This is a genomic window from Azospirillum sp. BE72 (genome assembly GCF_031455875.1).
Classification (GTDB): domain Bacteria; phylum Pseudomonadota; class Alphaproteobacteria; order Azospirillales; family Azospirillaceae; genus Azospirillum.
This window is the reverse complement of the sequence record NZ_JAVDTO010000002.1, coordinates 168,985-222,820: the sequence shown is the minus strand read 5'-3', so window position 1 is coordinate 222,820 and position 53,836 is coordinate 168,985. Positions and strand designations below refer to the sequence as shown.

At 67.3% G+C, this 53,836-nt stretch carries 59 protein-coding genes and 1 riboswitch (1 of these 60 cut by a window edge); of the genes, 17 read left to right on the top strand and 42 right to left on the bottom strand.

The genetic code is table 11. The annotated features are described in order from the left end of the window. Window positions 1–552, bottom strand: partial view of an acetoin utilization protein AcuC gene (locus tag J2Y49_RS07260; RefSeq protein ID WP_310113654.1) — the beginning only. Its footprint begins 621 nt before the window's first position; the window shows 552 of its 1,173 coding nt (coding positions 1–552); the start codon lies at window positions 550–552; the stop codon falls past the left edge of the window. 80 nt (window positions 553–632) lie between these two features. Next, window positions 633–739, top strand: a riboswitch (TPP riboswitch). A gap of 26 nt (window positions 740–765) precedes the next feature. Between J2Y49_RS07260 and J2Y49_RS07255 the strand changes: the two genes are divergently transcribed. From J2Y49_RS07255 to J2Y49_RS07240, 4 genes are all read left to right on the top strand, one after another. After that, window positions 766–1,518, top strand: a complete 753-nt coding sequence (locus J2Y49_RS07255; protein WP_310113652.1) for an ABC transporter ATP-binding protein — start codon at window positions 766–768, stop codon at window positions 1,516–1,518. Further along, a complete protein-coding gene (locus tag J2Y49_RS07250) occupies window positions 1,515–2,282 on the top strand; it encodes an ABC transporter permease (protein WP_310113651.1) in 768 nt (255 codons plus the stop codon). The genes J2Y49_RS07255 and J2Y49_RS07250 overlap by 4 nt, the downstream gene beginning before the upstream one ends. A gap of 15 nt (window positions 2,283–2,297) precedes the next feature. Beyond that, window positions 2,298–3,239, top strand: a complete 942-nt coding sequence (locus tag J2Y49_RS07245) for an ABC transporter substrate-binding protein (protein WP_310113649.1) — start codon at window positions 2,298–2,300, stop codon at window positions 3,237–3,239. A 107-nt stretch (window positions 3,240–3,346) separates the two neighbouring features. Further along, the gene (locus tag J2Y49_RS07240; RefSeq protein ID WP_310113648.1) at window positions 3,347–4,174 is read left to right on the top strand and encodes a universal stress protein; all 828 of its coding nucleotides are present in this window, start codon (window positions 3,347–3,349) and stop codon (window positions 4,172–4,174) included. Between the two features lie 34 nt (window positions 4,175–4,208). Here the strand turns inward: J2Y49_RS07240 and J2Y49_RS07235 are convergent, their stop codons facing one another. The 12 genes from J2Y49_RS07235 to J2Y49_RS07180 all read right to left on the bottom strand — a co-directional run bounded on the left by J2Y49_RS07235 (window position 4,209) and on the right by J2Y49_RS07180 (window position 17,284). Beyond that, window positions 4,209–5,021, bottom strand: coding sequence for an inositol monophosphatase family protein (locus tag J2Y49_RS07235; RefSeq protein ID WP_310113646.1), 813 nt, complete (start codon window positions 5,019–5,021; stop codon window positions 4,209–4,211). 37 nt (window positions 5,022–5,058) lie between these two features. Beyond that, a complete protein-coding gene (locus J2Y49_RS07230) occupies window positions 5,059–5,658 on the bottom strand; it encodes a hypothetical protein (protein ID WP_310113644.1) in 600 nt (199 codons plus the stop codon). A gap of 84 nt (window positions 5,659–5,742) precedes the next feature. Further along, a complete protein-coding gene (locus J2Y49_RS07225) occupies window positions 5,743–6,048 on the bottom strand; it encodes a hypothetical protein (protein WP_194914752.1) in 306 nt (101 codons plus the stop codon). Window positions 6,049–6,244: 196 nt separating this feature from the next. Beyond that, window positions 6,245–7,513, bottom strand: a complete 1,269-nt coding sequence (gene hflX / locus J2Y49_RS07220; protein ID WP_310114972.1) for a GTPase HflX — start codon at window positions 7,511–7,513, stop codon at window positions 6,245–6,247. A 52-nt stretch (window positions 7,514–7,565) separates the two neighbouring features. After that, window positions 7,566–7,814, bottom strand: a complete 249-nt coding sequence (hfq, locus tag J2Y49_RS07215; RefSeq protein ID WP_012974114.1) for an RNA chaperone Hfq — start codon at window positions 7,812–7,814, stop codon at window positions 7,566–7,568. A 63-nt stretch (window positions 7,815–7,877) separates the two neighbouring features. Next, window positions 7,878–8,606, bottom strand: coding sequence for an HAD family hydrolase (locus J2Y49_RS07210; protein WP_310113639.1), 729 nt, complete (start codon window positions 8,604–8,606; stop codon window positions 7,878–7,880). Window positions 8,607–8,771: 165 nt separating this feature from the next. Further along, on the bottom strand, window positions 8,772–10,172 hold the full coding sequence (locus tag J2Y49_RS07205) for a sigma-54 dependent transcriptional regulator (RefSeq protein ID WP_310113637.1): 1,401 nt from the start codon (window positions 10,170–10,172) through the stop codon (window positions 8,772–8,774). After that, window positions 10,162–12,480: a PAS domain-containing sensor histidine kinase gene (locus tag J2Y49_RS07200; protein ID WP_310113635.1), complete on the bottom strand. Its 2,319-nt coding sequence runs from the start codon at window positions 12,478–12,480 to the stop codon at window positions 10,162–10,164. Before J2Y49_RS07200 ends, J2Y49_RS07205 begins: the two co-directional genes overlap by 11 nt. Before the next feature lie 205 nt (window positions 12,481–12,685). Beyond that, a complete protein-coding gene (ntrC, locus tag J2Y49_RS07195) occupies window positions 12,686–14,131 on the bottom strand; it encodes a nitrogen regulation protein NR(I) (RefSeq protein WP_310113634.1) in 1,446 nt (481 codons plus the stop codon). Then, on the bottom strand, window positions 14,131–15,357 hold the full coding sequence (locus J2Y49_RS07190) for an ATP-binding protein (RefSeq protein ID WP_310113633.1): 1,227 nt from the start codon (window positions 15,355–15,357) through the stop codon (window positions 14,131–14,133). Before J2Y49_RS07190 ends, ntrC begins: the two co-directional genes overlap by 1 nt. Beyond that, window positions 15,357–16,343, bottom strand: coding sequence for a tRNA dihydrouridine synthase DusB (gene dusB / locus J2Y49_RS07185; protein ID WP_310113632.1), 987 nt, complete (start codon window positions 16,341–16,343; stop codon window positions 15,357–15,359). The genes J2Y49_RS07190 and dusB overlap by 1 nt, the downstream gene beginning before the upstream one ends. Window positions 16,344–16,456: 113 nt before the next feature. Then, a complete protein-coding gene (locus tag J2Y49_RS07180) occupies window positions 16,457–17,284 on the bottom strand; it encodes a cytochrome c biogenesis protein CcsA (RefSeq protein ID WP_310113630.1) in 828 nt (275 codons plus the stop codon). A 178-nt stretch (window positions 17,285–17,462) separates the two neighbouring features. On the opposite strand from J2Y49_RS07180, the gene J2Y49_RS07175 reads away from it, so the two are divergent. From J2Y49_RS07175 to J2Y49_RS07165, 3 genes are read left to right on the top strand one after another with little or no spacing between them, the layout of a single operon-like run. After that, a complete protein-coding gene (locus tag J2Y49_RS07175) occupies window positions 17,463–18,635 on the top strand; it encodes a bifunctional 2-C-methyl-D-erythritol 4-phosphate cytidylyltransferase/2-C-methyl-D-erythritol 2,4-cyclodiphosphate synthase (RefSeq protein WP_310113627.1) in 1,173 nt (390 codons plus the stop codon). Between the two features lie 35 nt (window positions 18,636–18,670). Next, window positions 18,671–19,174, top strand: a complete 504-nt coding sequence (locus tag J2Y49_RS07170) for a CinA family protein (RefSeq protein WP_014247667.1) — start codon at window positions 18,671–18,673, stop codon at window positions 19,172–19,174. A gap of 42 nt (window positions 19,175–19,216) precedes the next feature. Further along, a complete protein-coding gene (locus tag J2Y49_RS07165; RefSeq protein WP_014247666.1) occupies window positions 19,217–19,405 on the top strand; it encodes a 4-oxalocrotonate tautomerase in 189 nt (62 codons plus the stop codon). A gap of 30 nt (window positions 19,406–19,435) precedes the next feature. Here J2Y49_RS07165 and J2Y49_RS07160 read toward each other — a convergent pair whose 3' ends face one another. From J2Y49_RS07160 to J2Y49_RS07120, 9 genes are all read right to left on the bottom strand, one after another. Further along, window positions 19,436–19,891 carry a type II toxin-antitoxin system RatA family toxin gene (locus J2Y49_RS07160; protein WP_149221648.1) on the bottom strand — a complete coding sequence of 152 codons (456 nt, stop codon included), beginning with the start codon at window positions 19,889–19,891 and terminating at the stop codon, window positions 19,436–19,438. A 36-nt stretch (window positions 19,892–19,927) separates the two neighbouring features. After that, window positions 19,928–20,884 (bottom strand): lipoyl synthase, encoded by a 957-nt coding sequence (lipA, locus tag J2Y49_RS07155; RefSeq protein ID WP_149269598.1) that lies wholly within the window; start codon window positions 20,882–20,884, stop codon window positions 19,928–19,930. A gap of 62 nt (window positions 20,885–20,946) precedes the next feature. Next, window positions 20,947–21,432, bottom strand: coding sequence for a DUF29 domain-containing protein (locus J2Y49_RS07150; RefSeq protein WP_310113622.1), 486 nt, complete (start codon window positions 21,430–21,432; stop codon window positions 20,947–20,949). A gap of 43 nt (window positions 21,433–21,475) precedes the next feature. Continuing rightward, window positions 21,476–22,873, bottom strand: a complete 1,398-nt coding sequence (lpdA, locus tag J2Y49_RS07145; RefSeq protein WP_310113620.1) for a dihydrolipoyl dehydrogenase — start codon at window positions 22,871–22,873, stop codon at window positions 21,476–21,478. A 15-nt stretch (window positions 22,874–22,888) separates the two neighbouring features. Continuing rightward, window positions 22,889–23,191 carry a chorismate mutase gene (locus J2Y49_RS07140; protein ID WP_063634466.1) on the bottom strand — a complete coding sequence of 101 codons (303 nt, stop codon included), beginning with the start codon at window positions 23,189–23,191 and terminating at the stop codon, window positions 22,889–22,891. A gap of 19 nt (window positions 23,192–23,210) precedes the next feature. Continuing rightward, window positions 23,211–24,545, bottom strand: a complete 1,335-nt coding sequence (locus J2Y49_RS07135) for a pyruvate dehydrogenase complex dihydrolipoamide acetyltransferase (RefSeq protein WP_310113618.1) — start codon at window positions 24,543–24,545, stop codon at window positions 23,211–23,213. Window positions 24,546–24,561: 16 nt separating this feature from the next. Then, window positions 24,562–25,971, bottom strand: a complete 1,410-nt coding sequence (locus J2Y49_RS07130) for a pyruvate dehydrogenase complex E1 component subunit beta (protein WP_310113617.1) — start codon at window positions 25,969–25,971, stop codon at window positions 24,562–24,564. Window positions 25,972–26,091: 120 nt separating this feature from the next. Continuing rightward, the gene (pdhA, locus tag J2Y49_RS07125; RefSeq protein WP_310113615.1) at window positions 26,092–27,111 is read right to left on the bottom strand and encodes a pyruvate dehydrogenase (acetyl-transferring) E1 component subunit alpha; all 1,020 of its coding nucleotides are present in this window, start codon (window positions 27,109–27,111) and stop codon (window positions 26,092–26,094) included. A 193-nt stretch (window positions 27,112–27,304) separates the two neighbouring features. Further along, window positions 27,305–27,676 carry a septum formation initiator family protein gene (locus tag J2Y49_RS07120; RefSeq protein ID WP_310113613.1) on the bottom strand — a complete coding sequence of 124 codons (372 nt, stop codon included), beginning with the start codon at window positions 27,674–27,676 and terminating at the stop codon, window positions 27,305–27,307. A 386-nt stretch (window positions 27,677–28,062) separates the two neighbouring features. Here J2Y49_RS07120 and J2Y49_RS07115 point away from each other — a divergent pair, with 386 nt between their 5' ends. Continuing rightward, window positions 28,063–28,374 (top strand): hypothetical protein, encoded by a 312-nt coding sequence (locus tag J2Y49_RS07115; protein WP_310113611.1) that lies wholly within the window; start codon window positions 28,063–28,065, stop codon window positions 28,372–28,374. 67 nt (window positions 28,375–28,441) lie between these two features. Here the strand turns inward: J2Y49_RS07115 and modC are convergent, their stop codons facing one another. The 3 genes from modC to modA are packed head-to-tail and all read right to left on the bottom strand — an operon-like array spanning window position 28,442 to window position 31,078. Then, window positions 28,442–29,560: a molybdenum ABC transporter ATP-binding protein gene (gene modC / locus J2Y49_RS07110; protein ID WP_310113609.1), complete on the bottom strand. Its 1,119-nt coding sequence runs from the start codon at window positions 29,558–29,560 to the stop codon at window positions 28,442–28,444. Window positions 29,561–29,562: 2 nt separating this feature from the next. Continuing rightward, window positions 29,563–30,258 carry a molybdate ABC transporter permease subunit gene (gene modB / locus J2Y49_RS07105; protein WP_310113608.1) on the bottom strand — a complete coding sequence of 232 codons (696 nt, stop codon included), beginning with the start codon at window positions 30,256–30,258 and terminating at the stop codon, window positions 29,563–29,565. Window positions 30,259–30,268: 10 nt separating this feature from the next. Further along, window positions 30,269–31,078 (bottom strand): molybdate ABC transporter substrate-binding protein, encoded by an 810-nt coding sequence (gene modA / locus J2Y49_RS07100; protein WP_310113606.1) that lies wholly within the window; start codon window positions 31,076–31,078, stop codon window positions 30,269–30,271. A 228-nt stretch (window positions 31,079–31,306) separates the two neighbouring features. On the opposite strand from modA, the gene rpe reads away from it, so the two are divergent. Then, window positions 31,307–31,960: a ribulose-phosphate 3-epimerase gene (rpe, locus tag J2Y49_RS07095; protein WP_149221659.1), complete on the top strand. Its 654-nt coding sequence runs from the start codon at window positions 31,307–31,309 to the stop codon at window positions 31,958–31,960. 91 nt (window positions 31,961–32,051) lie between these two features. Here the strand turns inward: rpe and J2Y49_RS07090 are convergent, their stop codons facing one another. Then, the gene (locus J2Y49_RS07090; protein ID WP_310113602.1) at window positions 32,052–32,873 is read right to left on the bottom strand and encodes a DUF4142 domain-containing protein; all 822 of its coding nucleotides are present in this window, start codon (window positions 32,871–32,873) and stop codon (window positions 32,052–32,054) included. Between the two features lie 246 nt (window positions 32,874–33,119). Here J2Y49_RS07090 and J2Y49_RS07085 point away from each other — a divergent pair, with 246 nt between their 5' ends. Continuing rightward, window positions 33,120–33,377, top strand: a complete 258-nt coding sequence (locus J2Y49_RS07085; RefSeq protein ID WP_014247651.1) for a GlsB/YeaQ/YmgE family stress response membrane protein — start codon at window positions 33,120–33,122, stop codon at window positions 33,375–33,377. 105 nt (window positions 33,378–33,482) lie between these two features. Here J2Y49_RS07085 and J2Y49_RS07080 read toward each other — a convergent pair whose 3' ends face one another. The 3 genes from J2Y49_RS07080 to J2Y49_RS07070 form a co-directional block, all read right to left on the bottom strand. After that, window positions 33,483–34,286 carry a PhyR family response regulator anti-anti-sigma factor gene (locus tag J2Y49_RS07080; RefSeq protein WP_310113599.1) on the bottom strand — a complete coding sequence of 268 codons (804 nt, stop codon included), beginning with the start codon at window positions 34,284–34,286 and terminating at the stop codon, window positions 33,483–33,485. 200 nt (window positions 34,287–34,486) lie between these two features. After that, entirely contained in the window at window positions 34,487–35,032 is a 546-nt protein-coding gene (locus tag J2Y49_RS07075; protein ID WP_409017805.1) for a thermonuclease family protein, read from the bottom strand. A gap of 4 nt (window positions 35,033–35,036) precedes the next feature. Then, window positions 35,037–35,795: an SOS response-associated peptidase gene (locus tag J2Y49_RS07070; protein ID WP_310113596.1), complete on the bottom strand. Its 759-nt coding sequence runs from the start codon at window positions 35,793–35,795 to the stop codon at window positions 35,037–35,039. Window positions 35,796–35,955: 160 nt separating this feature from the next. On the opposite strand from J2Y49_RS07070, the gene J2Y49_RS07065 reads away from it, so the two are divergent. Both J2Y49_RS07065 and J2Y49_RS07060 read left to right on the top strand, forming a co-directional pair. Beyond that, complete coding sequence (locus tag J2Y49_RS07065) at window positions 35,956–38,289, top strand: xanthine dehydrogenase family protein molybdopterin-binding subunit (RefSeq protein ID WP_310113595.1); 2,334 nt, start codon at window positions 35,956–35,958, stop codon at window positions 38,287–38,289. A gap of 199 nt (window positions 38,290–38,488) precedes the next feature. Continuing rightward, window positions 38,489–39,184 (top strand): EAL domain-containing protein, encoded by a 696-nt coding sequence (locus J2Y49_RS07060; protein ID WP_310113593.1) that lies wholly within the window; start codon window positions 38,489–38,491, stop codon window positions 39,182–39,184. Here the strand turns inward: J2Y49_RS07060 and J2Y49_RS07055 are convergent. After that, window positions 39,181–39,735 (bottom strand): GNAT family N-acetyltransferase, encoded by a 555-nt coding sequence (locus J2Y49_RS07055; protein ID WP_310113592.1) that lies wholly within the window; start codon window positions 39,733–39,735, stop codon window positions 39,181–39,183. The two genes, J2Y49_RS07060 and J2Y49_RS07055, sit on opposite strands and share 4 nt — an antisense overlap. A 90-nt stretch (window positions 39,736–39,825) precedes the next feature. Here J2Y49_RS07055 and cysQ point away from each other — a divergent pair, with 90 nt between their 5' ends. From cysQ to rnhA, 4 genes are read left to right on the top strand one after another with little or no spacing between them, the layout of a single operon-like run. Continuing rightward, the gene (cysQ, locus tag J2Y49_RS07050; RefSeq protein ID WP_310113591.1) at window positions 39,826–40,602 is read left to right on the top strand and encodes a 3'(2'),5'-bisphosphate nucleotidase CysQ; all 777 of its coding nucleotides are present in this window, start codon (window positions 39,826–39,828) and stop codon (window positions 40,600–40,602) included. Beyond that, the gene (locus tag J2Y49_RS07045; RefSeq protein WP_310113589.1) at window positions 40,599–41,432 is read left to right on the top strand and encodes a ferritin-like domain-containing protein; all 834 of its coding nucleotides are present in this window, start codon (window positions 40,599–40,601) and stop codon (window positions 41,430–41,432) included. The genes cysQ and J2Y49_RS07045 overlap by 4 nt, the downstream gene beginning before the upstream one ends. A 13-nt stretch (window positions 41,433–41,445) precedes the next feature. Further along, a complete protein-coding gene (locus J2Y49_RS07040; RefSeq protein ID WP_310113587.1) occupies window positions 41,446–42,429 on the top strand; it encodes a homoserine kinase in 984 nt (327 codons plus the stop codon). Continuing rightward, window positions 42,426–42,902, top strand: coding sequence for a ribonuclease HI (gene rnhA, locus J2Y49_RS07035; protein WP_310113585.1), 477 nt, complete (start codon window positions 42,426–42,428; stop codon window positions 42,900–42,902). Before J2Y49_RS07040 ends, rnhA begins: the two co-directional genes overlap by 4 nt. A gap of 166 nt (window positions 42,903–43,068) precedes the next feature. Here rnhA and J2Y49_RS07030 read toward each other — a convergent pair whose 3' ends face one another. The 3 genes from J2Y49_RS07030 to J2Y49_RS07020 form a co-directional block, all read right to left on the bottom strand. Beyond that, window positions 43,069–43,551: a peroxiredoxin gene (locus tag J2Y49_RS07030; protein ID WP_310113584.1), complete on the bottom strand. Its 483-nt coding sequence runs from the start codon at window positions 43,549–43,551 to the stop codon at window positions 43,069–43,071. Between the two features lie 137 nt (window positions 43,552–43,688). Next, window positions 43,689–44,042: a zinc ribbon domain-containing protein YjdM gene (locus J2Y49_RS07025; protein WP_310114971.1), complete on the bottom strand. Its 354-nt coding sequence runs from the start codon at window positions 44,040–44,042 to the stop codon at window positions 43,689–43,691. A 90-nt stretch (window positions 44,043–44,132) separates the two neighbouring features. After that, complete coding sequence (locus J2Y49_RS07020; protein ID WP_310113582.1) at window positions 44,133–46,220, bottom strand: protein-disulfide reductase DsbD domain-containing protein; 2,088 nt, start codon at window positions 46,218–46,220, stop codon at window positions 44,133–44,135. Window positions 46,221–46,414: 194 nt separating this feature from the next. Between J2Y49_RS07020 and J2Y49_RS07015 the strand changes: the two genes are divergently transcribed. After that, on the top strand, window positions 46,415–47,005 hold the full coding sequence (locus J2Y49_RS07015; protein ID WP_149221674.1) for a YqgE/AlgH family protein: 591 nt from the start codon (window positions 46,415–46,417) through the stop codon (window positions 47,003–47,005). Between the two features lie 33 nt (window positions 47,006–47,038). Here J2Y49_RS07015 and moaE read toward each other — a convergent pair whose 3' ends face one another. From moaE to uvrC, 9 genes are all read right to left on the bottom strand, one after another. Beyond that, the gene (gene moaE / locus J2Y49_RS07010) at window positions 47,039–47,491 is read right to left on the bottom strand and encodes a molybdopterin synthase catalytic subunit MoaE (RefSeq protein ID WP_310113579.1); all 453 of its coding nucleotides are present in this window, start codon (window positions 47,489–47,491) and stop codon (window positions 47,039–47,041) included. Window positions 47,492–47,495: 4 nt separating this feature from the next. Beyond that, complete coding sequence (moaD, locus tag J2Y49_RS07005; protein WP_149221676.1) at window positions 47,496–47,747, bottom strand: molybdopterin converting factor subunit 1; 252 nt, start codon at window positions 47,745–47,747, stop codon at window positions 47,496–47,498. 10 nt (window positions 47,748–47,757) lie between these two features. Continuing rightward, complete coding sequence (gene glp / locus J2Y49_RS07000) at window positions 47,758–49,023, bottom strand: gephyrin-like molybdotransferase Glp (RefSeq protein WP_310113578.1); 1,266 nt, start codon at window positions 49,021–49,023, stop codon at window positions 47,758–47,760. Window positions 49,024–49,093: 70 nt separating this feature from the next. Continuing rightward, window positions 49,094–49,765, bottom strand: a complete 672-nt coding sequence (locus tag J2Y49_RS06995; RefSeq protein WP_310113576.1) for an HAD hydrolase-like protein — start codon at window positions 49,763–49,765, stop codon at window positions 49,094–49,096. A 72-nt stretch (window positions 49,766–49,837) separates the two neighbouring features. Then, window positions 49,838–50,173: a hypothetical protein gene (locus J2Y49_RS06990; protein WP_310113574.1), complete on the bottom strand. Its 336-nt coding sequence runs from the start codon at window positions 50,171–50,173 to the stop codon at window positions 49,838–49,840. 6 nt (window positions 50,174–50,179) lie between these two features. Continuing rightward, window positions 50,180–50,371 carry a hypothetical protein gene (locus tag J2Y49_RS06985; protein WP_310113572.1) on the bottom strand — a complete coding sequence of 64 codons (192 nt, stop codon included), beginning with the start codon at window positions 50,369–50,371 and terminating at the stop codon, window positions 50,180–50,182. A gap of 155 nt (window positions 50,372–50,526) precedes the next feature. Next, window positions 50,527–51,027, bottom strand: coding sequence for a molybdopterin-guanine dinucleotide biosynthesis protein B (gene mobB, locus J2Y49_RS06980; RefSeq protein WP_310113570.1), 501 nt, complete (start codon window positions 51,025–51,027; stop codon window positions 50,527–50,529). Window positions 51,028–51,038: 11 nt separating this feature from the next. After that, window positions 51,039–51,641, bottom strand: coding sequence for a CDP-diacylglycerol--glycerol-3-phosphate 3-phosphatidyltransferase (gene pgsA / locus J2Y49_RS06975; RefSeq protein ID WP_014247629.1), 603 nt, complete (start codon window positions 51,639–51,641; stop codon window positions 51,039–51,041). Window positions 51,642–51,719: 78 nt separating this feature from the next. Next, window positions 51,720–53,699 (bottom strand): excinuclease ABC subunit UvrC, encoded by a 1,980-nt coding sequence (gene uvrC / locus J2Y49_RS06970; RefSeq protein WP_409017804.1) that lies wholly within the window; start codon window positions 53,697–53,699, stop codon window positions 51,720–51,722. Window positions 53,700–53,836: the final 137 nt, after the last annotated feature.

Genomic DNA, 53,836 nt, shown 5'->3' with positions numbered 1-53,836 from the left:
CTCCAGCCCATGGTCGAGCAGTTCGAGAATGCCCAGAACCGGCGCGTTGAAATAGCAGAAGCCGCTGGCCCGGTCGCGCCGCGCATGGTGGGTGCCGGCGGCAGGGGCATAGACCAGCCCGGCCGGCCGGTCGCCCAGGATCCGCGCCGCCTGCAGGGCCGACCCGCTGCTGTGGGCCGGCCGCCGGAACATCTCGGCGAAGACCGGATTCTCCAGCTTGCCGAGATTGTGGCGGGCCGCCGTCGCCTCGTCCACCCGCTGCTCCGCCTCCGCCCGCTTCAGCGCGGCGATGTAGTCTGCGGTGTGGAAGCGGGCCAGTTCGCGTTCGCTCGCCACATGGGTGTCGAGATAGACCTCCTCCGCCAGCCACCCCATGGCGCGGCTGAGGTCGATGGCGGTCGATACGCGCGGGATCGCCAGCGGATGCTTCGGGCCATAGGTCGAGCCGCGATAGATCTCGCCGCCGATGAACAGAGGGGTGCGGAGAGGCGTGGTCAGGGGATGATCTCCATCGGTCCCGCCACAAACTAGGCGGTGCCGCGCGCCGGTCAAGCGGCACCCCGCAGCTTCCGCACTCCGGGAGGGCCTGCGGCAATGCTTGCGGTCACGGATCGTCCGCGCCTATAGTCGCCGCCTTCACTGGGGGGAGCCGATGGGCGGCTGAGAGGTTCCGTTGCGGAACGACCCCTGGAACCTGATCCGGTTCATGCCGGCGTAGGGATCAGTGATGCCAGACCGTACGCGCTTCCTCTTCGCACTCCCGCCATGCTCGCGCCCATGCTCGCGATGACGCCGCTTTCGGTGACCGTCTCGCGCGCCAGGCTGACCTATGGCGGCACGCTGCTGTTCTCCGACCTGACGCTGGATCTGCCGGCAGGGCGAACCACCTGCCTGCTTGGGCCGAGCGGCGTCGGCAAGACCACGTTGCTGCGCATCCTAGCCGGGCTGGCCGAACCCGAGCCTCCGACCTCAGTCACCACCGGCGACGGGCTGCCGCTCGCCGGCCGCATCGCCTACATGGCGCAGCAGGATCTGCTGCTGCCCTGGCTCACCGTTCTGGACAACGTCCTGCTGGGCGACCGGCTGCGCCATCGCCGTCCCGATTCTGCACGGGTGGAGCGTGCCCGTGCTCTGCTCGACCGCGTCGGTTTGGCGGGGCGGGAGCGCGACCGACCGGCTGCCCTGTCCGGCGGGCAGCGGCAGCGGGTGGCGCTGGCCCGCACGCTGATGGAGGACAAGCCGCTGGTCCTGATGGACGAGCCCTTCTCCGCGCTCGACGCCATCACGCGGCTTCGGCTGCAGGAGACGGCGGCGGAAACGCTGGCCGGCCGCACCGTGCTGATGGTCACCCACGATCCGCTGGAAGCGCTGCGCATCGGCGACCGCCTGCATGTGATGACCGGCCGTCCCGCGATCATGGGGCCGGCGCTGGAACCGTCCGGTCCGGTGCCGCGCCGGGTCGACGATCCCGGATTGCTGGCGCTGCAGGCGGAGCTGCTGCGGAGGCTGGCCGAATGAGGGCGTTGCTGCGCGCCCTGGTCACGCTCTCCGTGCTGGTCGCCGGCTGGCAGGCTCTGGTCTGGGCCACCGGCCTGCCGCGCTACCTGCTGCCCGGCCCGCTCGCCGTGGCCGATGCCATGCGACGGCAGGCGCCCCTGCTGTGGAGCCATGGGCTGACCACCCTGACCGAGATCCTGATCGGGCTGGTGGCCGGCGTCGCTCTGGGCAGTGTGAGCGCTTTGCTGCTGGCGCGCTTCCGCACCGCGCGGCGCTGGCTGATGCCGCTGCTGCTGGTCAGCCAGGCGATCCCGGTCTTCGCGCTGGCGCCGCTGCTGGTGCTTTGGCTGGGCTACGGCATGGCGTCCAAGATCGCCATGGCCGTGCTGGTCATTTATTTCCCGGTGACGACCGCGCTGTTCGATGGGCTGCGCCGCACCGATCCCGGCTGGCTCGATCTTGCCCGCACCATGGGCGCCTCGCCCGCCGCGATCCTGTGGAACATCCGACTGCCGGCCGCCCTGCCCGCCTTCTGGTCCGGCGTGCGGGTGGCTGCGGCGGTGGCGCCCATCGGCGCGGTGATCGGCGAGTGGGTCGGGTCGTCCTCCGGCCTCGGCTACCTGATGCTGCACGCCAACGCCCGCATGCAGATTGACCTTCTGTTCGCCGCCGTGCTGGTGCTGGGGCTGTTCGCGGTCACGCTCTATGCCGCCGTCAACGCGCTGGCCCGGCGTGCCCTGCCCTGGCAACCCGATACGCAACCGGCCGAAGACGCCAATCCTTGAGGGGGAGAAAACCCGATGAAGCACCTGTTCGCCGCCGGCCTGATGGCGGCCGGCCTGATGACCGCGCTTCCGGCATTGGCCCAGGACAAGCTGTCCGTGATGCTGGACTGGTTCGTCAACCCTGACCACGCCCCGCTGGTGGTGGCGCAGGAGAAGGGATTCTTCAAGGACGCCGGGCTGGAGGTGACGCTGACCGCCCCGGCCGACCCCAACGACCCGCCGAAGCTGGTCGCCGCCGGCGGCACCGACCTCGCCGTGTCCTACCAGCCGCAACTGATCCTGCAGGTGGCTGAAGGGTTGCCGCTGGTCCGTGTCGGCACGCTGGTCTCGACTCCGCTGAACTCCGTCGTCGTGCTGCGCGACGGGCCGGTGAAGACGCTGAAGGACCTGAAGGGCCGCAAGATCGGCTTCTCCATCGCCGGGTTCGAGGATGCTCTTCTCGGCGCCATGCTGGAGAAGCACGGGCTGAGCCTGAAGGACGTGGAACTGGTGAACGTCAACTTCTCGCTGTCGCCGTCGCTGCTGTCGGGGCAGGTCGATGCGGTGGTCGGCGCCTTCCGGAATTTCGAGTTGAACCAGCTGGAGATCGAGAAGCAGCCCGGCCGTGCCTTCTACCCGGAGGAGGAAGGCGTGCCGCCCTATGACGAGCTGATCCTGGTCGCCCACAAGGCCAAGGCGAACGACCCGCGCTTCAAGCGCTTCCTGGCGGCGGTGGAGCGCGCCACGCTCTACATCCTGAACCATCCGGAAGACTCGCAGGCCGCCTTCGTCAAGGGCCGGCCGGAGTTGAACGACGAACTGAACCGCCGCGCCTGGGCCGACACGCTGCCGCGCTTCTCCCACAGCCCGGCCGCCCTGGATGCCGAGCGCTACACCCGCTTCGCAGAGTTCCTGAAGGTGCGCGGCCTGATCAAGGAGGTGGCGCCGGTCGACCAGTATGCGGTGGTGGTGAAGTAATCCGCGGCTTGACGAGATTGCCTTCCGGGCCGGCGGCGCGTTACCTAGAGGAAAACCGCTCCGCCGCCCAATGATCGGCGGTGGCATAAATCGGGAGACGCAAGGGTATGCCGATCAAGACCATCCTGCTGCACATGGCCAACGACGACGCCCACGCCGGCCGGATGGCCGTTGCCGCAGCGCTGGCCAAGCAATTCTCCGCCCATGTCCAAGCGCTCTATGTCGCCACCCCGGTCTCGATGCCGGCGGGCGCCACCGGCCGGGCTGCGTCATACGTCTTCATGGCGGAAGCCACCGCCATCGCCCACGAGAATGCCGAGCGGATTGAGCGGGAGACGCGGCAGGCGCTGAGCGGCTTGTCCTTTGACTGGACGGTCGAGGAAGGCGATCACGTCGAATTGCTGGCCGAACGGGCTTCCTACGCCGATCTGGTCGTGGTGGCGCAATCGGCGGCAGTCCGGGCGGGGGAGCGCGTGTCCCTGCACAACATCCCCGACCGCCTGCCCCTGGAGACCGCCACCCCGGTGCTGGTCCTGCCACCGGGCCAGCCGGCGACCGCGGCCATCGGCCGGCATGTGCTGGTCGCCTGGAAGAACAGCCGCGAATCGGCCCGCGCCGTCCGCGCCGCCATGCCCTTTCTGGAGACGGCGCAATCCGTCACCGTCCTGACGGTGGAACCGCCCGGCCAACGCAGCGACGAGGCGGCCGCGCTGGTCGACTGGCTGCACCGCCACGGCATCGCCGCCCGCCCGCAATCGGTCATCGCGTCTGGTGGCGAGGTCGGCGAGATGATCCTGTCCTGCTGCACTGATCAGGGTGCCGACCTGCTGGTGATGGGTGCCTACGGCCACTCCCGCCTGCGCGAACTGGTCCTGGGCGGCGCCACGCGCACGGTGCTGGAGGAGCTGACGCTGCCGGCGCTGATGACGCATTGAGAGGGGGAGGGGGCAAAACTCCCCCTCTCAGCACTCACCCGAACAGCTGCCCATGTAGCGCCTGCCAACTGGCCCGGTCGGGCGCCAGCAGGATGCTGCCGTTCAGCAGCCCCGGCCGATAGGGCGTGCCGTCGATTAGCGCCGAATAGCCGCCGGCCTCGGCGTGCAGAAGCACCCCGGCCGCGTGGTCCCACGGCATCAGGCGGTGGTAGAGCGAGTAATGCGCCCGCCCCTCCAGCAGGCGGAGATACTCCTGCGCGGCGCTCGACAGGCAGGCGCGCTCGCCGAGCCCCGCGCTCCGCTCCTCCAACTGCCGGCTCATCTCTTCGGCGCAGAAACGGGTGGACAGCGCGCCGACCATCTGCGGCAGCGGCACCGCCGGCGCGACATGGACTTGGCGTCCGTCGAGCCATGCCCCCTGCCCTTTCACCGCCGTGGCCATCCGCCCGTCCACCGGGTCGTGGATCCAGCCGGCGACCGTCTCGCCCTTGCAGGCGAGCGCCACGATCACCGCGAACATCGGCCGGCCCTGGGCGAAGTTGATGGTGCCGTCCACCGGGTCGATGATCCAGACCGGATCGTCACCGTGGATGCGGTCGAGCACGCGCTCGTCCTCCGACGCCGCCTCCTCGCCGATCACGCGGCTGCCGGGCAGCAGGGCCGACAGCGCGGGGGTCAGCGCGCGTTCCGCCGCTTCATCCGCCAGGGTGACGAGGTCGGTCGGCCCGGTCTTCTGCCGGATGCCGGAGGCGTCCAGCTTCTGGAAGTAAGGCATGATCTCCGTCCGGGCGACGGATCGGATCAGGTCGGACACGCGGTCGATGTCGGGAAGCGGGAAACCCGTCATGGTTGGACGCTCTCACTGTATTCGAGGTGTTGGGCCGTCACGGCCTTGCCGACGGCTTGGCCGGATGGCTGTCCAGCTTCAATGTCGGATCGCCGCCGCCGGGGTTGGTCAGCAGCACCTTGCCGTCCAGTCCGCTGTCCTTCAGCGCCTTCGACAGCGCGTCGAGCGTGGCGCGGTCCGCTGCTGCAGCCGCGGCCTCCTTGGCCTGATCGGGCGATGGCGGCGGCACCGGACCGCCCTGCGCCGGTTGACGCGGCGCATTGGGGTCGATCCGGGGCGGCGGTGGTGGAGTTGGCGGGGGGCCGGCGGTTTCCTTCTCGGGCTCCGGCGGTGGAGGCGGCGGCTGCCAGAGGCGGAAACAGTCGGTGAAGGCCGGCTGCTTGCACTCCTTCAGCAATTCGACGGCATCCGGTGCGATGACCAGCGGTTCGTCGGGGGCGAGGGGAAGCGGTTGCGGCGGGGGCGGAAGCGGGTCTTCCGGCGGGACCTCCGGCTCTTCGACATAGCCGGGCGGAAGGGGCGTTCCGGGCCGCAAGGGCTCCGCCGCAGACGGCAGGGCGAGCGCCAGAAGCACCGGCAAGGCCGGCAGCAGGCGACCGGCACCGGTCAGGACGGAACGGGAGGAGCAACGGAGCACGACAAGACCGCGGCGATGGCGAACGGCCCATTATGGCCCGCCATCACCCGCGCAGTCATCCATCAAGCGTGTGTCAATTCACCATCATGCGGCGGCGCGGTGGTTCCCTTCGGGGAAACCGGCGGACCGCCGCCCCTCGCCATAGCCCCAGGCCGAAAGTTCGCGGCAGATCGCGGCGATCTTCGCGGCCTCGTCGGCATTCGGCTCCCGCTGCGCGGCAGCGTCGATCAGGCGGATCAGCTTGGCACGTCCTTCGGGGGTGCGCGACAACTCCTGCAACCGCAGCAGCGCCGCACCCGGCGGCAATTTCTCTTCACGCGCCACGAGAGCGACCTGATCGGCGAGGAAAGCCGTGATCGAAAAACACGACGGGTCGGTTTGCAACCGCATTGGCAGTCCTCCTCCTGGGGGAGCGCGTTGCTCCGTTCCCATAATCGGACCCCAACGGGGAAATGACCACGCCGCATTCGTCGTAAGACCGGAGTAGGGTGCAACAGGTCATAGCCGATCGTTGCACCCATTCCGTTTGGCCAGTGCAGCGGGGCACCGCTTAAGGTTGCCTCGCTGCACTGGCCGTGCCGTACCGTCAGGCTTGGGAGTGCGGCTGGAACCGCTTCTCGAACCGTGCGAGGTCGGCCGGGTCGAGGGAGACGTGCAGATGCGCCCGCTCCTCGTCGTCCCGGCGTTCCAGAACCTCGCCCTTGGCATAGAGCCAGGCGAGCGCCGCACCGTCGCCCAACTCGACCGACAGGTCGACCACCTGCCGGTTGACGTTCATCCGCTGATCCAGCAGGCGGTCGAGATCGTCGATTCCCTCGCCGGACAGGGCGGATACCGCAACCGCACGCGGGTTGCGGCTGGTCTGGGCCAGGATCGCCGCACGGCTTTCGCCGTCCAGCGCGTCGATCTTGTTCAGCACCTCGATCACCCGGTCGTCCGTTTCCGGATCGATGTCCATGTCGGACAGCACCTCATGGACGTCAGCTTTCTGGGCGTCGCTGTCGATGTGGGCAATGTCGCGGACATGCAGGATGATGTCGGCGGCGTCCACCTCCTCCAGCGTGGCGCGGAAGGCGGCGACGAGGCCGTGCGGCAGGTCGGAGATGAAGCCGACGGTGTCGGACAGGATCACCTTGCGCCCGGACGGCAGGGTCACCTGCCGCATGGTCGGGTCCAGCGTGGCGAACAGCAGGTTCTGGGCGAAGACGTCGGCATTCGCCAGCCGGTTGAACAGCGTCGACTTGCCGGCGTTGGTGTAGCCGACCAGCGCCACCACCGGGTACGGCACCTTGGCGCGCGCCTTGCGGTGCAGACCGCGGGTACGCCGCACCTCCTCCAGTTCCTTCTTGATCTTGATGATCCGGTCGCCGATCAGGCGCCGGTCGAGTTCGAGCTGGGATTCGCCGGGGCCGCCGAGGAAGCCGAAGCCGCCGCGCTGCCGTTCCAGGTGGGTCCAGGAGCGGACGAGCCGCGACTTCTGGTAGGTCAGCGACGCCAGTTCGACCTGCAGCATGCCTTCCCGCGTGCGGGCGCGGGCGCCGAAGATCTCCAGGATGAGGCCGGTCCGGTCGATGACCTTGGCCTTCAATGCCCGTTCGAGGTTGCGCTGCTGCACCGGCGACAGGGCATGGTCGAGGATGACCAGCGTCGCCTCGTTCTCCTCCACCACCTGTGCCAGATGCTCCACCGTGCCGGAGCCGAGCAGGGTCGAAGGCTGCGGCCGGTTCACCTTGGCGCATTCGGCATGGATGACATCCAGCTGAATCGCCTGGGCAAGACCGATCGCCTCCTCAAGCCGTGATTCGGGAGGGCGCAAGTCCCCGTCCGCCTCGTTGCGGAGGACGGGGTGGACCACGATGGCCCGCGCGGCGCCTTCCGGGGCCGCGCCGTTACCATTGGTCAAGGGATCAGACGCTTTCACCTTCCTTGGGCGGCTCGAAAAGTTGAATGGGATGGGCCGGCATGACCGTCGAGATTGCGTGCTTGTAAACGAGCTGGGAGTGCGCGTCGCGCCGCAGCAGTACCGAGAAGTTGTCGAACCAAGTAATGATGCCCTGGAGTTTCACGCCGTTCACGAGAAAGACGGTTACGGGAGTCTTGTTCTTGCGGACGTGGTTCAGAAACACATCCTGCACGTTCTGGCTTTTTTCAGACATTTTTCATGCCCCCTTCTTCAATGTTCTTGGGACCCCTTGTCTAAAGGCGGTCCGCTCCCCGTTTCACGGTGTAGGTTTGGTGCGCGCAGGTACCGTCTCGACAGCCGTTTGGAGGGATATGGTATCACCATTGCCATCCACCAAGCCACACAGGACGCTCTGCAGCGCCGTACAGTCGGTGTGGCGATGGGCGGGAGGAAAACGGTCGAAGCCGCTCCCCTCGCCGAGCCCTATTAGCACCGGAACGAGACCGGCGCCATGGGCGCATTCCATGTCTATGTCGGCATCGCCGAGAAACCAGACGTCGGGCCCAGGTTCGATCCCCGCCGGCTCCAGCGCCATCCGGACCGGGGCGAGGTGCGGCTTGTCGAACTCGGCATCCTGGGCGCCGACCAGCTTGCCGAAATAGCGGGTCCAGCCCAGCGCATCGGCCTCCGCCCGCAGGAACCTGCCGTTCTTGTTGGAGACGACGGCCTGATAGACGCCGCGCTCGTGGAAATGCCGCAGCAGGGTCTCTGCGCCGGGCAGCGGCTTCAGCCCGTCCAGATGATGGGCGGCGAAATAGCCGTAGAACAGGTCGCGCGCCTCGGTCCAGCTGTCGCCGAAGATCCGGGGGAAACTGTCGCGCAGCGACGCCTTGATCCGCTCGCGCGCCTCCTCCGCACTCCAGGGGGCAAGTCCGAAGGACACCAGCGCATGGTTCAGCGCCTCGCGCACCGTATCCCAGTTGCTGACCAGGGTGTTGTCCCAGTCATAGATGACGGCGCGCGGCAGGGTGATGGGGGCGGACAAGGGGAGGACTCTCATTGTGTGGTGATTATGGCTGCCACTTGCCCCCACCCCGCCCCTCCCCGCTGGGCGAGGGAGGGAGATTGGCGCATGCTTGTCGGGGCGGCGATAGTTCCCTCCCCCGCCCAGCGGGGGAGGGTTAGGGTGGGGGGTAAACTTCCTTTTCCGTCACTCGATGAACATCTTCCCCTTCTCGCTGCCATGGACGCCCAGCGACTTCAGCTTGCGGTGAAGGGCGGAACGCTCCATGCCGACGAAGGACGCGGTGCGGGAGATGTTGCCGCCGAAGCGGGTGACCTGGGCCAGCAGATATTCGCGCTCGAACACCTCGCGCGCCTCGCGCAGCGGCAGGCCCATGATCTCGCCGCCCTTGTCCCATTTAAGGACGGTGGGCGTGATGGCGCCGATTTCCGGCGGCAGGGTGTCGGCGCGGATCGGTTCCTTCGCGTCGCCCTGCGCCATGATCAGCAGCCAATCCACCACGTTTCGCAGCTGGCGCACATTGCCCGGCCAGTCATAGGCCTGGAGCGCCGCCATCGCATCCTCGCCGAATTCACGGATCGGCAGGCCGGACGCCTCGGCGGACCGCTGCATGAAATGCCGGGCCAGCACTGGGATGTCCTCCCGCCGTTCGGCCAGCGAGGGCACGCGGATCGGCACCACCGACAGGCGGTAGAACAGGTCCTGGCGGAAGCGGCCCTGCTCGATCTCCGCCTGCAGGTCGCGGTTGGAGGTGGCGATGACGCGCACGTCGACCTCGACCCGCTGGCCGCCGCCGACGCGCTCGAACACCTGTTCCTGCAGGGCGCGGACGATCTTGCCCTGGGTTTCCAGCGGCATGTCGGCGACCTCGTCCAGCAGCAGCGTGCCGCCATGGGCCTGCTCGAAGGTGCCGATCTTGCGGCCGGGGCCGTCGACGCCGGCCTCGGTGCCGAACAGCTCCATCTCCAGCCGTTCCGGCCGCATGGTGGCGCAGTTCAGCCCGACGAAGGGACCGCCGGCGCGGCGGGAGCGGGCGTGGATCAGGCGTGCGACCACCTCCTTGCCGGCGCCGGGCGGGCCGGAGATCAGCACGCGGCTGCCGGTGGGCGCAACCTTGTCGATCGACTGGCGCACCTGGTTGACCGCGGAGGACCGGCCGATCAGTTCGGCGTCGCCGCCGGCGCGCAGCTTCAGTTCCTGATTCTCGCGCTTCAGCCGCGCCGCCTCGATGGCGCGGTCCACCATCAGCAGAAGGCGGTCGGCCTTGAACGGCTTCTCGATGAAGTCGTAGGCGCCGACCTTGATCGCCTGCACCGCGGTTTCGATGTTGCCGTGGCCGGAGATCATGATGACCGGCAGGTTCGCATGGTCGCGCATCAGCTGTTCCAGGATCTGCAGGCCGTCCAGCCTGCTGCCCTGCAGCCAGATGTCGAGCACGACAAGGCTCGGCCGGCGCGCCGCCACCTGGGCGAAGGCCTGATCGGCGTCGGCGGCCTCGCGGGTCTTGATGCCTTCGTCGTTCAGGATGCCGGCGATCAGCATCCGGATATCAGCTTCGTCGTCGACGATCAGAATGTCATGCGCCATGGGCTTCGTGCCTCAACTCTCCGCCGGTCTCCGCCGGCCTGTCGTTACGGCCGCCCGCGTCGTTCGCGGCCGCAACCGGGTGTGGAACGACCAGGGTCACGCGCGCCCCGGTCCCGCCCTCGCGGTCCTCCAGGGTCAGCACGCCGCCGTGGTCCTCCATGATCTTCTTGACGATCGCGAGCCCAAGCCCGGTGCCCTTGGCCCGCGTCGTCACATAGGGTTCGGTCAGCCGGTCGCGCTGCTCGCCGCCGGGAAGGCCCTTGCCGTTGTCCTCGACGGTGACGACGACCTTCTCGCCGTCGTCCTCCACCGCGATCGACACCTCGCCGGGCGACAGTTCCGACCCGTCGGCGGGTTGGCCGCGCCCTTCGATGGCGTCCGCCGCGTTCTGCAGCAGGTTGGTCAGCGCCTGCGAGATCTGCCGGCTGTCGCAGGCCACCGTCAGCGGTCCCGCCGGCAGCCGCGTCTCGAACCGGATCCTGCCGGTATGCGCGCTGGATTGCAGGAAGACCGCCTGACGAACCAGATCGTTGATGTTGACCGGCTTCATCACCGGCTGCGGCATGCGCGCGAAGGCGGAGAACTCGTCCACCATGCGGCGGATGTCGTCCACCTGCCGGATGATGGTGTCGGTGCACATGGTGAAGACCTCCGTATCGCTGGAGATCTCCTTCAGATACTTGCGGCGCAGCCGTTCGGCAGACAGCTGGATCGGCGTCAGCGGGTTCTTGATCTCATGCGCGATCCGGCGCGCCACGTCGGCCCATGCCGCCTTGCGCTGTGCCGACACCAGTTCGGTAATGTCGTCGAAGGTAACGACATAGCCGCGCACGTTGCCGTCCCGCACCTCGGCGGCGATGCGGACCAGCAGGGTCAGCATCGGCTTGCCGGGGCGGCGGACATGGATCTGGTCCTGGACGACGCGGCCGGGCTTCTTCGGCGCGTTCTCCAGCAGATCGCCCATGTCCGGCAGCAGTTCGACCAGCGAGAGGCCGACCAGCCGCTCCGGATCGTCCTCGCCCAGCAGGCGCGCGGCGGACAGGTTCGGCAGGTTGATGACGCCGTCGGCATCCAGGCCCAGCACGCCCGCCGACACGCCCGACAGCACCGTCTCGGTGAAGCGGCGGCGTTCGTCCAGCAGGCGGTTGGTCGACAGAAGCTCCCGCCGCTGCCCCTCGATCTCGGTCGTCATGCGGTTGAAGGCGCGCGATAGCAGGACGAACTCGTCCTCCCCTGGCGGTTCCGACACGCGGACGGTGAGGTCGCCGGCACGCACCCGTTCGGCGGCGCCGATCAGCGCGCTGATCGGGCGGACCAGCCGGGTTGCGAAGTTCAGGCCTGCCCACACCGCGGCCAGCAGCAGCAGCATTGCCACCATGAGGAAGATCAGCGTGAAGGTGATCTGCAGACTGCCGCGCTGGTTCTCCAGCGCGCTGTATTCCTTCACCGCGCCCTCGGCCGCCGCCATGTGCTGCAGGACCCGCGGTTCCACCATGCGGCCGACATAGAGGAAGGTGTCGGACATCCGGTCCAGGCTGACCAGCGCGCGCACGCGGTCGTCGGATTCCTTGACGATCAGCGCGACCTCGCCGTTGCGGGCCTGCTGGAGCTTCTCCTCCGGGATCGGCTCGAACTCAAGGGTGAAGGTGTAGCCGACGCGGGCGACGATGGCGCCGGTGGTGCCGTTGAAGACGATGGCCTCCGACAGGGCGCGCAGCATCGCCTGGGTGGCGACGACCTGCTCGAACCGCTGCGGATCGCTGGAGAAGCGCGCCTCCTGCGACAGGTCGTTGGCCATGGCGAGCGCGTCGGCGCGGATGTTCTGCTGGTGCTCGTGCAGGTAGGCGCTGGCGACCACCAGGGATTCGTTCACCGCCGTGCGCACGCGGTCGCTGAACCAGCTCTGCACACCGGCATAGAAGAACAGGGTGGAGAAGACGGTCATGATGATGGCGGGCGCCACCGCCAGCACGCTGAACACCAGGACCAGCCGGGTATGCAGCCGCGAGCCGGCAAGCCCGCGCCGCCGGCCGATCATGATCGCCACGATGCGCCGGGCGATCAGCACCCCCAGAGTCAGCAGGATCGCAAGGTCGAGCGTCAGCAGAAGCGTGACCGTGCGCGGATTGGCCTGCCCGAAGGGCGCGCTTTCGGTCATCGCCGCGTAGGTGGCGAAGCCGGCGGCCAGAGCCGCCAGCGACAGCGCAAAGGCCAGCCGCTTGCCCAGGCCGACCCGCCGGGACCATTGAAGGAACTTCTGCCAAACCGGCATCTGGCCGGCCGCAGGGGTGTCGGTTGTCAGGGGCATGTTCCGGCGCTAATCTGTTGCCGGAAAGATACACCTCTGTTGCGGCCCTGCCAAGATGCAATGGCTCTGTCTTTCGGACAGGGCGTCGATATGCCGGCCGATATGGGCTGCAGGGACGGATGTGCGCCGTAAGATGCGCATCCGTCCGTGCCAAGCCTGTGTCACAATTTTGGCACGGACGGGTTGCGGCGGCGTGGCGGGACCGCTACTTGATCCCGCGCATCACCTGAATATCCAGATCGCGAATCTTCTTGCGCAGGGTATTGCGGTTCAGACCCAGCAGCTGGGCGGCCTTGATCTGGTTCCCGCGGGTCGCCGACAGGCTCAGCGAGATCAGCGGCCGTTCGATCTCGCGCAGGACGCGGTCGTAGAGGCCGTTGGACGGCATGCCGTCCTTGTGAGCGGCGAAATAGTCCTTCAGATGGCGTTCGACCGCGGAAGACAGCCCTTCGCTTTGCGGCTCCTCCACCGGCTGGGAGGCAGGGGTGGCGTCGGCAAGCTCCGCCTCCACCACGTCCAGGCCGATGACCTCCTGCGAATAGAGGGCGGCCAGCCGGCGAACGAGGTTTTCCAGTTCGCGCACATTGCCCGGCCAGCGGTAGCGCTTCAGCCGGTCCATCGCCGCCTGATCGATGCTCTTGGCCGGGAGCCCTTGGGCGATGCCGATGTTCAGGAAATGGCGGACCAGCAGCGGAATGTCTTCGGTGCGCTCGCGCAGCGGCGGCAGGCGGATCGGCACGACGCACAGGCGATAGAACAGATCCTCGCGGAAGAGGCCCTGGCGGATCAGCGTGCGCAGGTCGCGGTGGGTGGCGGCGATGATGCGGACGTCGGTCTTGATCGCGGTGCGCCCGCCGACCGTGGTGTATTCGCCCTCCTGCAGAACGCGCAGCAGGCGGGTCTGGGCATCGAGCGGCATGTCGCCGATCTCGTCCAGGAACAGTGTGCCGCCCTGCGCCTGCTCGAACCGGCCGGTCGACCGGTTGGTGGCGCCGGTGAAAGCTCCCTTCTCGTGGCCGAACAGTTCGGATTCGATCAGTTCGCGCGGGATGGCCGCCATGTTGATGGCGACGAAGGCGCCGTTGCGCCGCTTGCCGTAATCGTGCAGAGCACGGGCCACCAGCTCCTTGCCGGTGCCGGACTCGCCGGTGATCATCACCGTCAGGTCGGTGCCCATCAGGCGCGCCAGCACCCGGTAGATTTCCTGCATCGCCGGCGAACGGCCGATCAGGGGAAGCTGCTCCTCGCTCTCCTGGTCGCCGCCGGGCATGGCGGCAGGCGCGTTGTTGGCGTTCAGCGCGCGCTCGACGACCGACACCAGTTCCTTCAGGTCGAAGGGCTTGGGCAGATATTCGAAGGCGCCGCGTTCCGCCGCCTTCACCGCGGTGATCAGCGTGTTCTGCGCGCTCATCACGACGACGCGCAATTCCGGCCGCAGCTTCTTGATGCGCGGGATCAGATCCAGGCCGTTTTCGTCCGGCATCACCACGTCGGTGATGACCAGATCCCCCTGCCCGTCCGCAACCCAGCGCCACAGGGTCGCGGCGTTGCCGGTGGTGCGCACCTCGTGGCCCAGGCGGGCGAGGGCTTGCGTCAGGACGGTGCGGATGGCCCGGTCGTCATCCGCGATGAGAATGGTCGCCGCGCTCATCAACGACTCCCCCGGCCGCCCTTGGACTGCGAGCCAGCGTCAGAAATCTTCGAATTCCCGGAAGGTTTCGAGTCTTCGTATTTCGAATCATCGTACATCGGCAGCGACACCTTGAAGACTGTCCGGCGAGGCTGGCTGTCGAACTCGATGGTTCCGCCATGATCGCCTATGAGTTTCGCCACCAATGCAAGACCAAGGCCAGTCCCGTTGACCTTGCTGGTCACGAAGGGATCGAACAGGTTCGACTGCAGGTCTTCGGGAATGCCGTCGCCATTATCCTGAACCGTCACCAGCAGCGGCAGATGCCTGCGCGTGTCGCCGCCCGGCAGGGCCATGCGCACACCATGCTGGTAGGAGGTGGTCAGCGTGATCTCGCCGCCTGATTCCGGTGCAGCCTCTGCCGCATTTTTGATCAAATTCAGGAAAACCTGCACAAGTTGGTCGCGATTGCCGTAAACGGGAGGCAGTGACGGGTCGTAACGCTCGACAAAGCGTATTTTTCGGGCAAACCCGCTCTGGGCGACCTTGCGCACATGCTCCAGCACCGTGTGGATGTTCACCGCGGCCCGCTCCAGCGGCCGTTCGTCGGAGAACACCTCCATCCGGTTGACCAGCGCCACGATGCGGTCGGCCTCGTCGCAGATCAGGCGGGTCAGCACGCGGTCCTGGTCGCCGGCATTCTCCTCCAGCAGCTGGGCGGCGCCCCGGATGCCCGACAGCGGGTTCTTCACCTCATGCGCCAGCATCGCCGCCATGGCGGTGACGGAGCGCGCGGCGTGGCGATGGGTCAGCGAATGGTCGATCTTGCGGGCCAGCGAGCGCTCATGGATGGTCAGCACCACATGGTCGGGCGGATCGCCCATGGCCGCCACCTGGACCGTCACATGGTGCGGGCCGATACGGGGCGTGTCGATGACGACGCCATCCTGCGACACCCGGCGACTACCCCGGCGCACTTGCTCGATCAGCCCCATCACCGGGCTGTCCGGCGGCAGCAGATCGGGCAGCGGCATGCCTTCCATGGCGTTGGCGGACAGGTCGAAGAACTCCTGCCCTTCCAGGTTGACGAAGCGGATCTCTCCGTTGCCGTCCACCACCAGCACCGGATCGGGCAGGCTGTTCAGCACCACCAGGGAGTCCAGCCGCAGCGCCCGCGAGGCACCCGACCGGTTGCGGCCACGCTGGCCCGGGGCGGTGCCGCGGCTGGTCATGGGTACGGGGTCCATCAGGCGGCCATCCTTTCGATTGCCGGTTCGTAAAAGGCACGGATACGGTCACGCACCGCTTCGGGATCGCCCAGCCTGTTGACCTCCTGCCGGAACTCGTTGGAGTCGCGCAGTCCGGTCGAATACCAGGACACATGCTTGCGGGCGACCTTGATGCCGCCGTCCGTGCCGTAATGGCTCAGCATGCTGTCGAAATGCTCCAGCAGCGTGTCCATCTGATCATGCAGCGGCGGATCGGGCAGCCTTTCGCCGGTGCGCAGGTAGTGCATGACCTGGGACGGGAACCAGGGGCGGCCGTAGCTGCCGCGGCCGATCATCACGCCGTCGGCGCCGCTTTCGGCCAGGGCTTGGTCCACCGCCTCGAAGCTGGTGATGTCGCCGTTGACCACGACAGGGATCGACACCGCGTCCTTCACTTGGCGGACGTAGGTCCAGTCGGCGGTGCCGGTGTAGAACTGCATGCGGGTGCGGCCATGGACCGTCACCATCCTGATGCCGCACTGTTCGGCGATGCGGGCGAGGTTCGGGGCGTTGCGGCTGGTCTCGTCCCAGCCCAGCCGCATCTTCAGCGTCACCGGGATGCCGACGGCCTTCACCACCGCCTCCAGGATGCGGCCGGCCAACACCTCGTCCCGCATCAGGGAGGAGCCGGCATGGCCGTTGACCACCTTCTTCACCGGACAGCCGAAATTGATGTCGACCACCGCGGCGCCGCGGTCCTCGTTCAGCTTCGCCGCCTCGGCCATCACCTCGGGCTCGCAGCCGGCGAGTTGGACGGCCATTGGGAATTCCTCGGGCTCGGTCTCCACCATGCGCAGGGTCTGGCGGTTCTCGCGGATCATCGCCTGGCTGGCGATCATCTCCGACACCACGAGACCGCAGCCCGCGCGCTTCACCAGACGGCGGAACGGCAGGTCGGAGACACCCGACATGGGCGCCAGGATCACCGGTCCGGCGAGCGTGATGGGTCCGATTTGTATGGTCATTCTCACCTGCCCGATTGATGGGCAAAACAACAAAGTGCTAACATTTTAAGCAAGTTATCACGCAGGTACGGCGCGGTGCAAGGGCGAAGCCCATGGCAACGGTCAGGCATCCCTTACCAGGTCCATTGCCCGATCAGCACGTTGGACACGAACTTGACGCCGGGATAGGCGAGCGTCGCCAGCAGATAGACGATCAGCATCGTCCGCGCCGCCGTCCGCCCGCGCACGCCGGTGCGGTATTCCGCCAGCAGCAGGATGCCGATCACCACGAAGGTCGCCAGCGACAGCAGGCTCTTGTGATCGGTGCGGAACAGTTGTCCCTGCTCGAAATAAAGCACCGCCATGCCGGTGGCGAGGCCGGCGCCCAGCACCACCTCCGACGCGATCAGCAGGCGCAGTTGCAGCCGCTCGCTTTCGGCAACCGGCGGCAGGAAGCGGCTGAGCGGGGTCGGCCGCTTGGTTTTCAAGGCCCGCGTCTGCAGCACCGCGGCCAGCGACGCCACGGCGCTGAGCGTCAGCAGGGCATAGGTGAAGACCGACACCCCGATGTGCAGATCGATCCAAACGCCGGGAGCGTTGCCGCGCATGACCGGAGCCGGCGCATCCTCGGTCAGCGTGGCGAACAGGCAGACGATCAGCAGATAGGGCAAAAGCAGCGGCGCCAGTCTCCAGGCCGTGCCATGGAACAGGCTGAGCCCGATGAACAGCGCCATGCAGGCGGCGGTGGTCACCCACAGCGCGGTGGAAAAGCCGGTTTGCCACTGTCCAGCGACTTGCAGGATCGCCCACATGCCCGGTCCTGCGGCGGCCAGCACCAGGGCGCCCCAGAAGGACCAGCCGCGCCCCTCCACACCCTGCCCCGCGATGCGCCGGTAGGGATAGAAGGCGGCAGGCACCAGGGTCACCAGCGCCGTCAGGCTCAAGAGAATGTTCTGCGACATGGACCCGAACGCACTCCCGTCTTTCCGCCCCGACATGCCGCCCCGTCTGTGGCCATTGACCCGCCGGGAGCCGTCCGGCGATTGAAACAGGCAGGCGCGGCACTTGGCGGAACCACGGCGACAGGCTAGGCTCCGCGACGTTTCCGTCAAGTGGCTATCATATCTTACGGTTTGCCTCATGCCCACCTGCATCGCGCCCACCTGCATTGCTCTGATCGTCGCCGGCGGATCCGGCCAGCGGTTCGGAGCCGAACGGCCGAAGCAATATCTCGACCTCGCCGGCAAGCCGGTGCTGCGCCGGACCGTGGAGGCTTTCCTCAGCCATCCCCAGGTCACCGGCGTGCGCGTGGTCATCGACCCGATATGGCGCGAGGCCTATGACGCCGCCGTGGCCGGGCTCGGCCTCCCCGATCCGATTGCCGGCGGCGCCAGCCGGCAGGAGTCGGTGCGCAACGGACTGGAGGCGCTGGCCGCCGATGGCGCGCCCGACCTCGTGCTGATCCACGATGCCGCCCGTCCGCTGATCGACGAGGCCACCATCGGTGCGGTGATCGCCGCGCTGGACGACCAGCCCGGCGCCATCGCCGCGGTGCCCGTGGCCGACACGCTGAAGCGCGACAAAGACGGCAGCATCGGCGCGACGGTCGACCGCGAGGGGCTGTGGCGGGCGCAGACCCCGCAGGGCTTCCGCTTTTCGGATATTCTGCAGGCTCATCGCGCCGCCGCCGGCCTGTCGCTGACCGACGATGCCGCGGTGGCGGAGCGCGCCGGGCTGGCCGTCGCCCTGGTGCCGTCCAAGGAGGACAATTTCAAGGTGACCACCCCCGACGACCTGACCCGCGCCACCCGCGCGGTCATGAGCAGCCTGTGGGACATCCGCACCGGCAGCGGCTTCGACGTCCATCGCTTCACCGACGGCGACTTCGTGACTCTCTGCGGCCTGCGCGTTCCGCACAGCCATGGGCTGGAGGGGCATTCCGATGCCGATGTCGGGCTGCATGCCCTGACCGACGCCATCCTCGGCGCGTTGGCCGCCGGCGACATCGGCAGCCACTTCCCGCCGACCGATCCGCGTTGGCGCGGGGCCGACAGCGCCAAGTTCCTGCGCCATGCCGCCGATCTGGTGGCGGAGCGCGGCGGCGTCATCGCCCATGCCGATGTGACCATCATCTGCGAGCGGCCCAAGGTTGGCCCCCACCGGGCCGCGATGGCCGAACGGATTGCCGAAATTCTGGGCATCGAGGTCGGGCGGGTCAGCGTCAAGGCGACCACCACCGAGCAGTTGGGCTTCACCGGCCGGCGCGAGGGCATCGCCGCGCAGGCGGTGGCGACCGTCCGGCTTCCCGGCTAAGATCCGACCCGACACCACGAGCCAGGAGAGGCCGCATGTTTCCCGAGACCATCCGCGACCTTGCCGCCCAGACGCTGGCCGAATACGGCCTTGCCGGCTATATGATCGCGACCGCCGAGTCCTGCACCGGCGGGCTGATCGCCGGCGCGCTGACCGACATTGCCGGGTCGTCCAAGGTGGTGGACCGCGGCTTCGTCACCTACACCAACATCGCCAAGACCGAGTTGCTCGGCGTTCCGGCCAGCTTGCTGCACGCCCATGGCGCCGTCAGCCCGGAGGTGGCGGTCGCGATGGCGGTGGGGGCGCTGGCGAAGTCGCGGGCCGATGTAACGGTGGCGGTGACGGGGATCGCCGGCCCCGGTGGGGCGACCGAGACCAAGCCGGTCGGCCGCGTCTATGTCGCCACGGCGGTGCGCGGCGGTGCGGCCAAGGCCAAGGAATACACCTTTCCCGGCGACCGTGACGCCGTGCGCATGGCGACCGTCCAGGCGGCGCTGGAGCGGCTGCGGCTTGCCCGTCCGACCGGAAGCCTGCGCTGAAAAAACGTCTGTAAGCACTTCATACAAAGAGGAAAAGACCCGATGCCGACCATCAACATCCAGCTTTTCGAAGGCCGCACGGTCGAGCAGAAGCGCGAATACGCCAAGGCGTTGACCGAAGCGACCGTGAAGGTGCTCGGCTGCTCGCCCTCGGCGGTGGACATCATCTTCCAGGATGTGAAGAAAAGCGATTGGGCCAGCGGCGGGGAACTGTGGTCCGACAAGACCTGACCCGCCTGCCTCCGTCAGGCCCGCAGGGCGTCACGCCGGTTGCGTCGCCCTGCCCGGCCCATACAGCTGGGCGGCCCGCGTTTCGAAGGCCTGCACCATCCGGCGCACCGCCTCGTTGAACAGCAGGCCCATGATCTTCTGCAGCATCTTCGAGCGGAACTCGAAATCGACGAAGAAGTCGACGCAGCAGCCGCCGGGATGATCGTTGAAGATCCAGTGGTTGTTCAGGTACTGGAACGGCCCGTCGGTGTATTGCACGTCGATGCGGCAAATGGATTCGCTCAGTTCCACCCGCGAGGTGAAGCGTTCGCGGACCATCTTGAACCCGATAATCAGGTCCGCGAACATGACATTGCCTTCGCGCTTGCGGATGCGGGCCGCCAGGCACCAGGGCAGAAACTCCGGATACTTCTCCACGTCGGCGACAAGGTCGTACATCTGCCGGGGGGTGTAGGGAAGAACCTTCTTTTCCGCGTGCGTGGGCATGCCCGTACCATATCCTTTCTTATTGAGCCGCCTGCATCAGGCGGCCGCGACCCCCAGCTTGCGCAGCCGGGCTTCGCGCAGCTTCTCGAAATCGGCGCCCGCATGATAGGACGAGCGCGTCAGCGGCGACGAGGCCACCAGCAGGAAGCCCTTGCCGCGGCCAACAGTGGAATAACCGTCGAACTCCTCGGGAGTCACGAAACGATCCACCGCCGCATGCTTGGGCGTGGGCTGGAGATACTGCCCAATCGTCAGAAAGTCCACATCGGCGGAGCGCAGATCGTCCATCACCTGCCCGATCTCCTCCTTCGTCTCGCCCAGCCCGACCATCAGGCCGGACTTGGTGAAGATGGTCGGATCCAGCTCCTTCACCCGCGCCAGCAGCTGCAGCGAGGCGAAATAGCGGGCACCCGGGCGGATGTTGGGGTACAGGCGCGGAACCGTCTCCAGATTGTGGTTGAAGACGTCGGGCTTGGCCTCCACCACCACCTCGACCGCACCCTTCTTCTTCTGGAAGTCGGGGGTCAGGATCTCGATGGTCGTTTCCGGCGACGCGGCGCGGATGGCGCGGATGGTGCGGGCGAAATGCTCGGCACCGCCGTCGGCCAGATCGTCGCGGTCGACGGAGGTGATGACGACGTGTGAAAGCTTCAGCTTGCCGACCGCCTCGGCCACATTGTCCGGCTCATGCGGGTCCAGCTGGTCCGGGCGCCCGGTCTCGACATTGCAGAAGGCGCAGCCGCGCGTGCAGATGGAGCCCAGGATCATGAAGGTGGCATGCTTGTGCTTCCAGCACTCCCCGATGTTCGGGCAGGCCGCCTCTTCGCAGACCGTGTTCAGCTTCAGCCCGCGCATCAGCTGCCGGGTCTCGTTGTATTCCTGGCTCATCGGCGCCTTGACCCGGATCCAGGCCGGTTTGCGCTGGATCGGGTTGTCGGGCTTATGGGCCTTCTCGGGGTGGCGCAGCTTCTCGGTCTGGTCGACGAGGGTCATGGTCTAAAGCTCCCGATGGCCGACGCGATGCCCCGGCCCCGACAATAGGTGCGATGAGGATGTCAAACCCGCCATTCCGGCGGAAACAGCTCGGCCGGATAGGCCGGATCGAGCGCCTGGTCAAGCGTGAAAGGCGGCTCGACCGGGAAATGCCCGTCAGGGGTATCCGCCTCGTCGGCGGCATCCAACCGGGCTTTGCGGTAGGTCTTGTCGAACACTGCGGCGATATAGGGCCGCAAGCTGGGACTGGCGGCAATCTCATCCACCAGCCGGTCACGCTGCTCGCGTATCGTCCGACGCCAGCCGCGTTCGCACCGCTCACGCAGATCCGGACAGAACAACCACTTCAGCAAATGTGTCGTGAGAACCCGCAAGCGGCTGTCGATCTCGGATTTCTGGCTGCGGCCCATGCTCTCGATCTCCTCGGCGACGTTCTCCCAGTCGACCGGGGCGTTGTTCCGCTCGGCGCCGGCACGGCGAAGCTCCTGCGCCTGGGCTTGGGTCCAGGCGTAGAAATCCTCGTCATACGCGGCGCTGCTGCGGTCCATGGCTCCGTCCGGTTGGGAAAAACGCCACCTTGGAAAATCTTATTTAAAAGTGGATCGCCCGGCCATAGGCATCAAGGACCGACTCATGCATCATTTCCGACAGGGTCGGGTGCGGGAACACCGTGTGCATCAGTTCGGCCTCGGTCAACTCCGACGACTTGGCGATGCCGTAGCCCTGGATCAGCTCGGTCACTTCCGCGCCGATCATGTGGGCGCCCAGCATCTCGCCGGTCTTGGCGTCGAAGATGGTCTTGATCAGGCCTTCCGGCTCGCCGAGCGCAATGGCCTTGCCATTGCCGACGAAGGGGAAGCGGCCGACCTTGATCTCGTAGCCGGCTTCCTTCGCCTTCTTCTCCGTCAGGCCGACCGAAGCGATCTGCGGGTGCGAGTAGGTGCAGCCCGGGATGTTGCGGACGTTCAGCGCATGCGGGTGCTTGCCGGCGATGTGCTCGGCGACGATCACGCCTTCATGGCTGGCCTTGTGGGCGAGCCAGGGGGCGCCGGTCACGTCGCCGATGGCGTACACGCCCGGCTCGTCGGTCTCGCACATCGGGTTGGTCTGGATGTGGCCGCGGTCGGTCTTGACCTTGGTGTTCTCCAGCCCCAGACCCTCGGTGTTCGGGCTGATGCCGACGGCGACGATGACGCGGTCGACCGTGATGTCCTCGGTCTTGCCGCCGGCCTCGACGGCCACGGTCACGCTGTCGGCGGCCTTGCGCAAATTGCCGGCCTTGGCACCGGTGATGATGCGCATGCCCTGCTTTTCGAAGGCCTTCCGGGCCATTGCGGAGATTTCCTCATCCTCCACCGGAAGGATGCGGTCCATCACCTCGACCACCGTAACTTTCGCGCCCAAGGCGTTGTAGAAGCTGGCGAACTCGATGCCAATGGCGCCGGAGCCGATGACCAGCAGCGACTTCGGCATGCTGTCCGGCGTCATCGCCTTGCGATAGGTCCAGACCAGCTTGCCGTCATCCTCCAGGCCCGGCAGCGTGCGGGCGCGTGCGCCGGTGGCGATGATGATGTGCTTGGCGCCGAAGGTGCCGACAGGAGCCTCGCCCTTGCTGACCGCCACCTGACCCTTGCCGATCAGCTTGGCGGAGCCTTCGATCACCGCGACCTTGTTCTTCTTCAGCAGGTGCTTGACGCCGCCGTTCAGCTGACCCGCGACCTTGCGCGAGCGGGCAACGACCTTGTCCAGGTCGAAGGACGGGTTCTGGATGACCAGACCGTAGTCGGCGGCGTGCTTGGCGAGATGCAGGACCTCGGCCGAGCGCAGCAGCGCCTTGGTCGGGATGCAGCCCCAGTTCAGGCAGATGCCGCCCAGGTTTTCACGCTCGATGACCGCGGTGTGCAGGCCCAGCTGCGCGGCGCGGATCGCCGCCACATAACCGCCCGGCCCGCCGCCGATGACGATGACGTCGTAATTCATGTCGGCCAAGGGTGTTCTCCCCATTCAGGAGCGAGGCGCATCCTCGCGGCCGGCGGCAAAGATGCCTTCCTCGACCCGGCACGCCTCGTCGATGATCGTCTGGTACAGGGTGGCCATGAAGTCCGGATCCAGGCCGTAGGCCAAGCCCGCCTCCGCCGCCCGCCGCTTGACCGCTTCGACGCGATCGGGCAGGACGGCCGGCAGATTCTCCGCCATCTTCACCGCTGCGACGCGGTGGACGACAGACAGGCGCTTGCCCAGCAGCGCGACGATCTCGTCGTCGATGGCGTCGATTTCGGCGCGGAGCGGGGCAAGGCTTTTCGACATGGAACCGGTCCTCTAACCGTCAGAGCAGCATCGAGAGCGGATCCTCGAGCAGCTTCTTCACCGCGCCGAGGAATTCCGCACCGACGGCGCCATCGGCCACCCGGTGGTCGAAGGTGCCGGTCAGGCTCATCACCGTGGCGATGGCCAGCGCTCCGTCCTTCACCACCGGGCGCTGCTCGCTGGCGCCGACCGCCAGGATGCAGGCCTGCGGCGGGTTGATGATCGCCTGGAACTGCTTGATCCCCATCATGCCCAGGTTGGAGATGGAGATCGTGCCGCCCTGATACTCTTCCGGCTTCAGCGCGTTGTCGCGCGCCTTCTTGGCCAGCGCCTTCATCTCGTTGGAGATGTCGGCCAGACCCTTGGTCTCCGCCTTCTTGACGATCGGGGTGATCAGCCCGGTCGGGGTCGCGACGGCGACCGAGATGTCGGCGTGGCTGTACTGCAGCATCGCCTCGTCGGTCCAGGCGGCGTTCAGCGCCGGGACCTTCTTCAGCGCCAGCGCCACGGCACGGATGATGAAGTCGTTCACCGACAGCTTGTAGGCGTCGGACCGGCCGTTCAGCTCGGCGCGGACCTTCATCAGCGCGTCGATCTCGACATCCACCGTCAGGAAATAGTCGGGAACGGTGCGCTTCACCTCGCCCAGGCGCTTGGCGATGGTCTTGCGCATGCCGCTGTTCGGCACGGCCGTGTAGGCCATGCCCAGCTTGTCGGCGAGCGCCTTGGCATCCACACCTTCGGCCTTGGGGGCCGGGGCCGGAGCCGCGGCGGGAGCCGGAGCGGCGGCGGCCGGAGCGGGAGCGGCAGCCGGAGCGGAAGCGGCCTTGGCCGGACCGGCGGCCTTGGCGGCCTCCATGTCGGCCTTGACGATGCGGCCGTGCGGGCCGCTGCCCTTGACGGTCTTCAGGTCGACGCCGGCCTGTTCGGCGATGCGGCGCGCCAGCGGGCTGGCGAACACGCGCTCGCCGGAAGCCGCCGGGGCGGCGGCCGGAGCGGCGGCGGGGGCCGGAGCCGCGGCGGCCGGGGCAGCCGCCGGAGCGGGAGCCGCGGCAGGCGCAGCGGCCGGAGCCGGAGCGGAACCGGCCGAAGCCAGCGCGCTCTCGTCCTCGCCTTCTTCCAGCAGGATGGCGATGGGGGTGTTCACCGCCACGCCCTGGCTGCCGGCCGGGATCAGGATCTTGCCGATGCGGCCTTCATCGACCGCTTCGACTTCCATGGTGGCCTTGTCGGTCTCGATCTCGGCGAGCACGTCGCCGGACTTCACCGTGTCGCCTTCCTTCTTCAGCCACTTGGCGAGGTTGCCCTCGGTCATCGTGGGCGAGAGGGCGGGCATCAGAATCTGAACGGTCATCCTATCAGCCCTCCTCTCAGCGATAGCAGGCTTGCTTGGCGGCCTTGACGATGTCGGCGACCTGCGGCAGCGCCAGCTTTTCCAGGTTGGCGGCGTAGGGCATCGGCACGTCCAGGCCGGCCACGCGGGCCACCGGCGCATCGAGATAGTCGAACGCCTGCTCCATCATCAGCGCGCACATTTCCGAACCGATGCCGGCGAAGGGCCAGCCTTCCTCGACGGAGACGAGGCGGTTGGTCTTCTTGACGCTGTTGACGATGGTGGCGGTGTCCAGCGGACGGATCGTGCGCAGGTTGATGACCTCCGCGTCGATGCCTTCCTTCGCCAGCTCCTCGGCGGCGGCCAGCGCATGGCCGACCATGATCGAGAAGGCGGTGATCGTCACGTCCTTGCCCTGACGCTCGATCTTGGCCTTGCCGATCGGCAGGACGAACTCCTCGTCCTCCGGCACCTCGAAGCTCTGGCCGTAGAGAATCTCGTTCTCCAGGAAGACGACCGGGTTCGGATCGCGGATCGCCGCCTTCAGCAGTCCCTTGGCGTCGGCCGCCGACCAGGGCGAGACGACCTTCAGGCCCGGGCAGTGGGCGTACCACGAGGCATAGCACTGCGAATGCTGGGCGGCGACTCGGGCGGCGGCGCCGTTCGGGCCGCGGAAGACGATCGGGCTGCCCATCTGGCCGCCGGACATGTAGAGCGTCTTGGCGGCGGAGTTGATGATGTGGTCGATCGCCTGCATGGCGAAGTTGAAGGTCATGAACTCGACGATCGGCTTCAGCCCCTTGAAGGAGGCGCCGACGCCCAGACCGGCGAAGCCGATCTCGGTGATGGGCGTGTCGATTACGCGACGCTCGCCGAACTCCTGCAGCAGGCCCTGGGTCACCTTGTAGGCGCCCTGGTACTGCGCGACCTCCTCGCCCATGACGAAGACCTTCTCGTCACGGCGCATTTCCTCGGCCATCGCGTCGCGGAGCGCCTCGCGGACCGTCTTCTTCACCGTCTTGGCGAAGAACTTGTCCTCGTCGGAGTCCGGGGCGGACACCGGGGCGGCCGGCACGGTCGGCGCCGGAGCCTGGGCCTGCACCGCCGACGGTGCGGCCTTGGTCTCTTCGGAAGCCGGGACGGCGTTGGTCGGGCCGGGGGTGGCCGGGGCGTTGCCGCCCTTGGACAGCGCGCTCTCGTCCTCGCCCTCTTCCAGCAGGATGGCGATGGGAGTGTTCACCGCGACATTGTCGGTGCCTTCCGGCACCAGGATCTTGCCGACGCGGCCTTCATCGACCGCTTCGACTTCCATGGTGGCCTTGTCGGTCTCGATCTCGGCGAGAACGTCGCCGGACTTCACCGTGTCGCCTTCCTTCTTGACCCATTTCGCCAGCTTGCCCTCGGTCATGGTGGGCGACAGGGCCGGCATCAGCACTTCGATCGGCATTCCTCAACCTCCGGCGGCGCGGGGGAAACCGGTTGCCGCTCCCAATCTGGGGGCAACCCGTTCCGGTCGGCGCCGCTCCTGCTTATCGTTGACGTCAGGACCAGACGGTGGATTCGACGATCAGGTCTCGACCAGGATGTCGGTCCACAGTTCCGACGGATCGGGCTCGGGGCTCTGCTGCGCGAACTCGGCCGATTCGGTGACGATCGCCTTCACCGCGCGATCGATCTCCTTCAGCTTGTCCTCGTCGGCGTGGCCGCCGCCCAGCAGCTTGGCCTTCAGCTGGTCGATGGGATCGGACTCCGACCGCATCTTTTCGACCTCTTCCTTGGTCCGGTACTTGGCCGGATCGGACATGGAGTGGCCGCGGTAGCGGTAGGTCTTCATCTCCAGGATGACCGGGCCGTTGCCTTCGCGGATGTAGTTCACCCACTGGTCGGCGGCGGCCTTCACCTCGAGCACGTCCATCCCGTTGACCTGATAGCCGGGGATGCCGTAGGCGGCGCCGCGCTGATGCAGTTCACCGGCCGAGGCGCGCTCCTGCGAGGTGCCCATGGCGTACTTGTTGTTCTCGATGACGAACAGCACCGGCAGCTTCCACAGAGCCGCCATGTTGAAGCTCTCGTACACCTGGCCCTGGTTGATCGCGCCGTCGCCGCAATAGACCGCGGAGACGCCGCCGTCGTTGAGGTACTTGTGCGCGAAGGCCAGACCGGTGCCGAGCGGAACCTGGCCGCCGACGATGCCATGGCCGCCGTAGAAGTTCTTCTCGCGGCTGAACATGTGCATCGAGCCGCCCTTGCCCTTGGAGTAGCCCCCGATGCGGCCGGTCAACTCGGCCATCACGCCGTTGGCTTCCATGCCGCAGGCCAGCATGTGGCCGTGGTCACGGTAGCTGGTGATGACGGTGTCGCCCTGCTTCAGGGCGGCCTGCACGCCGACCACGACGGCTTCCTGGCCGATGTACAGATGGCAGAAGCCGCCGATCAGGCCCATGCCGTACAGCTGGCCCGCCTTCTCTTCGAAGCGGCGGATCAGCAGCATCTCGCGGTAGTAATGAAGAAGCTCTTCGGAAGAGACGGCTTGAGCGGGCGCGGTGTCGGTCTGCGCCTTGGTCGGACGGCGTCGGGACGCGGCCATGATTCCTCCCCAGGGTTCAAGCGGCATTGGGCCTTACAACAACCCTTGCCGCCACGCGTTGCGGGCATGCGAGAGCCCGCACCGGAAGCGAATATGGCGCGCACACTACACGAGCTTTTTGGCCCGCGCAAATGCCTGTTTTTGCAGCGCTATTTTCGATTAACCGGATTCCGGTTAATCGGCTGATTTCCCCTTACTTATGCACCGGAACCCCTTCCGGGTCGGCCAGCTTGGGCAGCTTGACGATGACGTCGCGCGGGTTGGAGAAGTTCAGCATCAGACGCGCCCGCTCCTCCAGCATATCGCGGTCGAGCCCGTCGCCGCGCAGAAGCTGGGCACGCCGCTCCATCTCCTCCCGTTCGGTGCGGAGCTGGTTCAGGACCTCTTCGGCCTGGGCGATCTCCCCCTGGATCTGCTTCATCGCCACCAGCCCGCGATCGCCATGGATCGCGTAGTAGGCGAAGTAGGCGACCACACAGGCGCACAGCGCCGGCATGATGGCTTGGCGGATCGCGCTCTTGGCAGCGCGGGCGAGCGTGTCGGTGAAGTCGGCGATCATCGTCATGGTGGTTGGATGGAATCACAGCGACTTTCCACCGGTCAAACGAAAAAGATGGAACAGCCAAGTCGCAAAAGTGTCGTGTTCTTTGCGCAACCCAGTAATGGGTACCTGCCACGCCTGCGCCACAAGTTGTCAGAACGTTCCGTGAAAGTTTTCCATGCCCCGTAGGTAGGGTATTCCGGGCACCCTGTTCCGTCGGCCCGCCGATGCGCCCTGCACCGTCGGCGCACGACACCCACTCGGCATAGTGCTAAGGGGGAATGGAATGAAACCGGCGGTGGCGTGTTTGGACCCACACGGCGTTGCCGGAGCCGTACCGGGTCAGCGAATGCGCTTCCGGTTGCCGGCTTCCAGGGCGGCGCCGCCCAATGGCTGAGGAGACGCACTCCATGCGCAGCAAGATTCTGATCGCGGCCCTTCCCGCCCTGCTTCTGGGGCTGGCGGCTTGCGACGACCAGAATGCCCAGAACTCCAACGCGGCGAACCAGACCAGCCCGACCACCAGCAGCGGGTCCAGCAGCGACTCCACCACGGTCCCGCCGCCGTCAACCGGAGTTCCGGTTCAGGGCGGAACCTCCGGCAACTCGATGAACGAGACCAGCGGCGCCACCACCACGGTGCCGGGCGGCTCCACGGCCGGCGGGTCTGCCGGCGGCGGTGCCAGCACTGGCGGCTCGGCAACCCCGTCCGGCGGCCAGTAAGCTCCGGCGGTCACCAAAATCCCTTCTCCCCTTGCGGGAGAAGGGATTTGTCAGCGACCGCTCCGACTCAAACATCCACGACCCGCCGCCCTTCCGCGGGTCCGCCGGTGCTGCCCGGTTCGAAGGCGATGCCCTTCACCAGCGCCACCACTGGGCGGCCGGGCGTCAGGTTCAACTCCCGGACGGCCGCGCGGGTGATGCGCGCGATCAGGAAGGAGCCGCCAACCGCCAGCCGCACATCGGCGGAGGATGGTCCCGACTCGGCGACCTCCACCACCGTGGCCGCCAACGCGTTGCGCACGCTCACGCCGACCGGCTGCTGCAGAGCCACGATAACATCACGGGCATGGATGTGCAGGCGCACCGCGACCCCCGGCGCACGTTCCACCCGCGGGACGGTCAGGTGCCCGCCGTCGAAGGCCAGAACGGTCAGCCCGTCGTCGGGGATATGGCGTTCCACCGTCAGGTCCAACACGGCACCGGCATCCTGCGCACCGGTCACCGCCGACAGGTCGAGCCGGCCCATCACCGTTCCCACCGGCCCCACGGCGCGCACCCTGCCCTCCCCGATCAGCACCATCGTCGTGGCGAGGCGCACAACCTCGTCCAGCGCGTGGCTGACCATGACGATGGGGATGTTCATCTCGTCGCGCAGCCGCTCGATGTAGGGCATGATCTCCGCCTTGCGGGCGGCGTCGAGCGAGGCCATCGGTTCGTCCATCAGCAGCAGGCGCGGCTGGGCCAGCAGGGCGCGGCCGAAGGCGACGCGCTGCTTCTCGCCGCCCGACAGCCCGCGTGGCCGGCGGTCCAGCAGATGGCCCAGCCCCAGCAGTTCCACGACCGGGCCGAAGGCGATGCGGCGATCCGCAGCCGGCACCCGGCGCAGGCCGAATTCCAGATTGCTGCGCACGGTCATGTGCGGGAACAGGCGCGCATCCTGGAAGACATAGCCGATGCGCCGCCTTTCCACCGGCACGTCGACGCGCCGCGCGCTGTCGAAGAACACGGTGTCGCCGATGTGGATGTGGCCGGAATCGGGCCGCGTCAACCCGGCGATGGCGTTGATGACGGATGTCTTGCCGGAACCGGAGCGGCCGAACAGGGCCGTTACCCCGCGCTCCTCTGCGGCGAAGGCGATGTCGAGCGTGAAGGCGCCAAGCGTCTGGCGGATCGCAAGGTCGATCATGGTCAAGTCTGCCCGATCAGCCGCCGGACGCGATGCGCCAGAAATTCCGACAGCATCAGCGCGATCAGGGCGACGCCGAAGGATATGGCCGCAAGCCGCGCCGCCACCGCGTCGCCGCCGGGTTCCTGGGTGGCGGCATAGATCGCCAACGGCAGGGTCTGCGTCTGGCCGGGAATGTTGGAGACGAAGGTGATGACCGCCCCGAACTCGCCCATCGCCGCCGCGAAGGCGACGATGGCGCCCGACAACAGGCCGGGCGCCATCAGCGGCAGCAGGATGGTGAAGAAGCGGTCGACGGGGCCGGCGCCCAGCGTGCGTGCCGCCGCCTCCAGCCCGCCGTCGATCGCCTCGACCGACAGGCGGATGGCGCGCACCATCAGCGGGAAGGACGTCACGGCGACCGCCAGAGACGCGCCTTCCGCCGTGAAGATCAGCTTGATGCCGAAGGTCTGGTACAGCCAGCCGCCCACCACCCCTTTGGTCCCCATGGTCACCAGCAGGATATAGCCGGTGACCACCGGCGGCAGGACCAGCGGAAGATGGACCAGCCCATCGACCAGCGTCTTGCCCGGAAAGTTATAGCGCCCGAGCACCCAGGCGGCGAGCACAGCAACCGGCAACCCCAACGCGATGGCGACGCCCGCGACACGCAGGCTCAGCAGCAACGCGGTGGTCTCCATCGGCGTCAGGATATCCATGCCGCAGAGCTTACGGTGCTTTGGGGGCCGGAACGAAGCCGAATTCCTTCCACACCGCCATGCCCTCCGGCGACTTCATGTAGTCGAGGAAAGCGGCGCCGCCTGCGCTTTTGGATGCCGCCACCAACGCTGCCGGATAGATGATGGGCGGGTAGCTGTCCGGCGGAAACACGGCGGCGACCTCCACCCCCGGATCGATGGCGGCGTCGGTGCGATAGACGATGCCCATCGGCACCTCGCCCCGGCTGACCAGCACCAGCGCCGCCCGCACGCTGTCGGCCCGCGCCAGCCTCGGCTCGACCGCTTTCCATTGACCAAGGGACTCCAGTGCAGCCTTGGCGTACTTCCCGACCGGAACGTTCGATGGGTCGCCGGTGGCGAGCCTGCCGTCGCCCAGTTGTTCCGCCAGCTTGCCGCCCTTCGACAGGTCCGGCTTCAGCGCCGTTCCCTTCGGCACCACCACCACCAGCTCGTTCCCCAGCAGGTTCGTCCGGCTATCGGTCCTGATCAGATTGCGCTTCTGCAAATAATCCATCCAGTCGAGATCGGCCGAGATGAAGATGTCGGCCGGCGCATCATTCTCGATCTGCTTTGCGAGGGCGGAGGACGCGGCGAAGGACGAGGTCACTGACAGGCCGGATTTCGTCTTGAATTGGGAGGCGAGCTTGTCCACCGCATTCTTCGTGGAGGCGGCGGCCAGAACGAGCACGTCCTGCGCCATTGCCGCCGGGGCGGCGAGGGTCAGGCCGAAACCCAACACCGCCGCCGACATCGCAAGCCTGAACCCGCTCCGCCCCAGGATCGAACGCACACCAACCATCGCCACCCCCTGCCATGCTTGACGCTTAACCTGTATCCAAATGGATACAGCGCTTCGCGGTTGCGGTAAAGGGCAAACGGCCGGGCTCGCGCTGTCCAATCCCGGCGAGTGACTCTGCCGCGGACTTGCGGAATTCACATCATGTCATGACTTGCCGCGCCGGGCCGTGATAGGAAGTGCGGCGAATCGGACCCGGTCCCAGCCCTCCCCCTGCTTCAGGAACTTCCCATGCGCGCCGTGAAGATTTCCCCCTCGATTCTCTCCGCCGATTTCGCCCGGCTGGGCGAGGAGGTCCGCGCGGTCGACGCCGCCGGCGCCGACTACATCCACATCGACGTGATGGACGGGCATTTCGTCCCGAACCTCACAATCGGGCCGGGCGTGGTGAAGGCGCTGCGGCCGCATTCCGCCAAGGTCTTCGACGTGCATCTGATGATCTCGCCGGTGGACCTCTTCGTTCCGGACTTCGCCAAGGCCGGGGCCGACATCATCACCGTCCATCCGGAAGCCGGGCCGCACCTGCACCGCACGATCCAGCTGATCAAGTCGCTGGGCAAGAAGGCCGGCGTGTCGTTGAACCCGGCGACGCCGGTGGACGCCATCCAGCATGTGCTGGAGGACATCGACCTCGTGCTGGTGATGACGGTCAACCCCGGCTTTGGCGGCCAAAGCTTCATCAAGAGCCAGTTGCCGAAGATCCGCGACCTGCGCGCCCGCATCGACGCGCTGGGCAAGCAGATCGATCTGGAGGTCGATGGCGGCATCAACCCGGAGACCGCCCGCCTGGCGATCGAGGCCGGCGCCGATGTTCTCGTCGCCGGCACCGCCACCTTCACCGGCGGTCCCGAGCAGTATGCTGCCAACATCAGCGCCCTGCGCTGATCAGCACCTTGAAACAGCAACGGCCCCGCGCCGCCCCCATGGGGAGCGGTGCGGGGCCGTTCCATTATCGGCCTATCAAAGATCCGCCGGATCAGCGGACGCTGGCGAGCGGGGCGCTGGCCGCGATGCCTTCGATCTGGTTCAGGTGCTGCTGCAGCTTCGGCAAGGTCTGCTGTGCCAGGCTGCGGTAGGGCTGCAGGTCCGGATCGGTGCTTCGGGCGACGGTGCCGTACAAGTCCACCGCCTCGCGGTGCGCCAGAACCTGCTGGTTCACATACATGCGGTCGAAGGCGACTCCGCGAAGGCCCTGCAGCTGGCTCAGCTTCTGCTGCTGGTCGAGATCCGGCTGGGCCGGCGGCTCAAGGCCGCTGGCGCGGGCCTGGGTCTTCACCAGTTCGCTGGTGGTGGTGTGGTCCATGATCATGTGGCGGGCGAACTGGCGTACCGGCTCGGTGGTGGCGCGGTCGACGGCCATGCGGCTCGACGCGATCTCGAACAGGTCGCTCTGCGAAGCGCGGTTCACGAAGTCGGCCGCGCTGGCCACCGGCGCCATGCGGGCGGCGCGGTCCTGGTCGGCCGTGCTGCCGCCGCCGATGCTGCTGCCGGTCATCGCCGCACCCGTGCCGGCAGTGGACCCGGCGATGCCGGTCGCCATCTGCTGTTCCATGCGGCGCTCTTCGGCAACCCGGCGGGCGCCGATGCCTTCGCCCAGCACCACCACCTTGCCGCCCTGCGGCGTGTCGGTGACCGGCAGCCCGCGGGCCGGCGCGTCCAGCGGCGGGATGCCGCCCGACGGCGTACCCATGGTGTAGCTCGATCCGGCCTGCGGCGAGGTCGCGCCGCCTACCTGGGCCATCGCGGTGGTCGACAGCAGAACCGCGCCCATGGCGGTGAATACGAATGTCCTGGTCATGAAAAATCTCCCAACTTTCCTTGCGGAACGGCCCGGCCGGCAAGGCCTGGAGGCGTTCCGGTCCACCGCGTCAGCACCGAAGCGCGACGGCGGTCATGTGCTGCGGAGAACATGGTGCCTATGCAAAAAGTTCCGGCTGTCCAAAAGAGCATCGGGCCAAAAGATCCGCCGGGAAGGAGAACCAATCGCCGCTTTGCCCGTTATTGGGCATGGGAAGACGGTCCCGCAACGGAAGGGAAAACAACCATGGGCATTCTCTGGACGATCATCATCGGCTTCATCGCCGGCATCGTCGCCAAGTTCCTGATGCCGGGTCGCGATCCGGGAGGCTTCATCATCACCACGCTGCTGGGCATCGCCGGCGCCTTTGTCGCGACATATCTGGGCGCCGCCGTCGGCTGGTACCGGCCGGGTGAAGGAGCGGGATTCATCGGCGCGATCGTCGGCGCGATCGTCATCCTGGCCATCTACCGCATGATCGCCGGTCGCCGGCACACGGTATGACGAGCGCTGCTTGAAGGCGGCTTGCCTGAAAGCCGCCTTACGAAAAAAGGGACCACCGGATCGCCGGCGGTCCCTTTTTTCATGGGCTTGATCGGTCGAAGGCGGTCAGGCCAGCGCCACCGGCTGCGGCATGAAGATGGCCCGCGAAATGGCCGCCTGGATGCCGGCGTTGGTGAAGGGTTTGCGCACGATCTGCCCCAGATGGCGGGCGTCCAACGCGCGGATGTCGTCGTCGAAGGCGGTGACGAAGATGGTGCGCAGGTCACGCACGCGCTTCAGCCGGCGGGCGATCTCGATCCCGCTGCCGCCATCGGCCAGCCGGACGTCCAGCAGGGCCAGTGTCGGCTTCTCCGCCTTCAACAGGGCCAGAGCCTCCGTCTCGTTGCCGGCGGTGCCGCAGACGACGTGGCCCATGTCGGCCACCAGTTCTCCCAGCTCCATCGCCAGCAGGGCGTTGTCCTCGACCACCATGACCCGCTGGACCATGGCGGCGCGCACGCGGGCGCGGGCGGCTTTCAGCCGGTCGATGGACTCCCCCGCCGGCAGCTGCAGCACCTTCGCCGCCTGCGGGATGCTCAATCCCTCCAGTGCGGTCAGCAGATACAGGCGGCGGTCGGCCTCCGGCAGTTCGGCCAGCGCGCGCTCGATGGGATGGGGCGATGGCAGCGGCCGGCCGGGCGGGCCGAACTCCTCCGGAGAACGGTCGAACAGCAGGTTCAGCAGCGCATACATCGACAGGCGAGAGCCATCGCCGCCGCGGTCCAGGCCGAACCGTGATGGCGCCATCACCGCAGCCTCGACGCAGCGGGTCACCAGCGCGTCGCCACGATCGGTGGCGCCCGTCAGCGCCCGCGCATAGCGGCGCAGGATCGGAACCACCTCGAACAGTTCACATTCGTAAACGAGCATGCCCGTGACTCCGCTCCCTGCCGGGAGTTACCGCTCTGGGATTCAGCCTCTCCGATCGTTCGCCGGGCAAACATGCCGGCCTGTGGAGGTCGTTATTCATCCTATCAGAATCCTACCACGCCCGGCGGAACGGTCGAATGGGAAATGGGGGTGCAAGGGACCAAGGGCATGGACGCCGGGAGCAACGGCAGAAGGCCTGCTCACTTCGCCTTTTCGCGCAATTGGCGCGAGCGCCATTGCCAAGGCTTCTCCACCTGCCCGGCCCACAGCCCCATCCGCTTGCTCTGGGCATAGGCTTCGCCCTTCTGGTAGGCGGGCGACAGGCTGGCATACTGAAAGGCCCAGCCGCGCGACACCATCGCCGCCCCCAGATCGACCCCGCGCACCCGGCATTCGCCCTTCTTCTCGCCGGTACGGTCCTGTTCGGTGATGGTGCAGGTCACCTCCTCGCCCTTCACCATGTTGGCGAGCACGGCGGTGGCGACCTTGAAGCAATCGAGTTCATGGCCGTAGCGATTCCTGCATTTCTGCCCCGGATCCGGCGCGTCGATGCCCATCAGCCGGACCGCCGTGCCGTTGACCGTCAGCAGATCGCCCTCCACCGCCATGGCTGCGCCCTTGATGGTCTGGTCCGGCGTGTTGGCGATGGGGCCGCGCCCCTTGGCGGCCTGATTGGTCTGCGCCGCGGCGGGACCGCCGAGGGCCAGACCGCAGAGCACGACCAGTGCTGGTCTCCACACCCTCATCGGCTCAGAACAGGGTGGGCTGTTTGTCGTCGGGTTTTGCTTTGGCCGGCTTCCCATTGCCCGGCTTTTCGGTGACGGCCGCCGCCTCTTCCGGCGGATCCAGGCAGGAACAGTCGTCATTGCGCACGCTGTTCACCCGCGGCCCCACCGGGACCACGTCCAGCCAGTCGTCCGGTGCCGAGCGGATCAGCCCCTCCACCACCGGCAGCGGGGTCGCCGGGTCGAGCCAAGCGTCCCAGTCGGCGGGATCGAGCACCACCGGCATGCGGTCGTGCAGGAAGGACAGGGAGGTGTTGGTCGCCGTCGTCACCACCGTTGCGGTTTCCAGCGGCGGGTCCAGCGGTGCGGCGCCCTTCGGCCCGCGCCAACGCTCCCACAGCCCGGCCAGTGCGAACAGGCCGCGGTCGCGGCGGCGGATGACGTGCCCCTGCTTGCGCGGCTTCGCCCCATCCCCCACGCTGGTCCATTCATAGAACCCGTCGAGCGGGATCAGGCAGCGGCGCTTGCGGAAGGCGTCGCGGAAGGCCGGCTTGTCGGCCACCGATTCGCCGCGCGCGTTGATCATCCGCCCACCGATGGACGGATCGTCGGCCCAGGGCGGCACCAGTCCCCAGCGGACCATCGACAGATGGCGGCCATCCTCCTCGCGCCGGATCACGGGGATGTCCTGCGTCGGGGCGATGTTCCAGCGCGGCATCAGGTTCGGCCGTTCGGGCACGCCGAATAGGCGCTGGACCTCACTGACCGGGGTGGTGAGTAGCATGCGTCCACACATGCCACCGAATATGGTCCCTGCGGATTGCCGGCGCCAGTCCGCAATGGCGCGCACTGCTTGCCGCCGCCAGGGGTTTCCCTGACGCTTCAGCCGGCCTATCTTCGCGGAGCACAACAATCGCATCGAACCGGAAGTCGGGAGTTCACCCATGAAGTTCGGCATCGGACAGGCGGTTCCTCGCACCGAAGACGCCCGGCTGCTGACCGGCGGCGGCCGCTACACCGACGACGTGTCTCTTCCCGGTCAGGCCTATGCGGCCTTCGTCCGCTCCCCCCACGCCTTTGCGGCGATCGGCTCGGTCGATGCGTCGGACGCGCTGGCGCAGCCGGGTGTGCTGGCGGTCTACACCGTCGCCGATCTGGACGCCGAGAATGTCGGCATGATCCCCTGTCAGGCGGTGCTGAAGCAGCGCGACGGGTCGAACTATGTCCGCACCCCGCGTCCGGCGCTGGCCCGCGGCTTCGCCCGCCATGTCGGCGATCCGGTCGCCATGGTGGTGGCGGAGACGCTGGAGGCCGCGCGCGAGGCGGCCGAACTGGTGATGGTCGATTACGAGGACCGCGACTCCGTCACCGGAACGCTGGAGGCGCTGGAGCCCGGTCGTCCGCTGGTGTGGGACGCGGCGCCGAACAATCTCTGCTTCGACTGGGACACCGGCGACGAGGCGGCGGTGGAGGCGGCGCTCGCCGGCGCTCACCGGGTGGTGGACCTGGAACTGGTCAACAACCGCGTCGTCGCCAACCCGATGGAGGGCCGCGCCTGTGTCGCCGGGGTCGAATCTGGCGCCGATGGCGCGCCCGGCCGGCTGCTGATCTACGTCACCAGCCAGGGCGTCCACGGCCTGCAAAAGCAGTTCGCCAAGATCCTGAACGAGCCGGAGTCCCGCATCCGCGTGCTGACCACCGATGTCGGCGGCGGCTTCGGCATGAAGCTGTTCAACTATCCGGAATATGTCGCCTGCCTGTTCGCCGCCCGCCGGCTGAACCGTGCGGTGAAATGGGCCGCCGACCGCATCGAGGGCTTCATCAGCGACGACCATGGCCGCGACCATGTCAGCAAGGCTCGTCTGGCGCTCGACGCCGACGGCCTCTTCCTGGGGCTGCGGGTGGACACCGTCGCCAACCTCGGCGCCTACCTGTCCAACTACGGCCCCTTCATCCCGACGGATGCCGGATCGGCGATGCTGGTCGGCTCCTATAGGACGCCGGCGGTCTATGTGCGGGTGAAGGGCGTCTTCACCAACACCCAGCCGGTGGACGCCTATCGCGGCGCCGGGCGGCCGGAAGCGGCCTATCTGCTGGAACGGCTGATCGACCATGCCGGCCGGGTCACCGGCCTCGGCCCGGCGGAGATCCGGCGGCGCAACTTCATCCCGCCCAGCGCCATGCCCTACGCCACGCCGATGGGACAGGTCTACGACACCGGCGACTTCGCCCGGAATCTGGAGGACGGCCTGATCCTCGCCGATCTGGCAGATCTGCCGACCCGCAAGGCGGAGGCCAAGGCCCGCGGCAGGCTGCGCGGCGCCGGTCTGTCCACCTACATCGAGGCCTGCTCGGGCGGCGGGCCGGAGCAGGCGACCGTCCAGGTCAACGGCGACGGTAAGGTCGTGCTGATGATCGGCACCCAGACCAACGGCCAGGGTCACGAGACCGCCTACAAGCAGATCCTCGCCGACCGGCTGGGCGTGCCGCCGGAGGATGTGGAGGTGGTGCAGGGCGACACCGACCGCGTCAGCTGGGGATCCGGCACCGGCGGCTCGCGCTCCGTGCCCGTAGGCGGCTCGGCGCTGGCGGAGGGTGCGGCCAAGGTGGTGAAGACGGCCACGACGGTCGCAGCCGACCTGCTGGAGACCGCCGAGGTCGACGTCGAGTTCGCCGACGGCCGCTTCACCGTCGTCGGCACCGACCGCGCGGTGTCGCTGAGGGAGGTGGCGGCCAAGGCTGCCGAGGGTGGTACCGGCATCGCCTTTTCCGAGATGGCGCGCTGGACCCCTCCGGCCAGCACCTTCCCCAACGGCTGCCATGTCGCGGAGGTGGAAATCGACCCGGCCACCGGCGTGATCGAGGTGGTGCGCTACAGCGTCGTCGACGATTTCGGCACTGTGATCAACCCGATGCTGGTGATCGGCCAGATTCACGGCGGTGTTGCCCAGGGGCTGGGCCAGGCGCTGCAGGAACGGGTGGTGTTCGATCCCGACAGCGGGCAGCTGCTGGCCGGGTCCTTCATGGACTATCAGATGCCGCGCGCGGTCGACATGCCGCCGATCGAGGTGAAGCTGAACAGCGTTCCCAGCACCACCAACATGCTGGGCATGAAGGGCGCCGGCGAGGCCGGGGCCATCGGCGCGCCGCCGGCGATCATCAATGCGGTGGTCGACGCGCTGTCGGACCTCGGCATCACTCACATCGACATGCCGGCGACGCCGGAAGCCGTGTGGGCGGCAATACGACACGCCGAGACCCGCATGGCGGCGGAGTAGGCTGGCGGCTCCTACCGGAGGCGTAAGGGAAAGTCCTAGTCGGAAGGTGTGGTACTTGCCACACCTCCGTCGGATGAAAACTGTGGCATTGTCGCTTACCTGAAGGTGGGGTTCTTGATCTGACAGGGGTAATGCGATGGCGTTTGGGGACGGCGGGTGCGGCGGACAGTGCGCGGACAGGCTCGATTTGGACTTCACGATGGCGTTCCAGCCCATCGTCGATGTCGCCGGTGGTGCCGTATGGGCGCATGAGGCGCTGGTCCGCGGTACCGCCGGCCAGGGTGCCGGCTGGGTTCTGGGGCAGGTGACCGATGCCACCCGCTATGCCTTCGACCAGTCTTGCCGCATCAAGGCGATCGAACTGGCCTCGACCCTGCCGATGAACGGCGCCCGCCTGTCGATCAACTTCCTGCCGAACGCCGTCTACAAGGCGGAGGCCTGCATCCGCGCAACGCTGGCCGCCGCACGCCGCACCGGCTTCCCCACCGACCGCATCATATTCGAGGTGACGGAGAACGAGCGGGTGGTGGACCACGACCACCTGAAGAGCATCTTCAGCGAATACAAGCGCCAGAGCTTCCTGACCGCGATCGACGATTTCGGTTCCGGCTATTCCGGTTTGAACCTGCTGGCGGAATTCCAGCCGGACATCATCAAGCTGGACATGGAACTGACCCGCAACATCGACACCGAGCGCGCCCGGCGCAGCATCGTCAAGGCGATCCTCGCGGTGTGCGAGGATCTCGCCATCACCCCCATTGCCGAAGGCATCGAGACGGTCGACGAGGCGAAGACCCTGCGCGACCTCGGCGTCACCCTGATGCAAGGCTACCTGTTCGCCAAGCCGGCCTTCGAGGCGGTGGTGGAACCGGAACTGGCGATGCTGGCGGCTTAAGGCCGCACCGGCGCCGTCATGTAGCTCATCCCGCCGCCGTAGCTCTCCAGCTTGGCCGTCAGTGCCGGTCCGCCGTCCCGGTAGGGCGTGAAGCCGACCCGGTCCCAATAGCTTCGCGCGCCCGGCGTCGAGGTCAGGGCCAGCCACCGCCACCCCTCGCGGGCCGCCAGCGCATGCGCATAGTCCAGCACCGCCGCCCCCAGCCCCGTGCCGCGCGCCTCCGGCAGCAGCGCGATGTCGTGCAGGTAGAGGCAGTCCGCATCCGGCGGCAATTCCCCCAGCGGCGTGTCGAGCGGCGGCGGGACGCCCAGCCTGCCCGGATGCATGACGCCGTAGCCGATCGCCTCGCCGCGGCATTCCGCCACGCGGCAGCCGGCGGGGTAAAGCGCGAGCCTCTCCTCGAACACGCTGCGGTCTTCCGGGTAGGCCGGATGCACGATGTCCGCAATGGCAAGCAGCCGGTCCAGATCGGCCACGGTCATAGCACGCCATAGGGCCGATGCGCCTGCTCCGACCACCCGCCCACCCTCCGACCGCTCTTCCACCGTCATCCGCCTTCTCCGTTCCACACCCGTTCAAAAGCTTCCGGCCCGCTGGCGGGCACGGTATGCTGACCCTTCATACCAAAGGGAGTTCACCCCATGCCCGATGCCGCTGTGGCGAGCCTGCTGCCGACGGTCCGCACCATCGCCCACGAGGCCGGTCAGGTCATCCTGCGCTTTTACAACGACGGCATCGACGTCGCCACCAAGGTCGACGGCAGCCCTGTCACGCAGGCCGATCAGGCGGCGGAGGCGGTGATCATCCCGGCCCTGCATCACCTTCTGCCAGGCGTGCCGGTGGTCGCGGAGGAGGCGGTGGCCGCCGGCCATCGGCCCGACGTCTCCGGCGGGCGCTTCTGGCTGGTCGATCCGCTCGACGGCACCAAGGAGTTCATTTCCCGCAACGGCGAGTTCACGGTGAACATCGCGCTGATCGAGAATGGCGTGCCGGTGCTCGGCGTCGTCTACGCTCCGGCCACCGGCGATATGTACACCGCTGCCGGCCCCGGCACCGCGGTCCATTGCGCGGAGGGGCGGCACGACCACGCCATCTCCGTCCGCAACCCGCCGGCCGATGGGCTGACCGTCGTCGCCAGCCGCTCGCACGGCAGCGGGTCGGTCCTGGACGAGTTCCTCGGCCAGTTCACCGTCAAGGACCGGGTATCCTGCGGCAGTTCTCTGAAGTTCTGCACGGTGGCCAGCGGCAAGGCCGACCTCTATCCGCGCTTCGGACCGACCAGCGAGTGGGACACCGCCGCCGGCCATGCCGTGCTGATCGGTGCCGGTGGCCGCGTGGAGCAGCCGGACGGCTCGCCGCTCATCTATGGCAAGGACGACATCCTGAACCCGAACTTCGTCGCCTACGGCTGGAAATGACCTCCTCTGTCTCGTGCCTGGGCGATGCGGCGACCGCGGTTCTGACCACCGCGGCGCCGCTGGAGAAAGTGCGCCTCACCCGTGACTACGCCGCCGCCTGGCGCGACGGCCTGCTGTCGCCCGACGTGCCGACGGCGCCGCCCGACCGCCCTGCCCGTCCCGAACGGCCGGAGTTGAAGCTTCCGCGCGACATGCCCAAGCGCGGGCGCGGCGGCAGTGCGCAGAACCGCATCGCCCTGCTGCACGCGCTGGCGCACATCGAACTGAACGCCATCGACCTCGCCTGGGACATCGTCGCCCGATTCGCGCCGGTCGGCCTGCCGAAGGGCTTCACCGACGACTGGGTGCAGGTGGCGGACGACGAGGCGCGGCATTTCCGGATGCTGGAGACTCGGCTGAACGCGCTGGGCTCCTCCTATGGCGACCTGCCGGCCCATGACGGGCTGTGGCAGGCGGCGACCGAGACCGCCCACGACCTCGCTGCCCGGCTGGCGGTGGTGCCAATGGTGCTGGAGGCGCGCGGGCTGGACGTCACGCCCGAAACGGTGCGCCGCCTGCGCGATTTCGGCGACGCGGAGAGCGCCGACCTGCTGCAGACCATCCATGACGAGGAAATCAGCCATGTCGCCGCCGGCCGCCGCTGGTTCGTCCATCTCTGCGTCGAGCGCGGGGTGGAGCCGGTCACATTCTGGCAGGAACTGGTCGGCCGCCATTTCCGCGGCGGATTGAAGCGCCCGTTCAACGTCGGCAGCCGCCAACTCGCCGGCTTCGGCCCGGAATATTACGAGCCGATCACACCCGAAATTGACCGCAAGCCGGAAACCCGGTAAGGCGCTGCACATCATGGCCGTATACACCGAAGTCACCGACGAGGATCTCAGCACCTTCGCCGCCCAGTACGGTCTGGGCGCGGTGCTGTCGTGCAAAGGCATCGCGGAGGGGGTGGAGAATTCCAACTTCCTGCTGGTGACCGAACGCGGTCCCTACATCCTGACGCTCTACGAGAAGCGCACGCGGAAGGAGGATCTGCCCTTCTTCCTCGGCCTGATGGAGCATCTGGCGGAGAAGGGCATCGCCTGTCCCCTGCCTGTGGCGGCACGCGACGGCGTTGCGTTGCGCGAACTGTGCGGCCGTCCGGCGGTGATCGTCACCTTCCTGGCCGGCATGTGGCCGCGACGCATCATGCCGCAGCATTGCGCCCAGCTTGGCGAGGCTCTGGCCCGCCTGCATCTGGCGGTCGGCGACTTCCGCATGGAGCGGCCGAACGCGCTGGCATTGCCCGGTTGGAAAGACCTGTTCGCCAAATCGGCCGAGCGCGCCGACGAGGTGGCGCCCGGCCTGCGCGCGACGCTGGAGGCCGAACTGGCGGCGCTGGAAGCCAATTGGCCGGTGGGACTGCCGGCGGGCGTCATCCATGCCGACCTGTTCCCGGACAACGTCTTCTTCCGCGGCGACAGCCTGTCCGGCCTGATCGACTTCTATTTCGCCTGCAACGACTTCTTCGTCTACGACGTGGCGATCTGCATCAACGCCTGGTGCTTCGAGGTCGACGGCTCATTCAACGCCACCAAGGCCCGGCTGCTGCTGTCCAATTACCGCAAGGTCCGCCCTCTGTCTCGCGAAGAGCTGGACGCCCTGCCCTGGCTGTGCCGCGGCAGCGCGGTGCGCTTCCTGCTGACCCGCCTGTATGATTGGCTGAACCATCCGCCGGGCGCCTTCGTGCGGCCGAAGGACCCGCTTGAATATCTGCGCAAGCTGCGCTTCCACCAGTCGGTCCGCGGCCTGGGCGACTATTTCCTCGACGACTCCGATGCAGGCGGGCGATGACCGACGACACCACCCCGACTGAATCCGGCGGCAAGACCGTCGACATCTTCACCGACGGTGCCTGCAGCGGCAATCCCGGCCCTGGCGGCTGGGGCGCCATCCTGCGCTATGGCCAGATGGAGAAGGAGCTGTATGGCGGCGAGCCGGCGACCACCAACAACCGCATGGAACTGATGGCGGCCATCATGGCGCTGGAGGCCTTGAAGAAGCCGGTGACCGTCCGCCTCTTCACCGACAGCGAATATGTGAAGAACGGCATCACCAAGTGGATCCACGGCTGGAAAGCCAAGGGCTGGCTGACCGCCGACAAGAAGCCGGTGAAGAACGTCGATCTGTGGCAGCGCCTGGAAGAGGCGAAGCGGCAGCACCAGATCGAATTCCATTGGGTCCGCGGCCACGCCGGCCACCCGGAGAATGAACGCGCCGACGAACTGGCGCGGCGCGGCGTTGCCGACGTGCGGGCGCGGGGGTAACTTAAGCCCTCTCCCGCCCCGGGAGAGGGAGGGGACCCACGAAGTGGGGAGGGTGAGGGGAAACCCAAGATTCCCGAACCGCATGGCTCCTTGCGCCACCCCTCACCCTTCCCATGCTGCGCATGGGCCCCTTCCCTCTCCCGGGACGGGAGAGGGAAGCGTAACCTCAAACCTTCTCCAGCACCGCTTCGGCCGACGACACCTCGAACTTGCCGGGGGCTTCGACGGCGACGTGGGTGACCTTGCCGTCCTCCGCCACCAGGGCGAAGCGCTGGCCGCGGGTGCCCAGGCCGTGGGCCGAGCCGTCCATGGTCAGGCCGAGAGCCGTGGTGAAGGTGGCGTTGCCGTCCGGCAGCATCTTCACCTTGTCGCCGACGGCGCCCTTGTCGCCCCAGGCGCGCATCACGAACGGGTCGTTGACCGCGAGGCAGATGATGCTGTCGACGCCCTTGGCCTTCAGCGCGTCGGCCTGCTGGACGAAGCCGGGCAGATGCTTGGCCGAGCAGGTCGGGGTGAAGGCGCCGGGGACGGAGAACAGGACGACCTTCTTGCCCTTGAACAGCTCGTCCGTGGTCACTTCCTGCATGCCGTTGTCGGTCAGCCACTTCAGCGTGACGGACGGAATGGTATCGCCAACCTGGATGCTCATCGTCTCTAACCCTTCCCGTTCTTGGGTTTGTCCCTTTGGGTCGGGCCGAACTCCCTTGGCGGAGCCCAGCCCTGCATCCCTTCTATCCCCCGCGGCGAATGGCCGCAAGGTAGGGTTCGCGTCCCAGACGAGCGGCATCAGGCCTTCTTCACGAACTCCGACTTCAGGTTCATGGCGCCGATGCCGTCGATCTTGCAGGCGATGTTGTGCCCATCCGCGCCGTCGACCAGACGGATGTTCTTCACCTTGGTCCCGCCCTTCACCACCAGGGACGATCCCTTGACCTTCAAATCCTTGATGACGGTCACGCTGTCGCCGTCGTTCAACGGGTTGCCGTTGGCATCCCGGACGCCCTGCCCGGCCTCAACGTCCGCAGCGGCCGTGGCCGTGTCGGGATTCCACTCATGGCCGCAGTCGGGGCAGTTCCACAGGCTTCCGTCATTGTAGGCGTTTTCGGAGCCGCACTGCGGGCAGTTGATCTGATCGTCCATCATCGTCCTCATGGCGCGGGAGAAGCTCCCGGAGGCGCCCTGTTACCGCAGAATAGCCGCAACGGCCATAGGCCTTTTCCAGAAGACCGGTCAGGCGCCCTTGCCCGCACCGTTCCCGGCGGCCCTGTTCAGCGCCTCCAGCACCGCGCCGTCGCTCAGCAGTTCGGGCAGCGCGATGCCGTCCGGCGCGCCGGGGCCGTAGACGATGTTGAAGGGAATGCCGTACCGGCCGTGGTCGGCCAGGAACTTTGCGATCGTCGCGTCCGGGCGGGTCCAGTCGGCGCGCATCGCCACCAGCGACGGGTCCTCCATTCGCTTGGCGACCTCGTCGCGGTTCAGCACCAGCTTCTTGTTGGCTTGGCAGGTGATGCACCAATCCGCAGTGACGTCGACGAAGACGATACGACCGGCCGACACATGGTCGCGGATCTCAGCCTCGGCGAAAGGCACCCAGCGCGTCTTGGCGTCGCTGACCACCGGTGCTGCGCCGGCGGAGGGGCCGACCGCCGCCGGCATGGCGAAGGCGGCGACCGCCAGCACGGCGGCCAGCGCCGGTCCGGCGGTCCGCGCGGCACCCCGCGCGCTGCGCCCGATCCAAAGCGCCAGCACCAGCCCGCCCATCAGCAGCCCGACCGTGGCGGCGGCCACCTCGCCGATCTGTGCGGTCAGCACCGACAGCAGCCAGACTGCGGTCAGCATCAGCGCGAAGCCCAGCACGATCTTCAGCATCGCCATCCAGCGCCCAGGGCGTGGCAGCCAACCGGCCACACGGGGCCATGCCGCCACCGCCAGATAGGGCAGCGCCAGCCCGACACCCAGCGCGGAGAAGATCGCATAGACCTCCACCGGCCCCTTCGACAGCGCGAAGCCGACCGCCGTGCCCAGGAATGGCGCTGAGCAGGGGGTTGCCAGCAGGGTGGCGAACATTCCGGTGGCGAAGGGGCCGGCCAGCCCCTCCCCGCCCAGCCGGTCGGCCAGCATGCGCGGCAGCGGCACCTCGAACAATCCCCAGAGGTTGGCCGAGAACAGCGTGACCAGCACCACCATGAAGATCAGGAACAGCGGCTGCTGGAACTGGATGCCCCAGCCGACCGCCCCGCCCGCCGCCTTCACGCCGACCAGCACCGAGGCCATCAGCAGGAAGGAAGTCAGGATGCCGGCGGCACTCGCCAGGAAACCGGCGCGCACCGCTGCCGGGGCCCGCCCGCCATGCTTGACCACCGACATCAGCTTCAGCGACAGCACGGGCAGCACGCAGGGCATCAGATTCAGGATCAGCCCGCCGAGCAGCGCCACGCCAAGCATCGCCGCCAATCCCGCACCGGCGGGAACAGATAGGGCGCCGCCGGCGGATGCCGTCGCCGGCGCCTCCACCGCCTTCGAGCCGTCGACCAGCGTCAGGGTCAGCGCGCGCCCGGCGAGATCCAGGCCCGGCTGCGGTTCGGTCACCGTCAGCGTCAGGCGGACATGGCGGTCATTGTCGGAAAATACGGTCTTGGGTGCGGAGAAGGTCAGCGGCGGTTCGGTCTCCACGAACAGGTCCGGGGTGACGAAGCCGTCGGCGGCGGTCGCCTCCACCTCCAGCGTGGTGCCGGTGGCGCGCACCGCATCGATGCGCAGCAGCCCGTTCGGCCCCCGCGGCACCAGAGCCTGCGCGCGCGCCACGTCGTTCGCGGCGTCGCTCGGCTCCGCCGGTCCGGCCGGCAGGGCAAGCGCAAGGTTCAGTGTCTGCGGCACGCAGATCTCCGAACAGACCAGCAGTTCCGCGGTCAGCGCCAGATCGACGGTCTTGCCGGGCTCGGCAGGCTTGCCCTGGATCGGGAACAGGACCGCTGTGTCATAGCCGGCTGTCTCGAACCCCAGAACGGAGAAGCGGTGCGGGGCCGGATAGGAAAGCGTCGCATCGGTCAGATTGCCGGAGCGGCTCCAGTCCAGCCGCGGGGCGAATCCGGCATCGCCAGGGGAGCGCCAGTAGGTCTTCCATCCCGGCTCCAGCCGCAATTCCAGCCCCAGCGGCAGTGCCGTCAGATCACCGGTGCCGCGCACGGCGGAAACCAGACGCGCTTCGACCTGCCCGGCCTTGACCCAGGAACCGACGCCGTCCTGCGCCGCGGCGGGAAAGGCGCCGCCCGCCAGAACGGCCAGCAGCAGCAACAGGAGTGAGGCATGTCTTTTCATCGCGCGCACTGTTCTCTTCCCGGGAAGGGGCGCAACCGCGTCCCCGACACCCTATATGATAGCCCATATATAGGTGACAAAGCTCGATCGGTGCTGTCACACTCCGGTGAAAGCGTCGCCAGAGCGCCAACCACAATCGACCGTACGGACGGAAGCGGTTTACCGCACCGGACCGACGACAAGGATAATCGACCATGCCGCGCCTGACCAAGTCTCCGGACTCCAAGACCACGGAATCGCTGACCGGCCAGCTGCTGATCGCCATGCCCGGAATGGAGGACCCGCGTTTCCAGCGTTCGGTCATCTATGTCTGCGCCCACAATGAAGATGGTGCGATGGGGCTGGTGGTGAACCGGCTGTTCGGATCGATCACGTTCGAAGACCTTCTGGAACAGCTTGACATGAACATCCCGCAACCGATGAACAACCTGCCGGTCCATTACGGCGGACCGGTGGAATCGGGCCGCGGCTTCGTTCTGCATTCCACCGACTATGTCCGTGACGGCACGTTGGTGGTGAACGACGATGTCGCGCTGACCGCCACCATCGACATCCTGCGCGCCATCTCCGAAGACCGCGGCCCGCGCCGCAACATCCTGCTGCTGGGCTATGCCGGCTGGGGGCCCGGTCAACTCGACGCCGAATTCCAGGCGAATGGCTGGCTGAACGTGCCCTGCGACGAACAGCTCCTGTTCGACACCGACCTGGATGCAAAATGGGAACGCGCCATCGGCAAGCTGGGCGTCAGCGTCTCCATGCTGTCGGGCGAAGCCGGTCACGCGTGAGCGGCCTCGCCTGACCTCGCACCACTCAGGTCCCTACTCGGCCCACCGCGCGGCCGCGGCATCGTCGCTCTCCTTCGCCTCGACCCAGCGTTCGCCTTCGGGTGTGGCCTCCAGCTTCCAGAAGGGGGCCTTCGTCTTCAGCCAGTCCATCAGGAAGCGGCAGGATTCGAAGGCGGCGTCGCGATGGGCCGAAGCGGTGGCGACCATCACGATGCGGTCGCCCGGCTCCAGCCGGCCATGGCGGTGGATCACCAGCACGTCGTCCAGCAGCCAGCGCCGCCGCGCCTCCTCCTCGATTGCTTCCAACTGCTTCTCGGTCATGCCGGGATAGTGTTCCAGCGTCATGGCGCTGACCGCCTCGCCGCCGGCAATGTCGCGCACCAGCCCGACGAACATCGCTACCCCGCCGACGCTGGTGCGGCCGGCGGTGAAGGCGGCATATTCGGCGCCGACATCAAAATCCTCGGACTGGACGCGGATCGCCATGGCGTCAGCCCCCCGTCACCGGCGGGAACAGGGCCACCTCGTCGGTCGCCGCGATGGGGTGATCGTAGGGCACATGCTCCTGGTTCACCGCCACCTTGACCACCTTGCTGTTGGCCAGCGCCTCGGCATGGCGGGGGCTGCGGGTCTTCAGCCACTCGACCAGATCGCCGGCGGTGGCGACCTCCGCCGGCAAATCCACCGTCTCAGTCGGCACGCCGATCTTGCTGCGCAGCCAGGCGAAATAGAGAATCTTCATCACGCGTCCCCTAGAGGAATTCTTTGAAAGGCACGAAGTCGACGATCATGCCGGGTTCGACCTGGGCAAGATCCTCCGGCAGCTCGATAAGACCTTCGGACTCGACCAGCGACGACAGGACGCCCGCCCCGTCACGCGGGTATTTGGTGGCGCAGAGCGCGCCATCCTCTCCCCTCGACAGCGACCCGCGCAGGAACTCGCGCCGACCTGGCCTCTTCTTGTGGGCGAAGGCGGCACGCACCGGGATCGGCCGCGGCGTCTCGTCCATTGCCCCCATAAGCCGCAGCAGGATCGGCCGGGCGATGCGCAGGAACGTGACCACCACCGCCACGGGATTGCCGGGCAGCCCGACGAAGACCGCATCACGGACACGGCCGAGGGCGACCGGCCTCCCCGGCTTGATCGCCAGCCGCCAGAAATCCAGCCGCCCGTTCGCCTCCACCGCCGGCTTGACGTGATCCTCCTCGCCGGTGGACATGCCGCCCGAGGTGATCAGCGCGTCATGGCCGGCCGCAGCCTCCGCCAGGGCGTCGCGGATCGTCTCGAACCGGTCCGGCAGGATGCCGAGGTCGGTGACGGCACAGCCCAGCCGGGTCAGCAGCGCGACCAGGGCATAGCGGTTGGCGTCGTAGACGGCACCCGGCTCCAGCGCCTGCCCCGGCTGCCGCAGCTCGTCGCCGGTGGAAAAGACCGCCACCCGCAATCTGCAGCGCACCGGAAGCGTCGCATGGCCAAGCGAGGCGGCGAGCGCGATGTCCTCCGGCCGCAGGCGGCGCCCGGCGGCCAGCACGACCGATCCCGCGCGCACGTCCTCGCCGGCCAGCCGCCGGTTGACGCCGCGGCGACCGCCGGCAGGCAGCGTGACGGAGGAACCGTTTTCGCCTTCACTGCTACGGCAATCCTCCTGCATGAAGACGGTGTCCATCCCCGGCGGCATCGGCGCGCCGGTGAAGATGCGCACCGCCTCCCCCCGCACCGCCGGCCGGCCGAGCCATTGCCCGGCGGCGACCCGAGCGGTGACCGGGAGGACCGTAGGACCGTCGGCGGCGAGGTCATCGAAGAACACGGCATAGCCGTCCACCGCGGCGTTGTCGTGCGGCGGCACGCTGAAGGGCGCGACCACATCGGCGGCCAGTACCCGGCCCAGCGCGTCGGTCAGCGGAACCGTCTCAGTCGCGGTTACCGGTCCGATCCGTCCGGCCAGCAGCGCCAGCGCCGGCTCCACTGCCATCATCGGCCCGCCGAAGGCGAAGCAATCATTGTCGAGTTGCACCATGGCCGCCACTCTAGTCCGTCGCGGCGCCGGCTGCGAAGAGGGAAAAGGCGTGCTTCCCGGAGCGTGGCACTTAGCCGCCGAAAAGCCCGGCAATCTCCTCCACCCGCGTCAGCAGCCAATCAGGCCGCCTCGCCGCCAACGCGTCGCCGCGGGCATAGCCCCAACTCACCGCGGCACATCCCATGCCGAGCTTGCGCGCCGCGTCGATGTCCCGCACCTCGTCACCGATGCCGATCGCCCGGTCGGCCGGAATGCCGGTCATCTGCAGCATCCTGCGGAACTTCGCCGCCTTGCCGAACAGCGATGCGTCACAGCCGTAATGGGCGACATGCCCCGCCGCCTCCGTCCCCAGGATCGCGCGGATGTTCGCGGCCGAGTTGGAACTGACGATGGCGATGGTCACGCCCCGGTCGTTCAGCGCGCGCAACATGCCCGGCACCCCGTCGAACAGACGGATGCCGTGGATGTCGCGCGCCATCAGGCGGCGCATATGGTTGGCGATGAAGGGCAGCTTCCAGTTCGGAACCCGCAGGTGCCGCATGATCTGCCGCGCGTCGTAACCGCGCAGCTGTTCGACCTCGTCCGGCCGCACCCGGTTGAAGCCGTAACGGTCGGCGACACCGTTCAGAACGCCGATGAACCAGGGAAAGGAGTCGGCCAGCGTGCCGTCGAAATCGAAGATGGCGAGTTGGTAGCCGTGGCGAACGAGCGCCTGCGGTCGGTGAGAAGGTGCGGTGTCCATATCGTCCTACGATGCTCAAAAACATGCGATCCAACAGATTCTGCATTCTTAGCATCATAGCGAAGACGATTATCAACCCTCTTCAAAGTCATAGATGACGCGGCTTCCGCTTTCCCGATAAGTTCCACAATACCACAGGCGCACAAGGTAGGACGGGGGCGGATTGTGGCTGTGTCTTTGGAAGGCCACGTAGACACCACCGCGGCGCCGGATCAGCATTGTCCCTTCATCGGCACCGAGCTGAAGGTGATCGGTCGGCTCTACCGGCTTTTGCCTCAGAGTTTCTTCAATCTCATCAACGACGACATTAAGAGATGCCGGCAACGCAGAACGTTCGAGCGCAAAATCCCGCCCGTAGTCGATGACGGCCGCAGCCAGAGATTTGGATGAGCTGGGACGCCAAGCCACGATCCATCAACCCTTGGGGCTTCGCGTCCAATAGGAATCCCCCATCGCGGCGGCATTCGCCGCGAGGCGCGTCATCAGCTCTCTAAATTTATGTTGCTGACGGCGTGTCCGTTCCGCCTCCACCTCAACATCAGGCGCAAGGTCGGTCTCGTCGGAGACGCGCGGCTTGTTTGTCGGTTCCATGACCAACTCCAGCATGGCTGCGCTACCTCCTATGTTCGCCCGAACAGGGTGAGAGTCAACCGCGGCTGACCCTTATTCAGACGAAAGCAATAACCTGAGGTGGTTTGCGGGTAAAGAAAAATGTCTCAAATGGCGCATAAGCAGTGCGCGCTTTCGCGTCGGGGATGCATTCACCCCAACCCGCAACGCTTCACGATCAGCGCCGCAACCGCTTCCGCGTCGTTCAGGTCGAGTACCGGCACCGGACAGTTCGGCACCGGGCTATCGCTGGCCACCGCGACGATGGTGGGATCGTCGGGCGCGATCAGCGGCTTGTCCACGTCGGCCCGCCAGACCTCGATCTTCTCGTGCCGGTCGCGCTTGAAGCCCTCGATCAGCAGAAGGTCCACCGGCGCCACCTTGCCGATCAGCTGCTCCAGCGTCAGTTCCGGCTCGCCATCGCGCAGCTCGTGCATCAGCGCCCAGCGGCGGGGGGAGCTGACCAGCACCTCGGTCGCGCCGGCGACGCGATGGTTGTGGCTGTCCTTGCCGGGATGGTCGATGTCGAAGCCCTTGTGGGCATGCTTGACCGTCGAGACGCGCAAGCCCCGGCCGGTCAGCGCCGGGATCAGACGCACCATCAGCGAGGTCTTGCCGCTGCCGCTCCAGCCGGTCAGCCCGAATATCTTCATCTTGGAAACTCTCAGCCTGCGCTGCGGGCGGAACGGGCGGAACCGGGCTTCGCCGGCTGTTCGGCCATCATGTGGGTCAGTCCGGCACGCATGTAATCCCACCCGGTGTAGAAGGTCAGGGCTGCGGCGATCCACAGACCCACCGTGCCGATGATGGTCACCGGCAGTTCGGCCGGACCATAGTCGCCGACGATCAGGAAGCCCAGCGCGATCATCTGGATCGTCGTCTTCCATTTGGCCAGCCATGTCACCGGAACGCCGACATGCAGGCCGGCCAGATACTCGCGCAGGCCCGATACCAATACCTCGCGCAGCAGGATCACCACCGCCGGCAGGATCGACAGGCCGGTCAGCCGGTGGAATCCCGCCAGCATGATCAGGGTCGCAGCGACCAGCAGCTTGTCGGCGATGGGGTCCAGGAACTTGCCGATGACGCTTTCCTGCGCCCAGGCGCGCGCAAGATAGCCGTCGAACCAGTCGGTGATGCAGGCGGCCGCATAGAGCGAGCAGGCGGTATAGGCGGCCCAGGCCTCCGGCACATAGAACAGCCCGACCACCACCGGGATCACCGCGATGCGCGACAGGGTCAGCAGGTTGGGCAGGCTGGTCAGCATGACGGAAAACTCGAACCGCTGGAGGATGTCGCCGCACGGCGCCCGTGAGGAAGCCGCCCGTTCGAAGGTGCCCGCATTCTAACCATCGGGATGGAAGTGATCGTATATCTTTTTCGCAACGGCACGATTGATCCCTTCCACCTCTTCAAGATCGGCCAGCCCGGCCCGCGCGACCGCCGCCCCGCTGCCGAAATGGTGCAGCAGAGCCTTCTTCCGGGCGGGGCCGATGCCCGCGATTTCGTCGATGGGCGACTTGCCGATGGCCTTCGTGCGCTTGGCCCGGTGGGTGCCGATGGCGAAGCGGTGCGCCTCGTCGCGCAGCCGCTGCAGGAAATACAGCACCGGGTCACGCGGTTCCATCTGGAAGGGCGGGCGATTCTCCATGAAGAAATGCTCGCGCCCGGCGTCGCGGTCCGGCCCCTTGGCGATGCCGACCAGAGTCACGTCGTCGATACCCAGTTCCGCGAACACCTCCAACGCCACGTTCAACTGGCCCAGCCCGCCGTCGATCAGCACCAGATCGGGCCAGCTTCCCAGGCTGCGTTCCGGATCCTCCTTCACCGCCCGGCCGAATCGGCGGGTCAGCACCTCGCGCATCATGGCGAAGTCATCGCCGGCGGCACCCTGCTCCCGGATGTTGAACTTGCGGTAGGCGTTCTTGATGAAGCCCTCCGGCCCGGCGACGATCATCGCGCCGATGGCGTGCGCGCCCTGGATGTGGGAGTTGTCGTAGACCTCGACCCGTTCCGGCGGCGCATCCATGCCGAAGGCGGCGGCAACCCCGTCGAGCAGACGCGCCTGGCTGGAGCTTTCGGCCAGACGCCGTCCATGCGCCTCGCGCGCGTTGGTCAGGGCGTACTCGACGATCCGGCGCTTCTCGCCGCGCTTGGGCTCCGCCAGTTCCACCTTGTGGCCGGCACGAACCGCCAGCGCCTCGCTCAGCAGGTCCAGTTCCGGCAGGGCATGGCTGACCAGCACCAGTGGCGGCGCGGCCTTGTTCTCATAGAACTGGGCGATGAAGGCGGCCAGCACCTCGTCCGTCTCCGCCGCCTTGTCGTGGCTGGGGAAATAGGCGCGGTTGCCGTAGTTGCGCCCGCCGCGGAAGAAGAAGACCTGGATGCAGGTCACGCCGCCTTCGGCATAGGCCGCGATGACGTCGGCATCCTCCACCACTCCCTCGACATTGATGTCCTGGTGGGCCTGGATCGCGGTCAGCGCGCGGATACGGTCGCGGTAGCGCGCCGCCGTCTCGAAATCCATGGCGTCGGATGCGGCCATCATCCGGTCGGCAAATTCCGTCTGGATGTCGCGGCTTTTGCCCGACAGGAAGGCGCGGGCCTGATCGACCTGCGCCCGGTACTCCGCCGGGCTGACACGCTCCACGCAGGGCGCCGTGCAGCGCTTGATCTGGTATTGCAGGCAGGGCCGCGTCCGGCTGGCGAACACGGTGTCGGCGCAGTTGCGCAGCAGGAAGGCACGCTGCAGAGCCGTGATGGTCCGGTTCACCGCCCCCGCCGACGCGAAGGGTCCGAAATAGTCGGCGTCGCGCCCGCGGGCGCCACGGTGCTTGGTCAGCTGTGGATACTCGTGATCCTTGGTGATCATGATGTGCGGAAACGTCTTGTCGTCCCGCAACAGCACGTTGTACCGCGGCATCAGCTTCTTGATCAGGTTCGATTCGAGAAGCAGCGCCTCCACCTCGGTGTGGGTGTTGACGAACTCCATCGTCTCGGTCTCTGCGACCATGCGCTGGAGCCTGACCGGCAGCTTTCCCACCTGGGTGTAGTTGGTCACCCGGCGCTTCAGGTTGCGCGCCTTGCCGACATACAGGACCGCCCCGTCGCCCGCCAGCATGCGGTAGACGCCGGGCGTCTGCGGCAGCGTCTTCAAATGCTCACGAATTATCTCGACGCCCCGGTCGATGTCGGCCGGGCGCCGCTTCGGCCGTGCGGCACCGCTTTCGCCGGCCACCGCATCGGCAGAGGACATGGCGTTGGCGGCGTCTGCCGGCTCTGCGGCGGCAGGAGCCTGGGGGTCGGAGGAATGCGTTTCAGACATGACCAGAATGTCGTCGAGCGGCCGTCGCGGGTCAACCGTTGGGCACAGGGAGGGAACAAATGGAGCGACTCACCGCTCCGAAAGAATATCCACGAAACCTGTGGATAAGTTTGTCGATAACGGAGGGGGTAGCTCGT

What these genes read in the sequence shown, in the direction of transcription:
- J2Y49_RS07255 (WP_310113652.1), top strand. Translation starts at nt 766, where the DNA reads ATGCTCGCGCCCATGCTCGCGATGACGCCGCTTTCGGTGACCGTCTCG.
- J2Y49_RS07250 (WP_310113651.1), top strand. Translation starts at nt 1,515, where the DNA reads ATGAGGGCGTTGCTGCGCGCCCTGGTCACGCTCTCCGTGCTGGTCGCC.
- J2Y49_RS07245 (WP_310113649.1), top strand. Translation starts at nt 2,298, where the DNA reads ATGAAGCACCTGTTCGCCGCCGGCCTGATGGCGGCCGGCCTGATGACC.
- J2Y49_RS07240 (WP_310113648.1), top strand. Translation starts at nt 3,347, where the DNA reads ATGCCGATCAAGACCATCCTGCTGCACATGGCCAACGACGACGCCCAC.
- J2Y49_RS07235 (WP_310113646.1), bottom strand. Translation starts at nt 5,021, where the DNA reads ATGACGGGTTTCCCGCTTCCCGACATCGACCGCGTGTCCGACCTGATC.
- J2Y49_RS07225 (WP_194914752.1), bottom strand. Translation starts at nt 6,048, where the DNA reads ATGCGGTTGCAAACCGACCCGTCGTGTTTTTCGATCACGGCTTTCCTC.
- hfq (WP_012974114.1), bottom strand. Translation starts at nt 7,814, where the DNA reads ATGTCTGAAAAAAGCCAGAACGTGCAGGATGTGTTTCTGAACCACGTC.
- J2Y49_RS07205 (WP_310113637.1), bottom strand. Translation starts at nt 10,172, where the DNA reads ATGGCGCATGACATTCTGATCGTCGACGACGAAGCTGATATCCGGATG.
- J2Y49_RS07200 (WP_310113635.1), bottom strand. Translation starts at nt 12,480, where the DNA reads ATGCCCCTGACAACCGACACCCCTGCGGCCGGCCAGATGCCGGTTTGG.
- ntrC (WP_310113634.1), bottom strand. Translation starts at nt 14,131, where the DNA reads ATGAGCGCGGCGACCATTCTCATCGCGGATGACGACCGGGCCATCCGC.
- J2Y49_RS07190 (WP_310113633.1), bottom strand. Translation starts at nt 15,357, where the DNA reads ATGGACCCCGTACCCATGACCAGCCGCGGCACCGCCCCGGGCCAGCGT.
- dusB (WP_310113632.1), bottom strand. Translation starts at nt 16,343, where the DNA reads ATGACCATACAAATCGGACCCATCACGCTCGCCGGACCGGTGATCCTG.
- J2Y49_RS07180 (WP_310113630.1), bottom strand. Translation starts at nt 17,284, where the DNA reads ATGTCGCAGAACATTCTCTTGAGCCTGACGGCGCTGGTGACCCTGGTG.
- J2Y49_RS07175 (WP_310113627.1), top strand. Translation starts at nt 17,463, where the DNA reads ATGCCCACCTGCATCGCGCCCACCTGCATTGCTCTGATCGTCGCCGGC.
- J2Y49_RS07170 (WP_014247667.1), top strand. Translation starts at nt 18,671, where the DNA reads ATGTTTCCCGAGACCATCCGCGACCTTGCCGCCCAGACGCTGGCCGAA.
- J2Y49_RS07165 (WP_014247666.1), top strand. Translation starts at nt 19,217, where the DNA reads ATGCCGACCATCAACATCCAGCTTTTCGAAGGCCGCACGGTCGAGCAG.
- J2Y49_RS07160 (WP_149221648.1), bottom strand. Translation starts at nt 19,891, where the DNA reads ATGCCCACGCACGCGGAAAAGAAGGTTCTTCCCTACACCCCCCGGCAG.
- lipA (WP_149269598.1), bottom strand. Translation starts at nt 20,884, where the DNA reads ATGACCCTCGTCGACCAGACCGAGAAGCTGCGCCACCCCGAGAAGGCC.
- J2Y49_RS07150 (WP_310113622.1), bottom strand. Translation starts at nt 21,432, where the DNA reads ATGGACCGCAGCAGCGCCGCGTATGACGAGGATTTCTACGCCTGGACC.
- J2Y49_RS07140 (WP_063634466.1), bottom strand. Translation starts at nt 23,191, where the DNA reads ATGTCGAAAAGCCTTGCCCCGCTCCGCGCCGAAATCGACGCCATCGAC.
- J2Y49_RS07135 (WP_310113618.1), bottom strand. Translation starts at nt 24,545, where the DNA reads ATGACCGTTCAGATTCTGATGCCCGCCCTCTCGCCCACGATGACCGAG.
- J2Y49_RS07130 (WP_310113617.1), bottom strand. Translation starts at nt 25,971, where the DNA reads ATGCCGATCGAAGTGCTGATGCCGGCCCTGTCGCCCACCATGACCGAG.
- pdhA (WP_310113615.1), bottom strand. Translation starts at nt 27,111, where the DNA reads ATGGCCGCGTCCCGACGCCGTCCGACCAAGGCGCAGACCGACACCGCG.
- J2Y49_RS07120 (WP_310113613.1), bottom strand. Translation starts at nt 27,676, where the DNA reads ATGACGATGATCGCCGACTTCACCGACACGCTCGCCCGCGCTGCCAAG.
- J2Y49_RS07115 (WP_310113611.1), top strand. Translation starts at nt 28,063, where the DNA reads ATGCGCAGCAAGATTCTGATCGCGGCCCTTCCCGCCCTGCTTCTGGGG.
- modC (WP_310113609.1), bottom strand. Translation starts at nt 29,560, where the DNA reads ATGATCGACCTTGCGATCCGCCAGACGCTTGGCGCCTTCACGCTCGAC.
- modB (WP_310113608.1), bottom strand. Translation starts at nt 30,258, where the DNA reads ATGGATATCCTGACGCCGATGGAGACCACCGCGTTGCTGCTGAGCCTG.
- modA (WP_310113606.1), bottom strand. Translation starts at nt 31,078, where the DNA reads ATGGTTGGTGTGCGTTCGATCCTGGGGCGGAGCGGGTTCAGGCTTGCG.
- rpe (WP_149221659.1), top strand. Translation starts at nt 31,307, where the DNA reads ATGCGCGCCGTGAAGATTTCCCCCTCGATTCTCTCCGCCGATTTCGCC.
- J2Y49_RS07090 (WP_310113602.1), bottom strand. Translation starts at nt 32,873, where the DNA reads ATGACCAGGACATTCGTATTCACCGCCATGGGCGCGGTTCTGCTGTCG.
- J2Y49_RS07085 (WP_014247651.1), top strand. Translation starts at nt 33,120, where the DNA reads ATGGGCATTCTCTGGACGATCATCATCGGCTTCATCGCCGGCATCGTC.
- J2Y49_RS07080 (WP_310113599.1), bottom strand. Translation starts at nt 34,286, where the DNA reads ATGCTCGTTTACGAATGTGAACTGTTCGAGGTGGTTCCGATCCTGCGC.
- J2Y49_RS07075 (WP_409017805.1), bottom strand. Translation starts at nt 35,032, where the DNA reads ATGAGGGTGTGGAGACCAGCACTGGTCGTGCTCTGCGGTCTGGCCCTC.
- J2Y49_RS07070 (WP_310113596.1), bottom strand. Translation starts at nt 35,795, where the DNA reads ATGCTACTCACCACCCCGGTCAGTGAGGTCCAGCGCCTATTCGGCGTG.
- J2Y49_RS07065 (WP_310113595.1), top strand. Translation starts at nt 35,956, where the DNA reads ATGAAGTTCGGCATCGGACAGGCGGTTCCTCGCACCGAAGACGCCCGG.
- J2Y49_RS07060 (WP_310113593.1), top strand. Translation starts at nt 38,489, where the DNA reads ATGGCGTTCCAGCCCATCGTCGATGTCGCCGGTGGTGCCGTATGGGCG.
- J2Y49_RS07055 (WP_310113592.1), bottom strand. Translation starts at nt 39,735, where the DNA reads ATGACGGTGGAAGAGCGGTCGGAGGGTGGGCGGGTGGTCGGAGCAGGC.
- cysQ (WP_310113591.1), top strand. Translation starts at nt 39,826, where the DNA reads ATGCCCGATGCCGCTGTGGCGAGCCTGCTGCCGACGGTCCGCACCATC.
- J2Y49_RS07045 (WP_310113589.1), top strand. Translation starts at nt 40,599, where the DNA reads ATGACCTCCTCTGTCTCGTGCCTGGGCGATGCGGCGACCGCGGTTCTG.
- J2Y49_RS07040 (WP_310113587.1), top strand. Translation starts at nt 41,446, where the DNA reads ATGGCCGTATACACCGAAGTCACCGACGAGGATCTCAGCACCTTCGCC.
- rnhA (WP_310113585.1), top strand. Translation starts at nt 42,426, where the DNA reads ATGACCGACGACACCACCCCGACTGAATCCGGCGGCAAGACCGTCGAC.
- J2Y49_RS07030 (WP_310113584.1), bottom strand. Translation starts at nt 43,551, where the DNA reads ATGAGCATCCAGGTTGGCGATACCATTCCGTCCGTCACGCTGAAGTGG.
- J2Y49_RS07025 (WP_310114971.1), bottom strand. Translation starts at nt 44,042, where the DNA reads ATGGACGATCAGATCAACTGCCCGCAGTGCGGCTCCGAAAACGCCTAC.
- J2Y49_RS07020 (WP_310113582.1), bottom strand. Translation starts at nt 46,220, where the DNA reads ATGAAAAGACATGCCTCACTCCTGTTGCTGCTGCTGGCCGTTCTGGCG.
- J2Y49_RS07015 (WP_149221674.1), top strand. Translation starts at nt 46,415, where the DNA reads ATGCCGCGCCTGACCAAGTCTCCGGACTCCAAGACCACGGAATCGCTG.
- moaE (WP_310113579.1), bottom strand. Translation starts at nt 47,491, where the DNA reads ATGGCGATCCGCGTCCAGTCCGAGGATTTTGATGTCGGCGCCGAATAT.
- moaD (WP_149221676.1), bottom strand. Translation starts at nt 47,747, where the DNA reads ATGAAGATTCTCTATTTCGCCTGGCTGCGCAGCAAGATCGGCGTGCCG.
- glp (WP_310113578.1), bottom strand. Translation starts at nt 49,023, where the DNA reads ATGGTGCAACTCGACAATGATTGCTTCGCCTTCGGCGGGCCGATGATG.
- J2Y49_RS06995 (WP_310113576.1), bottom strand. Translation starts at nt 49,765, where the DNA reads ATGGACACCGCACCTTCTCACCGACCGCAGGCGCTCGTTCGCCACGGC.
- J2Y49_RS06985 (WP_310113572.1), bottom strand. Translation starts at nt 50,371, where the DNA reads ATGCTGGAGTTGGTCATGGAACCGACAAACAAGCCGCGCGTCTCCGAC.
- mobB (WP_310113570.1), bottom strand. Translation starts at nt 51,027, where the DNA reads ATGAAGATATTCGGGCTGACCGGCTGGAGCGGCAGCGGCAAGACCTCG.
- pgsA (WP_014247629.1), bottom strand. Translation starts at nt 51,641, where the DNA reads ATGCTGACCAGCCTGCCCAACCTGCTGACCCTGTCGCGCATCGCGGTG.
- uvrC (WP_409017804.1), bottom strand. Translation starts at nt 53,699, where the DNA reads ATGTCTGAAACGCATTCCTCCGACCCCCAGGCTCCTGCCGCCGCAGAG.